48 protein-coding genes and 1 tRNA gene (2 of these 49 only partly in view) are annotated in these 57,671 nt (G+C 65.1%); 28 read left to right on the top strand and 21 right to left on the bottom strand.

All coding sequences use genetic code 11. The annotated features are described in order from the left end of the window. From ACXJJ9_RS06135 to ACXJJ9_RS06125, 3 genes are all read right to left on the bottom strand, one after another. Positions 1-1,507, bottom strand: partial view of a S9 family peptidase gene (locus ACXJJ9_RS06135; RefSeq protein ID WP_457096593.1) — the 5' portion only. Its footprint begins 629 nt before the window's first position; only the first 1,507 of its 2,136 coding nucleotides appear in the window; the start codon lies at positions 1,505-1,507; the stop codon falls past the left edge of the window. Positions 1,508-1,678: 171 nt separating this feature from the next. Then, positions 1,679-3,775 carry a prolyl oligopeptidase family serine peptidase gene (locus tag ACXJJ9_RS06130; protein ID WP_457096592.1) on the bottom strand — a complete coding sequence of 699 codons (2,097 nt, stop codon included), beginning with the start codon at positions 3,773-3,775 and terminating at the stop codon, positions 1,679-1,681. A 216-nt stretch (positions 3,776-3,991) separates the two neighbouring features. Next, positions 3,992-4,303 carry a hypothetical protein gene (locus ACXJJ9_RS06125; RefSeq protein ID WP_457096335.1) on the bottom strand — a complete coding sequence of 104 codons (312 nt, stop codon included), beginning with the start codon at positions 4,301-4,303 and terminating at the stop codon, positions 3,992-3,994. A 319-nt stretch (positions 4,304-4,622) separates the two neighbouring features. On the opposite strand from ACXJJ9_RS06125, the gene ACXJJ9_RS06120 reads away from it, so the two are divergent. Then, on the top strand, positions 4,623-5,618 hold the full coding sequence (locus tag ACXJJ9_RS06120; protein ID WP_457096334.1) for an NADPH:quinone reductase: 996 nt from the start codon (positions 4,623-4,625) through the stop codon (positions 5,616-5,618). A 36-nt stretch (positions 5,619-5,654) separates the two neighbouring features. Here the strand turns inward: ACXJJ9_RS06120 and ACXJJ9_RS06115 are convergent, their stop codons facing one another. Continuing rightward, complete coding sequence (locus ACXJJ9_RS06115) at positions 5,655-6,626, bottom strand: helix-turn-helix transcriptional regulator (RefSeq protein WP_457096333.1); 972 nt, start codon at positions 6,624-6,626, stop codon at positions 5,655-5,657. A gap of 175 nt (positions 6,627-6,801) precedes the next feature. On the opposite strand from ACXJJ9_RS06115, the gene ACXJJ9_RS06110 reads away from it, so the two are divergent. From ACXJJ9_RS06110 to ACXJJ9_RS06090, 5 genes are read left to right on the top strand one after another with little or no spacing between them, the layout of a single operon-like run. Continuing rightward, positions 6,802-7,485, top strand: a complete 684-nt coding sequence (locus ACXJJ9_RS06110; RefSeq protein WP_457096332.1) for a LolA family protein — start codon at positions 6,802-6,804, stop codon at positions 7,483-7,485. Positions 7,486-7,522: 37 nt separating this feature from the next. Beyond that, a complete protein-coding gene (locus ACXJJ9_RS06105; protein ID WP_457096331.1) occupies positions 7,523-10,393 on the top strand; it encodes a molybdopterin oxidoreductase family protein in 2,871 nt (956 codons plus the stop codon). Next, positions 10,390-10,599 carry a hypothetical protein gene (locus tag ACXJJ9_RS06100; RefSeq protein ID WP_457096330.1) on the top strand — a complete coding sequence of 70 codons (210 nt, stop codon included), beginning with the start codon at positions 10,390-10,392 and terminating at the stop codon, positions 10,597-10,599. Before ACXJJ9_RS06105 ends, ACXJJ9_RS06100 begins: the two co-directional genes overlap by 4 nt. After that, on the top strand, positions 10,596-11,459 hold the full coding sequence (locus tag ACXJJ9_RS06095; protein WP_457096329.1) for a 4Fe-4S dicluster domain-containing protein: 864 nt from the start codon (positions 10,596-10,598) through the stop codon (positions 11,457-11,459). Before ACXJJ9_RS06100 ends, ACXJJ9_RS06095 begins: the two co-directional genes overlap by 4 nt. Positions 11,460-11,488: 29 nt before the next feature. Next, positions 11,489-12,430, top strand: a complete 942-nt coding sequence (locus tag ACXJJ9_RS06090; RefSeq protein WP_457096328.1) for a dimethyl sulfoxide reductase anchor subunit family protein — start codon at positions 11,489-11,491, stop codon at positions 12,428-12,430. A gap of 9 nt (positions 12,431-12,439) precedes the next feature. Here ACXJJ9_RS06090 and hemC read toward each other — a convergent pair whose 3' ends face one another. The 4 genes from hemC to ACXJJ9_RS06070 form a co-directional block, all read right to left on the bottom strand. Continuing rightward, positions 12,440-13,360: a hydroxymethylbilane synthase gene (gene hemC / locus ACXJJ9_RS06085; RefSeq protein WP_457096327.1), complete on the bottom strand. Its 921-nt coding sequence runs from the start codon at positions 13,358-13,360 to the stop codon at positions 12,440-12,442. A 71-nt stretch (positions 13,361-13,431) separates the two neighbouring features. After that, positions 13,432-14,169, bottom strand: coding sequence for a LytR/AlgR family response regulator transcription factor (locus ACXJJ9_RS06080; RefSeq protein WP_310054358.1), 738 nt, complete (start codon positions 14,167-14,169; stop codon positions 13,432-13,434). Beyond that, positions 14,166-15,293, bottom strand: a complete 1,128-nt coding sequence (locus ACXJJ9_RS06075) for a sensor histidine kinase (protein WP_457096326.1) — start codon at positions 15,291-15,293, stop codon at positions 14,166-14,168. Before ACXJJ9_RS06075 ends, ACXJJ9_RS06080 begins: the two co-directional genes overlap by 4 nt. An 11-nt stretch (positions 15,294-15,304) precedes the next feature. After that, positions 15,305-16,003 (bottom strand): alpha/beta hydrolase, encoded by a 699-nt coding sequence (locus ACXJJ9_RS06070; protein WP_457096325.1) that lies wholly within the window; start codon positions 16,001-16,003, stop codon positions 15,305-15,307. A gap of 276 nt (positions 16,004-16,279) precedes the next feature. Here ACXJJ9_RS06070 and ACXJJ9_RS06065 point away from each other — a divergent pair, with 276 nt between their 5' ends. The 10 genes from ACXJJ9_RS06065 to ACXJJ9_RS06020 all read left to right on the top strand — a co-directional run bounded on the left by ACXJJ9_RS06065 (position 16,280) and on the right by ACXJJ9_RS06020 (position 31,199). Beyond that, positions 16,280-20,821 (top strand): DEAD/DEAH box helicase, encoded by a 4,542-nt coding sequence (locus ACXJJ9_RS06065; RefSeq protein WP_457096591.1) that lies wholly within the window; start codon positions 16,280-16,282, stop codon positions 20,819-20,821. 58 nt (positions 20,822-20,879) lie between these two features. Continuing rightward, a complete protein-coding gene (gene modA, locus ACXJJ9_RS06060; protein WP_457096324.1) occupies positions 20,880-21,650 on the top strand; it encodes a molybdate ABC transporter substrate-binding protein in 771 nt (256 codons plus the stop codon). A 4-nt stretch (positions 21,651-21,654) separates the two neighbouring features. Next, complete coding sequence (modB, locus tag ACXJJ9_RS06055; RefSeq protein ID WP_457096323.1) at positions 21,655-22,374, top strand: molybdate ABC transporter permease subunit; 720 nt, start codon at positions 21,655-21,657, stop codon at positions 22,372-22,374. Further along, complete coding sequence (locus ACXJJ9_RS06050; protein WP_457096322.1) at positions 22,361-23,029, top strand: ATP-binding cassette domain-containing protein; 669 nt, start codon at positions 22,361-22,363, stop codon at positions 23,027-23,029. The genes modB and ACXJJ9_RS06050 overlap by 14 nt, the downstream gene beginning before the upstream one ends. 189 nt (positions 23,030-23,218) lie before the next feature. Next, positions 23,219-25,831: a Fe/S-dependent 2-methylisocitrate dehydratase AcnD gene (gene acnD, locus ACXJJ9_RS06045; RefSeq protein WP_457096321.1), complete on the top strand. Its 2,613-nt coding sequence runs from the start codon at positions 23,219-23,221 to the stop codon at positions 25,829-25,831. Between the two features lie 73 nt (positions 25,832-25,904). After that, entirely contained in the window at positions 25,905-26,354 is a 450-nt protein-coding gene (locus tag ACXJJ9_RS06040) for an SRPBCC family protein (protein WP_457096320.1), read from the top strand. A 162-nt stretch (positions 26,355-26,516) separates the two neighbouring features. Next, entirely contained in the window at positions 26,517-27,704 is a 1,188-nt protein-coding gene (gene prpF / locus ACXJJ9_RS06035; RefSeq protein ID WP_457096590.1) for a 2-methylaconitate cis-trans isomerase PrpF, read from the top strand. 237 nt (positions 27,705-27,941) lie between these two features. Beyond that, positions 27,942-28,175, top strand: coding sequence for a hypothetical protein (locus ACXJJ9_RS06030; RefSeq protein WP_457096319.1), 234 nt, complete (start codon positions 27,942-27,944; stop codon positions 28,173-28,175). A gap of 34 nt (positions 28,176-28,209) precedes the next feature. Continuing rightward, entirely contained in the window at positions 28,210-28,482 is a 273-nt protein-coding gene (locus tag ACXJJ9_RS06025; protein WP_457096318.1) for a DUF4242 domain-containing protein, read from the top strand. 98 nt (positions 28,483-28,580) lie between these two features. Then, entirely contained in the window at positions 28,581-31,199 is a 2,619-nt protein-coding gene (locus ACXJJ9_RS06020; protein WP_457096317.1) for an ATP-binding protein, read from the top strand. Positions 31,200-31,348: 149 nt separating this feature from the next. Here ACXJJ9_RS06020 and ACXJJ9_RS06015 read toward each other — a convergent pair whose 3' ends face one another. From ACXJJ9_RS06015 to ACXJJ9_RS06005, 3 genes are all read right to left on the bottom strand, one after another. Then, complete coding sequence (locus ACXJJ9_RS06015; RefSeq protein WP_457096316.1) at positions 31,349-32,176, bottom strand: hypothetical protein; 828 nt, start codon at positions 32,174-32,176, stop codon at positions 31,349-31,351. Positions 32,177-32,193: 17 nt separating this feature from the next. Beyond that, positions 32,194-33,219, bottom strand: a complete 1,026-nt coding sequence (locus ACXJJ9_RS06010; protein ID WP_457096315.1) for a hypothetical protein — start codon at positions 33,217-33,219, stop codon at positions 32,194-32,196. 335 nt (positions 33,220-33,554) lie between these two features. After that, positions 33,555-35,096, bottom strand: coding sequence for an alpha/beta hydrolase (locus tag ACXJJ9_RS06005; protein ID WP_457096314.1), 1,542 nt, complete (start codon positions 35,094-35,096; stop codon positions 33,555-33,557). A gap of 169 nt (positions 35,097-35,265) precedes the next feature. Between ACXJJ9_RS06005 and ACXJJ9_RS06000 the strand changes: the two genes are divergently transcribed. From ACXJJ9_RS06000 to ACXJJ9_RS05990, 3 genes are all read left to right on the top strand, one after another. Then, positions 35,266-35,763: a hypothetical protein gene (locus tag ACXJJ9_RS06000; RefSeq protein ID WP_457096313.1), complete on the top strand. Its 498-nt coding sequence runs from the start codon at positions 35,266-35,268 to the stop codon at positions 35,761-35,763. A 236-nt stretch (positions 35,764-35,999) separates the two neighbouring features. Next, the gene (locus ACXJJ9_RS05995; RefSeq protein ID WP_457096312.1) at positions 36,000-37,244 is read left to right on the top strand and encodes a beta-ketoacyl-[acyl-carrier-protein] synthase family protein; all 1,245 of its coding nucleotides are present in this window, start codon (positions 36,000-36,002) and stop codon (positions 37,242-37,244) included. Between the two features lie 28 nt (positions 37,245-37,272). Beyond that, a complete protein-coding gene (locus ACXJJ9_RS05990; RefSeq protein WP_457096311.1) occupies positions 37,273-38,184 on the top strand; it encodes a crotonase/enoyl-CoA hydratase family protein in 912 nt (303 codons plus the stop codon). Between the two features lie 8 nt (positions 38,185-38,192). On the opposite strand, the gene ACXJJ9_RS05985 is transcribed toward ACXJJ9_RS05990, so the two are convergent. Continuing rightward, positions 38,193-40,283, bottom strand: coding sequence for an ATP-binding protein (locus tag ACXJJ9_RS05985; protein WP_457096310.1), 2,091 nt, complete (start codon positions 40,281-40,283; stop codon positions 38,193-38,195). A gap of 53 nt (positions 40,284-40,336) precedes the next feature. Here ACXJJ9_RS05985 and ACXJJ9_RS05980 point away from each other — a divergent pair, with 53 nt between their 5' ends. Further along, the gene (locus ACXJJ9_RS05980) at positions 40,337-40,585 is read left to right on the top strand and encodes an acyl carrier protein (protein ID WP_457096309.1); all 249 of its coding nucleotides are present in this window, start codon (positions 40,337-40,339) and stop codon (positions 40,583-40,585) included. A gap of 136 nt (positions 40,586-40,721) precedes the next feature. On the opposite strand, the gene ACXJJ9_RS05975 is transcribed toward ACXJJ9_RS05980, so the two are convergent. The 3 genes from ACXJJ9_RS05975 to ACXJJ9_RS05965 are packed head-to-tail and all read right to left on the bottom strand — an operon-like array spanning position 40,722 to position 42,750. Next, positions 40,722-41,213 (bottom strand): DUF2269 family protein, encoded by a 492-nt coding sequence (locus ACXJJ9_RS05975; RefSeq protein WP_457096308.1) that lies wholly within the window; start codon positions 41,211-41,213, stop codon positions 40,722-40,724. Then, positions 41,210-41,620, bottom strand: coding sequence for a DoxX-like family protein (locus ACXJJ9_RS05970; RefSeq protein WP_457096307.1), 411 nt, complete (start codon positions 41,618-41,620; stop codon positions 41,210-41,212). Before ACXJJ9_RS05970 ends, ACXJJ9_RS05975 begins: the two co-directional genes overlap by 4 nt. Further along, complete coding sequence (locus ACXJJ9_RS05965; protein WP_457096306.1) at positions 41,572-42,750, bottom strand: saccharopine dehydrogenase family protein; 1,179 nt, start codon at positions 42,748-42,750, stop codon at positions 41,572-41,574. Before ACXJJ9_RS05965 ends, ACXJJ9_RS05970 begins: the two co-directional genes overlap by 49 nt. Before the next feature lie 446 nt (positions 42,751-43,196). Here ACXJJ9_RS05965 and ACXJJ9_RS05960 point away from each other — a divergent pair, with 446 nt between their 5' ends. The 7 genes from ACXJJ9_RS05960 to ACXJJ9_RS05930 all read left to right on the top strand — a co-directional run bounded on the left by ACXJJ9_RS05960 (position 43,197) and on the right by ACXJJ9_RS05930 (position 51,099). Next, positions 43,197-44,309, top strand: coding sequence for a hypothetical protein (locus tag ACXJJ9_RS05960; RefSeq protein ID WP_457096305.1), 1,113 nt, complete (start codon positions 43,197-43,199; stop codon positions 44,307-44,309). 84 nt (positions 44,310-44,393) lie between these two features. Further along, positions 44,394-44,753: a helix-turn-helix transcriptional regulator gene (locus tag ACXJJ9_RS05955; RefSeq protein ID WP_457096304.1), complete on the top strand. Its 360-nt coding sequence runs from the start codon at positions 44,394-44,396 to the stop codon at positions 44,751-44,753. 14 nt (positions 44,754-44,767) lie between these two features. Then, the gene (locus ACXJJ9_RS05950; RefSeq protein WP_457096303.1) at positions 44,768-45,142 is read left to right on the top strand and encodes a hypothetical protein; all 375 of its coding nucleotides are present in this window, start codon (positions 44,768-44,770) and stop codon (positions 45,140-45,142) included. Between the two features lies 1 nt (position 45,143). Beyond that, positions 45,144-46,574, top strand: a complete 1,431-nt coding sequence (locus tag ACXJJ9_RS05945) for a DUF3987 domain-containing protein (RefSeq protein WP_457096302.1) — start codon at positions 45,144-45,146, stop codon at positions 46,572-46,574. A gap of 34 nt (positions 46,575-46,608) precedes the next feature. After that, entirely contained in the window at positions 46,609-46,842 is a 234-nt protein-coding gene (locus tag ACXJJ9_RS05940) for a hypothetical protein (protein WP_457096301.1), read from the top strand. Beyond that, the gene (locus ACXJJ9_RS05935; RefSeq protein ID WP_457096300.1) at positions 46,839-47,834 is read left to right on the top strand and encodes a GTP pyrophosphokinase; all 996 of its coding nucleotides are present in this window, start codon (positions 46,839-46,841) and stop codon (positions 47,832-47,834) included. The genes ACXJJ9_RS05940 and ACXJJ9_RS05935 overlap by 4 nt, the downstream gene beginning before the upstream one ends. A gap of 370 nt (positions 47,835-48,204) precedes the next feature. Continuing rightward, positions 48,205-51,099 (top strand): UvrD-helicase domain-containing protein, encoded by a 2,895-nt coding sequence (locus ACXJJ9_RS05930; RefSeq protein WP_457096299.1) that lies wholly within the window; start codon positions 48,205-48,207, stop codon positions 51,097-51,099. A gap of 180 nt (positions 51,100-51,279) precedes the next feature. Here ACXJJ9_RS05930 and ACXJJ9_RS05925 read toward each other — a convergent pair whose 3' ends face one another. Further along, on the bottom strand, positions 51,280-52,398 hold the full coding sequence (locus tag ACXJJ9_RS05925) for a hypothetical protein (protein ID WP_457096298.1): 1,119 nt from the start codon (positions 52,396-52,398) through the stop codon (positions 51,280-51,282). A gap of 482 nt (positions 52,399-52,880) precedes the next feature. On the opposite strand from ACXJJ9_RS05925, the gene ACXJJ9_RS05920 reads away from it, so the two are divergent. Continuing rightward, positions 52,881-53,147, top strand: a complete 267-nt coding sequence (locus ACXJJ9_RS05920; protein ID WP_457096297.1) for a hypothetical protein — start codon at positions 52,881-52,883, stop codon at positions 53,145-53,147. Between the two features lie 137 nt (positions 53,148-53,284). Here the strand turns inward: ACXJJ9_RS05920 and ACXJJ9_RS05915 are convergent, their stop codons facing one another. The 5 genes from ACXJJ9_RS05915 to rpoD form a co-directional block, all read right to left on the bottom strand. Further along, complete coding sequence (locus ACXJJ9_RS05915; protein ID WP_457096296.1) at positions 53,285-54,496, bottom strand: tyrosine-type recombinase/integrase; 1,212 nt, start codon at positions 54,494-54,496, stop codon at positions 53,285-53,287. Positions 54,497-54,673: 177 nt separating this feature from the next. Then, positions 54,674-54,749 (bottom strand) — tRNA-Ile (locus ACXJJ9_RS05910). A 174-nt stretch (positions 54,750-54,923) separates the two neighbouring features. Then, entirely contained in the window at positions 54,924-55,304 is a 381-nt protein-coding gene (locus ACXJJ9_RS05905) for an EF-hand domain-containing protein (RefSeq protein ID WP_457096295.1), read from the bottom strand. A 15-nt stretch (positions 55,305-55,319) separates the two neighbouring features. After that, entirely contained in the window at positions 55,320-55,790 is a 471-nt protein-coding gene (locus ACXJJ9_RS05900) for an RT0821/Lpp0805 family surface protein (protein WP_457096294.1), read from the bottom strand. Positions 55,791-55,982: 192 nt separating this feature from the next. Continuing rightward, positions 55,983-57,671, bottom strand: partial view of an RNA polymerase sigma factor RpoD gene (gene rpoD / locus ACXJJ9_RS05895; protein WP_457096293.1) — the 3' portion only. The gene runs 171 nt beyond the window's last position; the window shows 1,689 of its 1,860 coding nt (coding positions 172-1,860); its start codon lies beyond the right edge, outside the window; the stop codon is at positions 55,983-55,985.

The following is a 57,671-nucleotide window of genomic DNA, read 5'->3' as shown; positions in this document are numbered from 1 at the left end:
GCAGGCTGGTCACCGCATTGTTGAAGCCCGGGTCCATCGAGGCGCCGTAACTGCCGTAGCCGTATTGCAGGAGCGCGGCGGTACCGTCCTTCCTGAAGCCCTTCTTGTAGACCAGCGACACCGGAATCCTGGTGCCGTCGCGCGCCGTCGCCCACAGGCGTTCGGTCGTGTACTGGCTCGGGTCGTAGCCCGGCACCGGATCGCGCTTGAGCAGGCGGCGCTCGCCGGTACGCGTGTTGAGCTCGTACGTCGTGTTTGGTGTGGTCATCGAGGTGTAGCTGTAGCGCAGCCACTCGGACTCGGGCTCGGGATTCGTCGACAGGCCCATCGAATACGCCGGCTCGTCGGCCTTCACGTTTTCGGACTTGCCGTCGTTGCCTAGCACGCGCACGCGTTCCAGCCCTTCGGAGCGTTCCGCTATGGCGGTGAAGCCGTCGAACAGCTCGAAGCCGTCGATGTACACGTCGTCGCGCGCCGCGATCCAGTCCTTCCATTCCTTGCGCGAGGTCGCCGCGGTGGGCGCGGTGACGATCTTGAAGTTCTTCGCCGGCTTGCCGTCGGCGCCCGGCGCGTTGGTACGAATCACCCAGCGGCCGCCGTGATGGTCGGCGTCGTATTCGACGTCGCGCGTGCGCGGCGCCAGCACCACGAATTCCTCCGGGTCGGCTGCCGGCGCATAGCGCAGCTCGTCGGACACGGTGCTGCTCACGCCAATGCAGATGAACTTGTCGTCGCGGCTACGCGAGACGCCCATGTAGAAACTGTCGTCCTTCTCCTCGTACACCAGCGCGTCCTGCGCCGCGGGCGTACCGAGCACATGCTTCTTCACCCGCACCGTGAGCAGGGTTTCCGGGTCGTTTTCGACATAGAACAGGGTCTTGTTGTCGTCGGCCCAGACCAGGTTTGGCGAGACGCCCTGCACCGCATCTGCGTAGAGCTCGCCGGTGTCCAGATTCCTGAAGCGGATCGTGTACTGACGGCGGCCCACATCGTCCTCGGCCCAGGCGAGGATGCGGTTGTCCTGGGTGACCTCGTAGTCGCCGACGCTGAAGTATTCCTTCCCCGCAGCCATCGCGTTGACATCGAGCAGCACCTGCTCAGTGGCGAAGTCGGCGCCGGTGTTGGCCTGCTGGATCGAAGTGGCATCGACGCCCGCGCCGTCCTTGCGGCGCGCGTGCACCGGATAGTCCTTGCCTTTCTCGAAACGGGAGTAGTACCACCAGCCGCGCTCGCGAGACGGCACCGACGCATCGTCCTGCTTGATGCGCGCGACGATCTCTTCGTACAGCTTCTCCTGCAGCGGCCGCAGCGGCTGCATCACCGTATCGGCATAGGCGTTCTCGGCATTGAGGTACGCCAGCATTTCTGGATTCTTGCGGCTGTCGTCGCGCAGCCAGTAGTAGTCGTCGAAGCGCGTCGCGCCGTGCGGCGCCTTCACCGCATGCGGCTTCCTGGCGGCATCGGGCGGGCTCGGAACATCGGCGGCTTGGGCGGGCATGGTGGTCATCAGGAACGTACTCGTGAGAAGCGTGGCCAGCAGAACGGAATGCTTCATGGAATGGGGTCCGGATAGGCGGTGCGCAATGGGGCAGACGGAGGCCGGAACGACAGACGGGCGCCGTAGCGCCCGCCTGAGGATACCGCTTCGGATCGGCTGATCCGCGACTTCAGGACCGCATTACTTCAGCTTTTCCCACAGAAACGTGTAGGCCAGGGCGCTCATGTGCGCCGCCTGCGCGTTGTTGGCCGAACCGCCGTGGCCGCCTTCGATGTTCTCGTAATAGGTCACGTCCTTGCCGGCTTCGAGCATCTTCGCCGCCATCTTGCGGGCGTGGCCCGGGTGCACGCGGTCGTCCTTGGTCGAGGTCATGAAGATCACCGGCGGGTAGGTGCGCTTGGCGTCGAACAGGTGGTAGGGCGAGAAGGTCTGGATGAATTCCCAGTCGGCGGTATCCGGGTCGCCGTACTCGGCCATCCACGACGCACCCGCGAGCAGGTGGCTGTAGCGCTTCATGTCGAGCAGCGGCACCTGCACCACGACGGCACCGAACAGGTCGGGATACTGCGTGAGCATGTTGCCGGTAAGCAGGCCGCCGTTGCTGCCGCCCTGCACGCCGAGGTGCGGCGTCGAGGTGATCTTGTTGGCGATCAGGTCCTGCGCGACCGCGGCGAAGTCCTCGTAGGCCTTGTGGCGATTGGCCTTGAGCGCCGCCTGGTGCCAGCGCGGGCCGTACTCGCCGCCACCGCGGATGTTGGCGACGACGTACACGCCGCCCTTCTCCAGCCAGCCCTTGCCGACGCTGCCGGAATAGCCCGGGGTCAGCGAGATCTCGAAGCCGCCGTAGCCGTACAGCAACGTCGGCGCCTTGCCGTCGCGCTTGAGGTTCTTCGGCTTGACCAGGAAATAGGGCACCTTGGTGCCGTCCTTGCTGGTGGCGAAATGCTGTTCGACCACGTTGTTGCTGCCGTCGAAGAAGACCGGGTTGGTCTTCAGCACTTCCGGCTGCTTTCCGGACATGCCTGGTTGAAGCTGGGCGATGGCCAGCGTGGTCGGCGTGAGGTAGTCGGTCGCGGTCATCCACACCGCGTCGCTTTCGTCCTCATCGACCGGACCGACGCTGACGGTGCCGAGGGTCGGTGCGCCGACGAAGGGCTCGCGCTTCCATTCGCCCTTGCTGTCCGAAAGCGGGGCCGGCGTGAGCACGCTGATGCGGTTCTTCACGTCCTCCAGCACGTTGAGGACGAGGTGGCTCTTCGTCCATGCATAGCTGGACAGCGAGGTCCGCTCGCTGGGAGCGAACAGCGTGGTGAACTCGCGCTTGCCGGCCATGAAGTCGTCGAACATCGTCGCGATCAGGCTGCCCGACGCATAGGTCTTGCCGCCGGCCTGGTAGGGATCGCGCAGTTCCAGCAGCAGCCACTCCTTGTGCACCGACTTGTTGGCCGAATTCGGCGCATCGATCTTCGCCAGCTTGCCGTCGGCGCCGCGCAGGTAGAGCTCGTCGTTGTAGAAGGCGAGCGTGCGATTGGCGAAGTCGCGTTCGAAGCCGGGCGTGTCGTCATGGAAGGCGGCGATATACATGTCGTCGGCCTGGCCTTCGTACACGGTGGTCGCGGCGCTCATCGGGGTGCCGCGCTTCCATTCCTTGACGATGCGCGGATAGCCCGACGGCGTCATCGAGCCGGCACCGAAGTCGGTGTAGACGTAGACGCGGTCCTGGTCGATCCAGCCCAGGCCGCCCTTGGCCTGCGCACGGTAGAAGCCGTCCTTCACCCAGGTCTTGGTGGTGAGGTCGAATTCGCGGGTGACGTCGGCATCGGAACCACCGGGCGAGAGTGCGATCAGGCAGCGTTCGTAGGCCGGTTTCAGGCACGACGCGCCATGCCATACCCACTTTTCGCCGTCGGCGCGCTTCTCGGCTTCATTGAGTGCGTCGATGTCGAGCACGGTTTCCCACGTCGGCTCCGCCTTGCGGTACTCGTCGAGCGTGGTGCGGCGCCACACGCCACGCTGGTGCTGCGCGTCCTTCCAGAAGTTGTAGTAGTACGCGCCGATCTTCTCGACACCGGGAATCTTGGCATTGGAGTCGAGGATCCCGCGGATGTCGCCTTCCAGTTGCTTGAACTGCGGCGTGGCGGCGAGCGCCGTTTCCGTCTTCGCGTTCTGCGCGCGCACCCAATCGAGCGACTGGCGGGCGTCGACGGCTTCCAGCCAGGCAAACGGGTCGGCGGCGTCTTTCATCTGGGGGGCGTCCTCGGCGTGGGCGGCGCCCATGGTCGCAACGATGCCGACGGACAGTATGGCGGTCTTGAGGAACGGGGCCTTGCGGGCCTTCGGTGCTGCAGGCATGGGCATTCGGGGTGATGGGAAAGACCCGACGCTAGCACGGGGGCACGGCGTGGCCGCCGTGCCCGAGGTCATGGTGGGCTTGCCCAATCTGGCGCCGTGCGCGAGCCCGGCGAGGCCACTATTCCGACTGTTTTCAGTGACTTAGGCCGCGCGCGAAAGGGCGCGACGCACGTCCCCGCGCCCACGCCGGCGGGCCTGCGGACCCGGACGGCGACGGCGGGCGGCGAACACGACGGGGGCGGTGCCCGCCGGCTTCGGCACGGGAAACCCGCGCACGGCCCATAGCGCCACGGCCGGCATGGCCAGCAGCCACAGCGGCAGCCAGCCCACGGTTTCGCTGAAGCCACGCGCCGCCGGCAACAGCAGGACCAGTACCGCCCCGATCGCCAGCGCGTAGCGGAGCACATCGTCGATGCGGACTTCGGATTCGTCGCGGGTGTCGTTGCGGTTCATTGCAGTCTCCGGTCGGTGTGGAGCGAGCGTGGCGCGCGCGCATCTCAGAGGCTGCGACGACGGTGTTTCCCCGCGCAGGGCGGCGTGATCGGGTGCCCGCAGGCGCCCGAAAGCGCCCCCGACCGGGGACTGCGTTTCACCGTGGCCCTGCTGTATCCACGCCGTTGACGCCTGCCATGGGCGCGCGACTTCGGATCACAGTGTTCAGGAAACATCCGCCGCGAGCCCCGGAACCGGCCGCATCCTGTGCACCGACCCAGCAAGGCGGGACGCGAAGACCCGCTTTTCCCTTTCCCGATCCACACGCTAGGAATCCCACATGCAAGCTGCCGCCTATTCGCGCACAGGCCCCGCCCCAGACGTCCTGGAACTGATCCAGATGGATCGTCCCGTACCCGGCCCCGGCGAAGTCCGCGTCCGGATCGCCTGGTCGGGCGTTAATCCTTCCGACGTGAAGAGCCGCGCGGGCACCCGTTCGAAGACGCTGCCGTTCGCCCGCGTCGTTCCGCACAGCGATGGGTCCGGCGTAATCGATGCCGTTGGCGACGGTGTTTCGAAGGAGCGGATCGGTCAGCGCATATGGATCTGGAACGGCGCCTGGAACCGCGCGGAAGGCACCGCCGCCGAATGGATCGCGCTGCCCTCGGCGCAGGCGGTGGCGTTGCCCGCAGGCGTGCCGCTGGAAGTGGGCTCCTGCCTGGGAATTCCCGCACTGACCGCGTGCCATGCGGTCGGTGTCGATGGCGGCGTGGCCGGCAAACGCGTGCTGGTCGCCGGTGGTGCGGGCGCGGTCGGGCATTACGCCGTGCAGATGGCGCGCCTGTCCGGTGCCAGCTGCGTGATCGCCACGGTGAGCTCGGAAGAGAAGGCCGCGCACGCACGCGCCGCCGGCGCCGATGTCGTCATCGACTATCGCCGCGAGGACGTCGTCGCGCGCGTGATGCAGGCCACGCAGAACCACGGGATCGACTGCATCATCGAGGTGGATTTCGCCGCCAACGCCGCCCTGGACCTCTCCCTGCTCGCCCCCGAGGGCCGCATCGTCGTCTACGGCAGCGGTGCCTCCGACATGTCGGTGCCGTTCGTGCCCGCGATCGTCAAGAACGCGCGGATGTCGTTCTTCATCGTCTACAACCTCTCCGACGCCGATCGCGCCCGCGCGACGCGGCAGCTGCACGCATGGCTCGATGCCGGGTCACTGCAGCACACCATCGCGCTGCGCGTGCCGCTGGAGCAGATCGCACACGCGCACGAAGTAGTGGAGTCCGGCCGCCTGATCGGCAATGTGGTGTTGCGCGTGGCCGGCGGCGAGTGACAGGGAGTCACCCGCCATGAAGGAGGGAGTGACCGCTCAGCGCTCGTAGTTGCTCAACGCCAGCCCCAGCAGCGAACGCGCCTGCTCGCGCAACGACGCGGGCTCCGCGATCTCGGCATCGCTGCCGTAATGCATCACGTCCATCAGCAGTTCGCGCCCCGCGCTGTAGGGCACCTTCAGTTCATAGCGGCCGTCGGGCAGGTAGCGGCCCTGCTGCTGCGAATGCCAGTGCTCGTCGGCGACCCAGCGCGCGGCCTTGGCGCTGAAAAGGATCGTCGCCCAACCCTTCGGCGTGCCGGAGAAGATGCCGTAGCTGGAGGCGAGGTGGCGGTCGAGCTCGTCTTCGGCCACGTCGCGCGCGGCGTCATCCAGCACCTTCGCCGCGGTGATGCGGTCGACGGAGAAGCTGCGCAGCGCATCGCGGTCGTGGTCCCAGGCATCCAGGTACCAGTTGTCGCGGTAATGGGTCAGCCGCTGCGGCGACACGCTGCGGCGCGTGCGCTCGTCGGTCGAGCGGGCGCGGTACTCGAAGCTGAGCCGCTTGCGGTCCAGTACCGCGGTGGCGACGGCACGGAAGGCGGTTTCGTCGAGCTTGCGGGTGCGGTGCGGCACGACGCGCACGCGCTCGACCGGCAGGCGGCGGCCGCCGGCGTGCTCGTCGAGCAGCTTCTCGATGCGCTGCTGCAACGGCGCCAATGCGTTCGACAGCACGCCGCCGCCGCTGCGGACCAGCAATTGCTGCGCGGCGAGCAGCGCGTGCAGTTCCTCCGAGCTCAGCCACAGTCCCGGCAGTTCGAAGCGCTGCGCATCGTCGTTGTGGTCGTAGCGGAAGCCGGCCTCGCCATTGCCGACCACCGGTGCCATCAGGTAATCGCGCAGATAGGCAAGGTCGCGGTAGACCGTCGCGCGTGAGCATTCCAGGTCTTCCTGCAGGCGTTGCACGGTCACCGGATAGCGCGCGGCGCTGAGGATGCGATGCAGGGCGTGGATGCGTTCGATGCGTTCCATGGCGGTCTGTTGGGCGTGGGGAGTGCGGCGGTGCGACGCCGAGCCGGCGCGCGTGGCGAGCTGCCGCAGCGCGCCCAAGTATGGCGAAAAAACGCGGTCAGGATCAGGGACTGACCGGATCGGGTCCGCGTTTGGCGTTACCTGTAGCAGTCCGTGACCTATTCCAGGCCCTTTCATGAACTCGCCGTGCTCACCCGTGCCGCTGCTGTTTGCCGCCTGCGCGCTCGCCGCCCTGGGCGCCTGCCAGCGCGAGAACGCGGCCGCGCGCCTCCCCTCCGCTGCCGAGGCCACCGCGCCGCTTGCCGGCGCACCCGCGGCGCTGGCAACGGCTGCCAGCGCGACCCATCCACTCGATGCCAGGGACGAGATCGGCAACGTCATGGAGCACTTCTTCAGCCTGAAGAGCTATCACGTCGACATGGATACCTCGACGCCGAAAGGCGGCCAGTCCATGGACGTCGACTTCGTCGCTCCCGACCGCTACCGCTTGAAGACGCCGATGGGCACGCAGTACGTCATCGGCGACACCATGTACATGACGATGAACGGGGCAATCACTAGAGTGCCGCTGCCCAAGGGCGAGATGACGGGCTACCGCGATCCCGTCCGGCTCGAGGAGAACAAGGCGACGATGACGGTACGGCTGCTCGGCAACGAAGCGGTCGATGGCCAGATGGCGAAGAAGTACCGGATCCTCAATACGCGGCCGCATCCGAGCGAATCGACCTTGTGGGTGGGCGCCGACGGCTATCCGCTGAAGATCGAAGTCACCGGCGACGCCAACGGCCAGGTGGCGCACACGTCGATCCGCTATTCGCGCTTCAACGATCCGGCGATCCGCATCGAGCCGCCGCGGTAGCGCGCGCGGCCGCAAAACCCGCCCTACAATGCGGGCCATGCGCACGCCCGCCGAGCCCGTAATTGATTACTCGCCTTCGCCCGGCGACCAGGTCAAGACCACCACCTGCTACATGTGCGCCTGCCGCTGCGGCATCAAGGTGTGGCTGGCCGACGGCAAGATCCGCTACATCCAGGGCAATCCCGCGCACCCGGTCAACAAGGGCGTGCTGTGCGCCAAGGGTTCGGCCGGGATCATGCAGCACTACTCGCCTGCGCGGCTGGACAAGCCGCTGCTGCGCGTGGGCGAGCGCGGCACGGGCGAGTTCCGCGAGATCGAGTGGGATGAAGCACTGGAGATCGCCACGTCATGGCTGGCGCCGATCCGCGAACGCAATCCGGATGAGCTCGCCTTCTTCACCGGCCGCGACCAGTCGCAGGCACTGACCGGCTGGTGGGCGCAGCAGTTCGGCACCATCAACTACGCCGCGCATGGCGGCTTCTGCTCGGTGAACATGGCCGCCGGCGGGCTCTACACGCTGGGCGGCTCGTTCTGGGAATTCGGCGAGCCCGACTGGGAAAACGCCAAATACCTGATGATGTGGGGCGTGGCCGAAGACCACGACTCCAACCCGATCAAGCTCGGCCTGTGCAAGCTGAAGGCGCACGGCGCCAAGATCGTCGCGGTGAATCCGGTGCGCACCGGCTACGGCGCGATCGCGGACGAGTGGATCGGCATCCGTCCCGGCACCGACGGCCTGTTCGCCTTCGCGTTGATCCACGAACTGCTGAAGGCGGACCGCATCGACCTCGATTACCTGGTGCGCTACACCAATGCGCACTGGCTGGTGGTCCGGAATCCGCACGGCGCCGATGACGGCCTGTTCGCGCGCGATGGCGACGGCAGGCCACAATGCTTCGACAAGCGCACGAATGCGCCGGCGGACGCGAACTCCATCGACGTCGCCCCCGCCGTGGTCGGCGAGGTGACGCTACCCGATGGCCGCCGTGCCGTGCCGGTGTTCCACCTAGTGGTCGAGCGCTATCTCGACCCTTCGTTCTCGCCCGACGCGGTGAGCGAACGTTGCGGCATCCCCGCCGACACCATCCGCCGCATCGCGCGCGAACTGGCGGAAGCCGCGTTCGACAACGAAATCCGCCTGCCGGTGAAGTGGATCGACGCGCACGGCCGCGAACACAGCGAGATGATCGGCCGGCCCGTAGCCATGCACGCCATGCGCGGGATCAGCGCGCACAGCAACGGCTTCCACACCTGCCGCGCGCTGCACCTGTTGCAGTTGCTGCTCGGCGCGGTGGATACGCCGGGATCGTTCCGCTACCAGCCGCCGTTCCCCAAGCCGATCGCGCCGCCGAACCGGCCCGGCAAGACGCGCCAGGCCAACGGCGTGCTCGATGCCGCGCCGCTGGGCTTCGTGCACGCGCCCGAGGACCTCGTCGTCGATGCGCAAGGCAACCCGCGTCGCATCGACCATGCGTTCTCCTGGGCGTATCCGCTGTCCGCGCACGGGATGATGCACAGCGTGATCCGCAACGCCTGGGCCGGCGACCCCTACCGGATCGACACGCTGCTGATGTTCATGGCGAACATGAGCTGGAACTCGTCGATGAACACGGCGCAGACCATGGCCATGCTCACCGACAAGGACGAAGCCGGGGACTACCGGATCCCGCGGATCATCTACGCCGATGCGTATGCGTCGGAGATGGTCGCCTACGCGGACCTGGTGCTGCCGGATACGACCTACCTCGAACGCTTCGATGCGATCTCGCTGCTCGACCGGCCGATTTCCGATGCCGATGCGGCCATCGATGCGATCCGCCATCCGGTGCTGGATTCCGCGGAGCAGCGCGAGGGCCGCGACGTGCGCGGCTTCCAGAGCGTGCTGATCGACCTCGGCGCGCGCCTCGGCCTGCCCGGCCTGTGCAACGAGGACGGCTCGCCGAAGTACCGCGACTACGCCGACTACATCCAGCGCCATGAACGTGCGCCGGGCGTGGGCCTGCTCGCGGGCTGGCGCGGCGAGGACGGCACGCTGGAAGCCAAGGGCGCGCCGAATCCCGAGCAGCTGCAACGCTACATCGAGAACGATGGCTTCTGGCGCAGCGAGATCCCCGAGGACGCGCGCTATTACAAGATGGCCAACCGCGGTTACCTCGAATGGGCGCAGCGCATGGGTTTCCTCGCCGGTACCGCGCCGATCACGCTGCAGCTGTATTCGGAAACACTGCAGAAGTTCCGCCTGGCCGCGCTCGGGTTTGGCGCGCAGCAGCCGCCGGCGCAGCACCGCGAACGCGTGGCGACTTATTTCGATCCTTTGCCGATCTGGTACGAGCCCTTCGAGGGCGACCAGATCGCGGACGTGAACCGCGACTTCCCGCTCAGCGCGATCACCCAGCGGCCGATGTTCATGTACCACGCGTGGGGTTCGCAGAATGCGTGGCTGCGGCAGATCGCCACGCGCAATTACCTCTACCTGCATCCGGCCACCGGCGCGAAGCATGGTCTCGCCGACGAGGACTGGATCACGGTGACCTCGCACCACGGCACCATCACCGTGCAGGCGAAGTTCGCCGCGAATGTGCAGCCCGATACCGTGTGGACGTGGAACGCGATCGGCAAGCGCAAGGGCGCGTGGCGGCTGGGCAAGGACGCGCCGGAAGGCAACCAGGGCTTCCTGCTCAACCACCTGATCAGCGACATCACCCCGCGCGGCGATTACTTCAACGCCGATCCGGTCACCGGCCAGGCCGCATGGTTCGACCTGCGCGTGCGCATCGCCAAGGCGGACGTCGCGACGAACCAGAGCGCGCCGCAGTTCGCACCCTTGAACCTGGGCGAAGCGGACAATCGCCCGCTGCGCTACGGCGCGGATTTCCGGGCCGCGCGCAAACGGGAGAAGCAGGCATGAGGCCGCGCCAGATTGCCGGCTATCTGTGCGTCGCGGGCAGCTTCGCCCTGATCCTGCTGCTGGGTTACGGCGTGATCGATCCGATCGGCGCTTCGCCGGCACAGGCCACCTCGATGCGCGATGTGCTGATCGGCCTGATGCCCAGCGTGCTGCTGGCGCTGGGCACCTTCGCCATCGGCCTGTGGCTGCTCAAGGGAAAGAAATGACTGCGCTGCCACCGCCCTCGAAGAAGAAACTCGGCCTGGTCATCGATCTCGACACCTGCGTGGGTTGCCACGCGTGCGCGGTCGGCTGCAAGGAGTGGAACGCCGGCGGCTTCGCCGCGCCGCTGACCGACGAGAAGCCCTATGGCAAGGATCCCAGCGGCGTGTGGTTCAACCGCGTGCACAGCTACGAAGTCGCCGCAACCGACTTCACCACGCCGGCGCACGACCCCGGCAGCCACGACGCATTGAACCTGCAGGCCGGCCAGGCGCAGACGGCGTGCAGTTCCGGCCCGAGCCTCGCGCAGATCGCCGCGCAGCCTGCGATGACCCTGCACTTCCCGCGCTCCTGCCTGCACTGCGAGACCCCGGCCTGCGTGACCGTGTGCCCCACCGGCGCCAGCTACAAGCGCGCCGAGGACGGCATCGTGCTGGTCGACGAAGACAAGTGCATCGGCTGCAAGCTGTGCTCGTGGGCCTGTCCGTACGGTGCGCGCGAGTATTCGCACGTCGAAGGCGTGATGAAGAAATGCACGCTGTGCATCGACCGCATCTACAACGAGAACCTGCCCGAAGCCGAGCGCGAACCCGCCTGCGTGCAGGTGTGCCCGACGCGCGCGCGCCATTTCGGCGATCTCGGCGATCCCGAATCGAAGGTGTCGAAGCTGGTCGCCGAACGTGGCGGCGTGGCACTGATGCCGGAACTGGGCTATGCACCGGTCAACCGCTACCTGCCGCCGCGGCCACGACGCGCGGGCCAGGACGAACGGAAGACCCCATCCAATGAAACGCCACGCGAATCGCTCGACACCGCCGCACTGCCACCGGTCCTGCGCTGGCTCGACCGCGTGCTGTCGCGCTGACCCGCGCCGCCAATGAACTGACCCACGACATGCATCCCGCGCTTTCCGTCATCTTCTTCACTTCGCTCTCCGGCGCGGGCTATGGCCTGCTGTTCTGGAGCGCGCTCGCTGCATTGTTCAACTGGATGCGCCCGATCCCCCTGCTGGCTGCAGTCGTGCTGGGGTTGCTGCTGGTGACGATCGGCCTGCTCAGTTCGGTTGGACACCTGGGCAAGCCGCAACGCGCGTGGCGCGCGTTCTCACAGTGGCGGACTTCATGGCTATCGCGCGAAGGCGTGATGGCGGTAGCGACCTACGTCCCCGCCATGGCGCTATTGCTGGTAATGGTTGGCAACCTGCCCGCGCACGCCGTATTGCACGTGGGCGTACCGGGAGTCATCGCCTGCTCGCTGTTGCTCGTGCTGACACCGCTGACGGTGTACTGCACCGCGATGATCTACGCATCGCTCAAGCCGATCCCCGCGTGGTGCCATTCATTCGTTGTGCCGGTGTACCTGCTGTTTGCGCTGCTGACCGGCGGACTGCTGTGCGCGACGGTGGCCGGCTTGCAAGGCGCGGTAGGCAACATCGTGGCGATGGGTGGCATGCTGGTGGCGATCGTGCTGGGCGTGGTGAAGTGGCGCTACTGGCACGACATCGACAACACGCCATTGACGCAGACCCGCGCCGACGCCGTCGGCCTGCCGGGCCGCAACGTCAGCGTGTTCGAACGCCCGCACACCGAGTCGAATTACCTTACCCGCGAGATGGGCTTCATCGTCGCGCGCAAACATGCGCGCCGGTTGCGCCGGATCGCGATCGTGTTGTTTGCGCTGGTGCCGGTCCTGTTGCTGCTGCCGGTGTGGCTGTTCGTGCACCTGGACGCGGCGCCGTGGCTGGCCGCCGCCGCGCTCAGTGCGCTGGCGGGCGCCTTCGTCGAACGCTGGTTGTTCTTCGCCGAAGCGAAGCACCTGGTGACGCTGTACTACTGAGGCTGCGCCTCAGCCGGCGTCGCCGATCAGCTCGCGTGCGCCCTGCGCCAGCAGCGCGTCGGCCACCTCGAGCCCCAGGCATTCGGGCGCATCGCCGCGACCCGGCATCTGGGCGCGGACCGCGCGGCCGTCGCTGGCGGAGCCGACCAGGCCGTGCAGTTGCAGGTGCTCGCCATCCAGTTGCGCGAACGCGGCGACCGGCACGTGGCAGCTGCCGTGCAGGGCGCGATTCATCGCCCGCTCGGCTTCGACACACGTGCGCGTGGCGACGTGGTCGAGCGTGGAGCACAGCGCGCGGGTGGCGTCGTCGTCGGCACGGGTCTCGATGGCGATCGCACCCTGCGCCGGCGCCGGCAGCCACTGCGGCGCATCCAGGCGCGAGCGGATGCGCGCATCGAAGCCGAGCCGCTGCAGGCCCGCGCAGGCCAATACGATCGCGTCGTACTCACCGGCATCGAGCTTGGCCAGGCGCGTGTTGACGTTGCCGCGCAGGTCGCGCAGCTGCAGGTCGGGGCGCAGCGCGCGCAGCTGCGCCTGCCGGCGCAGCGAGGAGGTGCCGACCACGGCGCCCTGCGGCAGCGCCGCGATGTCGTCGTAGCGGTTGCTGACGAAGGCATCGGCATGGTCGGCGCGCTCCAGGATCGCCGGCAGGGCGAAGCCCGGCTCCAATTCCATCGGCACATCCTTGAGCGAGTGCACGGCGCAATCGGCTTCGCCCCGCAGCATCGCCAGCTCGAGCTCCTTGAGGAACAGGCCCTTGCCACCGATCGCCGCGAGCGAGCGGTCGAGCACCTCGTCGCCGCGCGTGCTCATCGACACCAGCACCACCTCGAGGCCGGGATGTACGGCGCGCAGGGCGGCGGCGACGTGTTCGCTCTGCCACAGGGCGAGCGGGCTCTTGCGGGTAGCGATGCGGAGGAGGCGATTCATGGGCACATTATCGCCTGTCACAGCGCCCGCCAAAGCGCCCCGGGAGCGCCCTGCCTGCCCCGCACCGTGATTCAGAGATGCTTGAGGGTGTCGCGCAGCCCCGCCACGCAGCGGCGGCTGACTTCCAGCGGCTGCTTGCCGTGGCGCAGGATCGCCTGCACGTGGCCATCGGCGCTGCGTTTGAGCTCGACGATCTCGTGGCGCGCCACCAGGCAGTTGCGGTGGATGCGGACGAAGCGCTCGCCGAACTCCTCTTCCAGCGACTTCAGCGATTCCTCGATCAGGTCCTCGCCACGCGCGTGGTGGACGATGACGTACTTTTCCTCGGCGTGGAGGTAGTGCACGTCCTCGACCGGGATCAGGCGCAGGCTGCCGCGCAGGCGCGCGCACAGGTGGGTGCGCCGTTGCGTGGGCGCGGCAGCCGAGGCGGTCGTGCCCTGGACGCGTCCGGCGGCGAAGGTGCGCACGCGATCGATCGCGGCCGCCAGGCGCTCCGGGCGCACCGGCTTGACCAGGTAATCGATGGCCTCGGCTTCGAACGCCGAAAGCGCGTGCGCGTCGTAGGCCGTGCAGAAGACGACGGCGGGGCGCGGTTCGAACGCGGCAAGGTGGCGCGCCGCTTCCAGGCCGTCGATGCCGGGCATGGCGATGTCGAGCAGCACCAGGTCCGGATGGTGGGTGGCGCAGGCATGCAGCGCCTCGTGGCCGTCCGCGGCATCGGCCACGATTTCCACGCCCTTGATATCGGCCAGCAGGCCGCGCAGTCGCTCGCGTGCCAGGGGCTCGTCGTCGGCGATGACTACTTTCATGCGGTCCTCTTGCTTGCCATTCCCTTGCTGCCTGATTCCGCGGGGGCGAGGCGGCCGGTGGTGACCGGCAACCTCAGGTCTACCTGATAGTAGCCCTCGTTCCACGCCGCGGCCATCCGGACACGCGGGCCGTAGGCATAGCGCAGGCGTTGCGCGATGCTGAACTGTGCGTGGCGGTTGCCGCCCTGGATGGATCCGCCGCCCAGTGTGGGCAGGATGTCGCCCTCGCGCGGCGCCGGCGCCGGGTTGCGCAGGCTGATCGCGAGCTCGTCGCCGACCTGCCCAAGTTCGATTTCGATCTCGCCGCCCCCCGGCAAGCGCGAGATGCCGTGCAGCACGGCGTTCTCGAGCAACGGCTGCAGCACCAGGCGTGGCATAGGCATCCGCCATGGCAACGGCTCACCCTTGCGCCAGACCACCCGCAGCCGATTGCCCAGGCGCAGTTGCTCGATGGCGAAATAACGCTCGCACAGCTCGATTTCCTCGCGCAGGGTGGAATCCGACTCGCCTGCGCCCAATGCGGCGCGGAACAGGTCGGAGAGGTCGAGCACCGCGCGCTCGGCCACCGCCGGATCGCTGCGGACCAGGCCGGCTATGGTGTTCATGCTGTTGAAGAGGAAATGCGGCTTGATCCGCGCCTGCAGGGCGTCGGCTTCGGCGCGCGCGCTCGCCCGTACCTGCGCCGCCCAGCCATCGTTGACGTAGAGGTAGCGCAGCACCACCGCGACGATCAACGTGGTCACCGCGGCCGAGCCCCAGACGAAGCGCAGCATCGACACGTTGCTCGGCACCAGCCCGTAGCCGAGGCTGGCGTCGATCACGTGCGCCAGCGATGCGCCCAGCGCGGCAATGGCGCCGCCGCCCAGCAAGGCCAGCGTCGTGCCAACCGGTGGTGGCAGCCTCGAGAGCCGTTGCCGCGAGACGCACAACAGCACCGAGGCGGCGAGCGCGAGCCACAGCGCGAAGCCACTGGCGGTAACGAAGCGTTGCAGATCCCAATGCGCGCCGCCCGGAGCGAGCGCCAGCACCACCACCACGAGTTCGGCCATGCCCAGCATCACGGCGAGACGCGGCAGCCGGCACAGGTCGGGCAACCAGGGTTCGCGCGGATCGCGGACACTCATGGGCGCGGGGATCAGCCGCTGCCGTCCGCGGCGGCGAAGCGACGTTCCATCCAGTCGCCGAGGTCGCGGATTTCTTCCGCGCAGACCTGATGCGCCATCGGATACGCGTGCCAGTCGACGTTGAACCCTAGTTCGCGCAGCTTGCGGGCGCTGAAGTCGCCACCCGCATAAGGCACGACCGGATCGAACTGGCCGTGGGCCATGAACAGCGGCTGCGTGTGCGCCGTCGCCGTGGTCTCCTGCACCAGCCGATCGACCAAGGGCAGGTAGGTCGACAGCGCAACCACGCCGGCCAGCGGCTGCGCGCGGCGCAGCGCCGTCGCCAGCGCGATCGCGCCGCCCTGCGAGAAGCCCGCCAGCAGCACGCGCGAGGCGGGAATGCCACGCGCCACTTCGCGCGCGATCAGCGCTTCGGTTTGCGCGACCGATTCATCCACGCCGGTTTCGTCGGCGCGGTTGGCCAGGTTCATATCGCGGATGTCGTACCAGGCGCGCATGCGCATGCCGTTGTTGATGGTCACCGCGCGCACGGGCGCGTGTGGAAAGACGAAGCGCAGTGCCGGCCAGTCCTTGCGCACCAGTTCGGGCACGATCGGGGCGAAGTCGTGGCCGTCGGCGCCAAGGCCGTGGAGCCACAGCACGCTCCATTGCGGCGCCGGGCCGGTTTCGTGTTCGACGGTTTCGAGGAGGGTGGCGACTGACTCGTTCATGCAGGCATTGTGCGGGGGCGCCGCAATTGAATCCAATCGACGGCGCATTCGAAGCCGCCGCAGCGGCCGATAAGGGCGAACCATCGTCCGTCAGACCCCGGCCAATCACCCCCCTTGCCGGTCGCCGGCGCAGTCTCACCGGCTGAGACTGCCTGTTCGCATCCTCCCACGATGCAAGGCCAGATCCGCCTGAACTTCAGCTACGACAGCCGCAGCCACGACAGCCGCGCCGGCACCGTTCAGGCCCGGCCGCCATTGCAGCGGGATAATGGTCCGGTGTCGCTATCCGGCTTCCATCCCGCGGTCTCCGCCTGGTTCGAACGCGCCTTCCCGGGCCCGACCGAAGCACAGGCGCTGGCGTGGCCGGCGATCCGCTCCGGCCGCAACACCCTGGTGGCCGCGCCGACCGGCTCGGGCAAGACCCTGACCGCCTTCCTGTCCGCGATCGATGCACTGGTGCGCGAAGGCCTGGCCCAGGGCCTGGCCGACGAGACCCACGTCATCTACGTCTCGCCGCTGAAGGCGCTGTCCAACGACATCCACCTCAACCTGGAAGCGCCGCTGGAAGGCATCCGCGAGGAACTCGCGCGCCAGGGCCTGCCGGACGTAGAGATCCGCACCGCCGTGCGCACCGGCGACACGCCGCAGGGCGAGCGCGCGCAACTACGCAAGAAGCCGCCGCACATCCTGGTCACCACGCCCGAATCGCTGTACGTGCTGCTGGGCTCCGATTCCGGCCGCGCGATGCTGGCGACCGCGCGCACGATGATCGTCGACGAAATCCATGCGGTCGCCGCGAGCAAGCGCGGCAGCCACCTCGCGCTCTCGCTGGAACGGCTGGAAGCGCTGTGCGGACGGCGCCTCACGCGCATCGGCCTGTCGGCCACGCAGAAGCCGATCGACGAAGTGGCGCGCTTCCTGGTCGGAGCCAGCAACGTCACTCCCTCCCCCGCATGCGGGGGAGGGTTCCCTACCTCCCCCCGCTGCGCGGAGGGAGGAGCAATCGCCGACTGCGAAATCATCGACATCGGCTATGCCAAGCAGCGCGACCTCGCGCTCGAAGTGCCGCCCACGCCGCTGCAGGCGGTGATGTCGAACGACCAGTGGGAACAGGTCTATACGCGCCTCGCGGAGCTGGTCGAACAGCATTCGACGACGCTGGTCTTCGTCAACACCCGGCGCATGGCAGAACGCGCCGCGCGCCACCTGGGCGAACGCCTCGGCAAGGAACACGTCGCCGCCCACCATGGCAGCCTCGCCAAGGAACTGCGCCTGGATGCCGAGCAGCGCCTGAAGAGCGGCCAGCTCAAGGTGCTGGTCGCGACCGCGTCGCTGGAACTGGGCATCGACATCGGCGATGTCGACCTGGTCTGCCAGCTCGGCTCCCCGCGCGCGATCGCCGCCTTCCTGCAGCGCGTCGGCCGTTCCGGCCACCATGTCGGCGGCGTGCCCAAGGGCCGGCTGTTTCCGTCATCGCGCGACGACCTCGCCGAATGCGCCGCGCTGCTCGACTGCGTGCGCCGCGGCGAACTCGACGCCTTGGTGATGCCGCGCGCACCCCTCGATGTGCTCGCGCAGCAGATCGTCGCCGAAGTCGCCGCGCGCGAGTGGGAAGAGGACGCGCTGTACGACTGGTTCCGTCGCGCCTGGCCCTATGCGCAGCTGGAACGCAAGGACTTCGACGCGGTGGTGAAGATGTTGTCGGAGGGTTTCACCACCCGCCGCGGCACGCGCGCCGGCTACCTGCACCGCGACGCCGTGCACAAGCGCCTGCGCGGCCGCGCCGGCGGACGCATGACAGCGGTGATGTCGGGCGGCACGATTCCCGACACCGCCGATTACAACGTCATCCTCGAGCCGCAGTCGCAGAACATCGGCACCATCAATGAAGACTTCGCCATCGAGAGCATCGCCGGCGACATCTTCCAGCTCGGCAATGCCAGCTACCGCATCCTGCGCGTCGAACCCGGGCGCGTGCGCGTCGAGGACGCACAGGGCATGCCTCCGAGCATTCCGTTCTGGCTCGGCGAAGCGCCGGGACGCAGCGACGAGCTGTCGCACGGCGTATCGCGCCTGCGCGCCGAGGTCGCCTCGCGCCTGAGCTTCGCCAGTTCCGGTAGCGAGGCGGCGCAGGTCGCCGATGTTCTCAGCAATGAGGGCGCGACGGCTGCCGCCGCGCGCTGGCTGGTCGATGAAGTGGGCCTCACGCCTGAAGCCGCGTTGCAGCTGGCCGATTACCTGGGCCGCCAGCAGGCCGCGTTCGGGATGATGCCGACGCAGCAGACGATCGCGCTGGAACGCTTCTTCGACGAATCCGGCGGCACCCAGCTTGTCATCCATTCGCCCTACGGCAGCCGCCTCAACCGCGCCTGGGGCCTGGCGCTGCGCAAACGCTTCTGCCGCAAGTTCAATTTCGAACTGCAGGCGGCAGCGACCGAGGACGCGATCGTGCTGTCGCTCTCGACCAGCCACAGCTTCCCGCTGATCGAAGTCGCCAAGTACCTGCATTCGTCTTCGGCAGAGCACGTGCTGGTGCAGGCCCTGCTCGACGCGCCGCTGTTCGGCGTGCGCTGGCGCTGGAACGCGACCACCGCGCTGGCGCTTCCGCGCTTCGTCGGCGGCAAGAAGGTCGCGCCGCAACTGCAGCGGATGAAGTCGGAAGACCTGCTGGCAACGGTGTTCCCGGACCAGGTCGCCTGCCAGGAGAACATCGTCGGCGAACGCGAGGTCCCCGACCACCCGCTCGTCGCGCAGACGATGGACGACTGCCTGCACGAGGCGATGGATACCGAAGGCTGGCTCGCGCTGTTGCAACGCATGGAAAGCGGTGAAGTCGAGATCGTCGCGCGCGACCTCACCGCGCCTTCGCCGTTCGCTGCCGAGGCCTTGAATGCGCGGCCGTACGCCTTCCTCGACGACGCCCCGCTGGAGGAGCGCCGCACGCAGGCAGTGATGGCGCGCCGCTACGCCGACGCGGACAGCGCCGACGATCTCGGCCGGCTCGATCCGGCCGCGATAGCGGACGTACGCGAACAGGCGTGGCCACAGGTGCGCAATGCCGACGAGATGCACGATGCGCTGATGGGGCTGGGCTGCATCACCCAGGACGAAGCCGAAGCGAATGCCTGGACGGATTGGCTGCGCCGGCTGGCGAAGGACCACCGCGCCACGCGCCTGCAGATCGGTTCGGGCCTGTGGTTCGCCGCGGAGCGCTTGCCGCAGGCCGCCGTGCTGCATCCGCAGGCCGTGCGCGAACCGGTGATCGAAGCCCCCGCGGAATTCGCGCAGGAAACCTGGAGCCGCGAGGACGCGCTGGTCGAGCTGCTGCGCTCGCGCCTCACCGGCCTCGGCCCGACGCCGGTGGCCGCGCTGACAACAGCGCTGGCGCTGCCGCAATCCGACGTCGACTTCGCCCTGCTCAAGCTGGAGGCCGAGGGCTACGTGATGCGCGGCCGCTTCTCGCCCCACGCAATCGAGGAGGAGTGGTGCGAACGCCACCTGCTCGCGCGCATCCACCGTTACACCATCGGCAAGCTGCGCCGCGAGATCGAACCGGTCGAGCCGCGCGACTTCATGCGCTTCCTGTTCGAATGGCAACGGGTGTCGAAGGCGTCGCGGGTGAGCGGGCCGGAGGCGCTGGCCGGCGTGCTCGCGCAGCTGGAAGGCTTCGAGGCGCCCGCCGCCGCGTGGGAAGGTGAACTGCTGCCGGCGCGCGTCAGCGACTATTCGATTTCGTGGCTGGACGATCTGTGCACGGCGGGTCGCGTCGCCTGGACGCGCCTGCGTGGTGCCAGCCCCGAATCCAGCGGCAACGGACGCTCGGCACCGGTACGCGCCACGCCGATCGTGTTGTTGCCGCGCCGGCACCTGCCGCAGTGGTCGCCGCTCACCGCCCAATCGCTCGACGACGGTCCGGAACTGTCGTCGCGTGCGCAACGCGTGGCCGATCACCTCAAGGATCACGGCGCGTCGTTCTTCGACGAACTGGTCGTCGGCGCGCACCTGCTTCACACCGAGCTGGAAGACGCGCTGGCCGAACTCGTCGCGCGCGGCCGCGTGACCTGCGACAGCTACGCCGGTCTGCGCGCGCTGCTGGTGCCGCAGTCGAAGCGGCCCAGTGCCTTTGACGGCCGTGGTCGTCGCGGGCGCCGCACCGCTTTGCTTGGCATCGAGGACGCGGGGCGCTGGACGCTGACGCGGCGCGCGGCTCCCCTTCCCCAATCCCAACCTTCCCCCGCAGGCGGGGGAAGGAGTATTGACGCCGGCGGGGCAAGGAGTATTCACGCGGGCGGGGGAAGGAGTACTGACCCGGACAGCATCGAGCACATCGCCCGCACTCTGCTGCGCCGCTACGGCGTGGTGAGCTGGCGCCTGCTCGACCGCGAGGCGCCGTGGCTGCCGCCGTGGCGCGAGCTGCTGCGTGTCTACCATCGCCTCGAGGCGCGCGGTGAAATCCGCGGCGGTCGTTTCATCGCCGGGCTCGCAGGCGAACAGTTCGCGCTGCCCGAGGCCATCACGTCATTGCGGCAGATACGCAAACGCGCGCCCGATGGCGAGTGGCTCGCGCTGTCCGCGCTGGATCCGCTCAACCTGGTCGGCACCGTGGTCGCCGGTACCAAGGTGCCGCGCCAGCTGGGTGCGCGCGTGTTGTGGCGCGACGGTCTGCCGGTGGCCACGCTGGTTGCCGGCGACATCCAGTGGCTGGCGGAACTGCCGGCGGCCGAGCAACGCACCGGGCACAAGGTGCTGATGCGCGAGCCGGACCTGTCCGTCTACGGCATCGATCTGGCGACGGAATACGCGCCGCGCCCTGCGTGATGGTTCGCGGCCGCCGAGGTGCGGCATCATTGGCGCCCCCACCCCACGGGTTCGACGCATGCGCGCCTTCCGCAGTGTTCTCCTGGCTTTGCTGTTGCTGCCTCTGCACGCGCACGCCGCCCAACACGTGCCCGAGGCCCCGGTTCGTGTCTTCGCAGCCGCCAGCCTCACCGACGCGCTGAACGAGGTCGCCACCCACTGGCAGCGCCTGGGCCATCCGGCGCCGAGCCTCGCCTTCAGTGCGTCGTCCGCACTGGCCAAGCAGATCGAAGCGGGCGCGCCGGCGGACGTCTTTGCCTCCGCCGACCTCAAGTGGATGGACTACCTCGACCAGCGCGGCCGCATCGACCACGCCACGCGCGCCAACCTGCTCGGCAACACGCTCGTGCTCATCGCCCCGCAGGGCAAGGGCTTCAAGGTGAAGATGGAACCCGGTTTCCGCATCGCCGATGCCTTCGCCGGCAAGCTGTGCACCGGTGAGCCGGGCGTGGTCCCGGTCGGGATCTATGCGAAGGAAAGCCTTGAGAAACTCGGCTGGTGGTCGTCGCTGCAGGGCCGCATCGTCGGCACCGACGACGTGCGCACCGCGCTGGCCTTCGTCGAGCGCGGCGAATGCGGTGCCGGCATCGTGTATGCCACCGATGCACGCATCAGTGGCAGGGTCGAGACGGTCGCGCCGTTCCCGGCCGCAACGCACGCGCCGATCGTCTATCCGTTCGCGCAGGTCGCCAATGCGCGGCCGGAAACACGCGCGTTCCTGCGCTACCTGCGCACGCCCGAGGCGGCCGCGATCTTCAGCCACCACGGCTTCACGATCCTGAAGGACTGACGCCATGTGGCTGTCGGCGGAGGAATCGCAGGCACTGTGGCTTTCCGCCCGGGTCGCGCTGTGCGCCACCGTCGTGTGCCTGCCACCCGCGATCGCGCTGGCGTGGTGGCTGGAGCGCCGCCACTTTTCCGGTCGTTTCCTGGTCGATGCGCTGGTGCAGCTGCCGATGGTGTTGCCGCCGGTGGTGCCGGGCTATCTGCTGTTGTTGCTGCTCGGCACGCAGGGACCGCTTGGGCACTGGCTGGAAGCGACCTTCGGGATCGTGATTGCATTCACCTGGAAGGGCGCGGTGCTCGCCTCGGCGGTGATGGCGTTTCCGTTGATGGTGCAGCCGATCCGGCTCGCCTTCCGCCTCATCGATGCGCGCCTGGAACACGCCGCCGCCACGCTGGGCGCGCGGCCATGGCGCGTTTTCGCCACGATCACGCTGCCACTCGCCGCGCCGGGGCTGATCGCCGGCTGCGTGCTGTGCTTCTCGCGCAGCCTCGGCGAATTCGGCGCGACCATGGCCTTCGTCGGCAACATTCCCGGGGAAACCCGCACGTTGCCACTGGCGATCTATTCGCTCACCCACGTGCCCAATGGCGAGGCCGGCGCCCTGCGTCTCACCCTGCTCTCGATCGCGCTCGCGGTGGCCGCACTGCTGGTGAGCCATTGGATCAGCGCGCGCGCCGAGCGCCGCCTGGGCTTCTCCGACCATCGGGGCGCGCATGCTGAACTTTGATCTCGCCTACGCGCGCGGCGAGTTCCGGCTCGACGCGTCCGCGCAGATCGCCGGTGGCGTCACCGGCATCTGCGGGCCATCAGGATCGGGCAAGAGCACCCTGCTGCTGCTGATCGCGGGATTGCTGAAGCCGCAGGGCGGTTCGCTGCACTTCGGCGACGAGATTCTGGTCGATCGTGCCCGCCGCATGTTCGTGCCCGCCTGGCGTCGCCACTTCGGCCTGGTGTTTCAGGACGGCCAGTTGTTCCCGCACATGAACGTGCGCGACAACCTGCTCTACGGCCACGCCCGCCTCGCCGCGGAGGGGCGCCTGTTCCCGCTGGACACTGTGCTGCAGCTGCTCGAGATCGGACACCTGCTCGACCGCCGTCCGGCCATGCTCTCCGGCGGCGAGCGCCAGCGCGTCGCCCTCGGCCGCGCCCTGCTCTATTCGCCGCGCCTGCTGTTGCTGGACGAGCCCCTGTCGTCGCTCGACGACCGCCTGAAGCAGCAGATCCTGCCCTTCCTGCGGCGCGTGAAGGACGAAACCCGGATCCCGATGCTGTACGTCACCCACGCCCGCGCCGAAGTCGACTTCCTTGCGGATCGGGTGCTGCTGATGGATCGAGGCCGCCTGGCGCCCGAATCGCGCGCCTCCAATACCGCGCACGCCTGACGGCGGCTCCGTTGCACGAACGGGGGGGGTGCTGCCAAGGCGATTGCGGGATAATTGCAGCGGGCGCCGGGAATCCGGCTCCGCCCGATCACCAGCCCCAGGCTCCCGCGCGGAGTCCACCGGGGCGCCTCCCACCTCCGTGAACGCCGCCCGCGCGGCGCCACGTCCCCTGCAAAGCCAGACGCCAGCATGAATACTCAATTCCGCAAGCCGCTCCCGGGCACCGAGCTCGACTACTTCGACGCACGTGCGGCGATCGAGGCGATCGCGCCCGGCGCCTGGGACACGCTGCCGTACACCTCGCGCGTGCACGCGGAGAACCTGGTGCGGCGTGCGGAACCTTCGATGCTCAACGCCTACCTGGCGCAGCTGATCGAGCGCCGCCGCGATCTGGATTTCCCGTGGTTCCCGGCGCGCGTTGTGTGCCACGACATCCTCGGCCAGACCGCGCTGGTGGACCTGGCCGGCCTGCGCGACGCCATCGCCGAGCGCGGCGGCGATCCGGCGCAGATCAATCCGGTGGTGCCGACGCAGCTGATCGTCGACCACTCGCTGGCGGTGGAAGCGCCCGGCTTCGACAAGGAGTCCTTCGCGAAGAACCGCGCGATCGAGGACCGCCGCAACGAGGACCGCTTCCACTTCATCAACTGGACGAAGAAGGCGTTCAAGAATGTCGACGTGATTCCGCCGGGCAACGGGATCATGCATCAGATCAACCTGGAGCGGATGTCGCCGGTCGTGCACGCGCGCGACGGCGTGGCGTTCCCCGACACGCTGGTCGGCACCGACAGCCACACGCCGCATGTCGATGCACTGGGCGTGATCGCGATCGGCGTAGGTGGCCTGGAGGCGGAGAGCGTGATGCTCGGTCGCGCCTCGTGGATGCGCCTGCCCGACATCACCGGCGTCGAACTGACCGGCAAGCCTGCGCCGGGCATCACCGCCACCGATATCGTACTGGCGCTGACTGAATTCCTGCGCCAGTCGAAGGTGGTCGGCGCCTACCTGGAATTCCGCGGCGAAGGCGCGGCGGCGCTGACGCTGGGCGATCGCGCCACCATCTCCAACATGGCGCCCGAGTACGGCGCGACCGCGGCGATGTTCTTCATCGACGACAAGACCATCGACTACCTGCGCCTCACCGGCCGCGACGACGCGCAGGTCAGGCTGGTGGAGACCTACGCGAAGCAGGCCGGCCTGTGGGCCGACACTTTGAAGAGCGCGCAGTACGAACGCACGCTGGCGTTCGACCTGTCGACCGTAGTCCGCAACATGGCCGGCCCGTCCAACCCGCACAAGCGCCTGCCGACGTCGGCGCTCGCCGAGCGCGGCATCGCCACCGGCATGGCCGGGCCACGCGCGCAGGAAGCCGACGGCCTGATGCCCGACGGCGCGGTGATCATCGCCGCGATCACCAGCTGCACCAACACCAGCAACCCGCGCAACGTCATCGCGGCCGGCCTGCTCGCACGCAACGCCAACGCACGCGGGCTGACGCGCAAGCCGTGGGTGAAGACCTCGCTCGCACCGGGCTCGAAGGCGGTGCAGCTGTACCTGGAGGAAGCCAGGCTGCTGCCGGAACTCGAGCAGCTCGGTTTCGGCATCGTCGGCTTCGCCTGCACCACCTGCAATGGCATGAGCGGCGCACTGGATCCGGTGATCCAGAAGGAAGTGATCGAACGCGACCTCTATGCCACCGCCGTGCTGTCGGGTAACCGCAACTTCGATGGCCGCATCCACCCGTACGCGAAGCAGGCGTTCCTTGCATCGCCGCCGCTGGTGGTGGCGTATGCCATCGCCGGCACCGTGCGCTTCGACATCGAGAAGGATGTTCTCGGCACCGATGCGCAGGGCAATGCGGTCACGCTCAAGGACATCTGGCCGAGCGACGAGGAGATCGACGCGATCGTCGCCAGCAGCGTGAAGCCGGAGCAGTTCCGCGCCGTGTACGAGCCGATGTTCAAGTTCAGCGTCGAACATGGCGAGAAGATCAGCCCGCTCTACGACTGGCGCCCGCAGAGCACCTACATCCGTCGTCCGCCGTACTGGGAAGGCGCGCTGGCCGGCGAACGCGCGCTCGCCGGCATGCGCCCGCTGGCGGTGCTCGGCGACAACATCACCACCGACCACCTGTCGCCGTCGAACGCGATCCTGCTCGACAGCGCCGCCGGCGAATACCTGGCGAAGATGGGCCTGCCGGAAGAGGACTTCAATTCGTACGCGACGCACCGTGGCGACCACCTCACCGCGCAGCGCGCGACCTTCGCCAATCCGAAGCTGCTCAACGAGATGGTGCGCGACGACGCCGGTAACGTGAAGCAGGGCTCGCTCGCTCGCGTCGAACCCGAGGGCCGGGTGACGCGCATGTGGGAAGCGATCGAGACCTACATGGAACGTCGCCAGCCGCTGATCATCATTGCCGGCGCCGACTACGGCCAGGGTTCCTCGCGCGACTGGGCCGCCAAGGGCGTGCGCCTGGCCGGCGTGGAGGCGATCTCCGCCGAAGGTTTTGAACGCATCCACCGCACCAACCTGATCGGCATGGGCGTGCTGCCGCTGGAATTCCTGCCCGGCACCAACCGCACCACGCTCGGCATCGACGGCACCGAAACCTTCGACGTGGCCGGCGCACGCACGCCACGCGCGACGCTCACGCTGGTGATCCATCGCCGCGACGGCGAGCGCGTGGAGGTACCGGTGACCTGCCGCCTCGACACGGCCGAAGAAGTATCGATCTACGAGGCCGGCGGCGTGCTGCAGCGGTTCGCCAACGATTTCCTCGAATCCGCCCAGGCGGCGTGACACCCTCCCCCACCCCGGCCCTCCCCCGCATGCGGGGGAGGGAGATGTACCAACCAGCAAAGGAGCTTGCGCCATGCCCGGAACCGTCACCCTGCACCGTGTAGTGAAGGCCCCCGCCGAACGCGTCTACCGCGCGTTCCTCGATGCCGATGCGATGGCGAAGTGGCTGCCGCCGCACGGCTTCACCGGCAAGGTCCATGAGATGGACGCGCGCGTGGGCGGCGGTTATCGCATGTCGTTCACCAACTTCGGCACCGGCACCAGCCATTCGTTCGGCGGCACCTATCTCGAGCTCGTGCCCAACGAAAAGCTCCGCTACGACGACCGCTTCGACAATCCGGGCCTGCCCGGCGAGATGGAAGTGACGGTGACGCTCAAGCCGGTGCTCTGCGGCACCGAACTGCACATCGTCCAGCAGGGCATCCCCGACGCGATCCCGGTCGAGTTCTGCTACCTGGGCTGGCAGGAATCGCTGGCCCTGCTGGCGCAGCTGGTTGAACCGACAATTCCCGACAACGCCTGATTCGCCGCCCTTCTCCCGTCTGCGGGAGAAGGTGCCCCGAAGGGGCGGATGGGGGCGCTTCCGCAATACGACGCCCCTGCCCTCACCCCAGCCCTCTCACCCTTGGACACCCTTCGGGCGCCGCAAGCGGGAGAGGGAGCACAACGAAACCGGAACATGACCATGACCCACGCATCGCAACTCCGCATCCCCGCCACCTACATGCGTGGCGGCACCAGCAAGGGTGTTTTCTTCCGCCTGCAGGACCTGCCCGAAGCCGCACGGGTGCCGGGCCCGGCGCGCGACGCGTTGCTGATGCGCGTGATCGGCTCGCCCGATCCTTACGGCAAGCACACCGACGGCATGGGCGGGGCGACGTCGAGCACCAGCAAGTGCGTGATCATCGCGAAATCCGACGTGGCCGATCACGACGTCGATTACCTGTATGGGCAGGTCTCCATCGACACCGCCTTCGTCGACTGGAGCGGCAACTGCGGCAACCTGTCGTCGGCGGTCGGCCCGTTCGCGATCGCCAACGGCCTGATCGATCCCGCGCGCGTGCCGCGCGACGGCATCGCCACGGTGCGCATCTGGCAGGCCAACATCGGCAAGACCATCGTCGCGCACGTGCCAATGACGAATGGGCAGGTCCAGGAAACCGGCGACTTCGAACTCGATGGCGTGACGTTCCCGGCCGCGGAGATCCAGCTGGAGTTCCTCGATCCCGCCGACGAGGGCGAAGGCGGCGGTGCGATGTTCCCGACCGGCAACCTGGTCGACGATCTCGAGGTCCCCGGCGTGGGCACGTTCAAGGCGACGCTGATCAACGCCGGCATCCCGACCATTTTCCTCAACGCCGCCGACCTCGGCTACGCCGGCACCGAACTGCAGGGCGCCATCAACGACGACAAGGCCGCATTGGCGAAGTTCGAGGCGATCCGCGCGCACGGCGCGGTGCGCATGGGATTGATCGCGGATGTGGCGCAGGCCGCCACGCGCCAGCACACCCCGAAGGTCGCCTTCGTCGCACCGGCCCGGGATTACGTTTCCTCCAGCGGCAAGCACATCGCCGCGGGCGAGATCGACCTGCACGCGCGCGCGCTGTCGATGGGCAAACTGCACCACGCGATGATGGGCACGGCCGCCGTCGCCATCGGCACGGCGGCCTCGATTCCCGGCACGCTGGTCAACCTGGCCGCCGGCGGCGGCGATCGTTCCGCGGTGCGCTTCGGCCATCCCTCCGGCGCCCTGCGCGTCGGCGCCGAAGCACGGCAAGTGAACGGCGAGTGGACCGTGACCAAGGCCGTGATGAGCCGCAGTGCTCGCGTGCTGATGGAAGGCTGGGTGCGCGTCCCGGGCGATTCGTTCTGAGGGCGTCTCCGTCGATCGCGTTCAGCCGCTGAATTCCGGTCGTGCGCCACCCGTGTCGACCCGCCGACGACGGCACGACAACTTCCGTGCCATCGGATTTCCAGAGCGCACTCCACGAAAGATGGGGAAGCGCCAAGCGCAATCTGGGGATCCTTCCCGATGTGGGAAAAAGCGCCGACACCTAGTCTGGCATCGCAGTCCAGCACCGGGCTGCGAGATCCAGACGAGGAACCTGTCATGTCCCGCTACATGGTCGAACTCTTCTCCACCGCCGGCCTGCTCACCACGCTGAATAGCCCCAACGAACTCGCTGTCCTTGCCGCCGCAGCGATCCCGTTCTCCGCTCCAATCCGCCACGTCCATCGCGACCGCAACAGCGAATTCGGCGTTGGCTACGGCAACAGCTCCGGTTACGCCGCCGACCGCCACTACGTCTCCGAATGGTCACCGCAGCGCTTCCGCTGCTGCTGAAGCGCAGCCTGGACTCCCTGCCCGAGGTGACGCCATGCCCCGATACCTGGTCGAGCGCAGCTTCCCCGACGGGCTTGCCATACCGGCGAACGCCGACGGCGCACAGGCATGCGCGCAGATCGTCGGCGTCAACGGCAACAGTGGTGTCACCTGGCTGCATTCCTACGTCAGCGCCGACCGACGCAAGACGTTCTGCATCTACGACGCAGTCGCACCCGAGGCGATACGGCTGGTAGCCCGGCGCAACGGCCTGCCGGTGACCAGCATCACCGAGGTATCGGTGCTGACGCCGTACTTCTATTACTGAATGCGGTGCCGGCGGCCAGCGCGGGGACGCCCCCGCCATCGCCGCGCTCCGTTCCCGTCATGAGCGGATAATCGCCGTGATCCTTCGGAGCCGGTGCATTGGAACTGATCGAACGAGGTCCCGCTTTGCAGCTGCTGCAGGGCGCATTCGACGTCGCCGGCCAGGGCGCCGGTCGTACCGCGCTGGTCTCCGGCGAGGCGGGCATCGGCAAGACGTCGCTGGTGACGCAACTGGTGGCGGACCTGCGCGACAGCCGCGTGCTGTGGGGTGGCTGCGAGGCCCTGTTCTCGCCACGCCCACTTGGCCCGCTCTACGACATGGCCGACGCACTCGGCGCGAAACTGAAAGCGATGCTCGGCCTGGAAGGACGCCGCGCCGAACTGTTCACCTCGTTCCTCGCCAACCTGCAGGAATCCAACGAGACCACCGTCATCGTGCTCGAGGACCTGCACTGGGCCGACGCGGCCACGCTCGACCTGGTCAAGTTCCTGGGCCGGCGCATCCAGCGCGTGCGTGCCCTGCTGGTGCTGAGCTACCGCGATGACGAACTGGGCGAGCGCCATCCGCTGCAGATGGTCCTGGGCGACTTGCCGGCGGATGCGGTGGTGCGCGTGCCACTGCTGCCGCTGTCGGAAGCCGGCGTGGCCGAACTGGCGCGACGGGCCCGCCATTCCGCCGAAGGCGTCTACGCCGCGACCGGCGGCAATCCGTTCTTCGTCACCGAGGCATTGCGCGCGGACGGCATGCCGGCCACGGTACGCGACGCCGTACTCGCGCGGGCCGCGCGACAAACGCCGGCGGTGCGCGCGCTGCTGGACCTCGCGGCAATCGTGCCGGCGCGCATCGAAGCCGACCTCGTCGACGCGATCCTCGCACCGGACCGGGCGGACATTGCCGCCGCCCTGGCCTCGGGCCTGCTGACGGCCGACGGCCGTTCCTATGCGTTCCGGCATGAGCTGGCCCGCTTCGCGATCGAACAGGCCTTGCCCGCACCGCTGGCAGCGACACTGCACGGAAAAATGCTGGCGTGCCTGGAGCGGCGCGAGCCGCCGGTCGCAACGTCGCGCCTGGTCCATCACGCATCCGGTGCCGGCGACTCGAGCGCCGTGCTCAAGTACGCACTCCACGCCGGCGACGAGGCGGCGTCGCATGGTGCCCACCGCGAGGCGGCCTCGCTCTACGCAACCGCGCTCGTCCATGCCGATGCATTGGCACCAGCGGAGCGCGCCGGGCTGCTCGAACGTCTCTCGTACCAGTGCTACCTCATCGACCAGAACGACAAGGCAATCGCCGCACGCGCGGCGGCGCTGCCGATCTGGCGCGAGCTCGGCGACCTGCAACACGAAGGGCTCACGCTGCGCTGGCTTTCGCGCCTGCACTGGTTCGGCGGTCACAAGCAGGAAGCCGAGGAATACGCCAGCCAGGCCGTGGAGCTGCTGCAGCGCCTGCCCGATGACGAGGCGTATGCCTGGGCCCTGAGCAATCGCTCGCAGCTGTACATGCTGTCCGGGCACACGGACGAGTCCGTGGAATGGGGCACGCGTGCGATCGACCTGGCCACGCGCATCGGCAGCCACGAAGTGCTGGCGCATGCCCTGAACAACGTCGGCACGGCGCGCTATGCCGCCGGCCTGTCCGACGGCAGGCCCATGATCGAACGCAGCCTGGAGATCTCGCTCGCCCACGACTATGAGGAACACGTCGCGCGTTGCCACGCCAACTTTGTGGCCACCGCGGTCAAGAACCGCGACTATGCGGAAGCCCGGCTGCAGATCGCTGCGGCGACACGCTACTTCACCGCGCGCGACCTGGATTCGTGGTCGAACTACATCGAAGCCTGGCAGGCACGACTGGACTTCGAGCAGGGCCAGTGGGACGCCGCCGCAACGACGGCGATACGGCTGGCCAACAGCCATGGCGTCGCACCGGTCACGCGCATGTGCGCCTTGACGGTACTGGTGCGACTGCGCCTGCGTCGCGGCGACCCGGGGGTGAAGGAGTTGATGGAGGAGCTGAAGACACTGGCCAGCGCGTCCGGTGAACTGCAGCGACTGGCGCCCGTGGCCGCGGCCCTGGCCGAGGATGCCTGCCTGCGCGACGCCGCCGATGCGGTGGATCCGCTGGTGCTCCAGGCCTACACGATGGCGGAACAGCGACGGGATCCACGCTCACGCGGCGAGCTGCGCTACTGGTGCCTGAAGCTCGGGTTGGCCGATGCCGGCCCGGAGGGCACGGAGGCGCCGTATGCGTTGCAACTCGCGGGGCAATGGCGGGAAGCGGCGCAGGCCTGGGACCGGCTCGGCTGTCCCTACGAGCGCGCCCTGGCCCTGCTCGAGGGCGACACGGCGGCCATGCGCGAGGCATTGGCCATATTCGAATCGCTTGGGGCGACGGCAACCGTGCGGCGGTGCCGGGAACACCTGCGCTGCGCCGGCGTGCGCGGAGTCGCGCGCGGACCACGGGCGACGACCTCGGCCAATCCGGCGGGACTGACCGCACGCGAGCTCGAGATCCTCGCGTTGCTGACGGACGGCCTGAGCAACGCGCAGATCGCCGGCAAGCTCGTGCGCTCGGAAAAAACGGTCGATCACCACATCTCGGCGATCCTGCGGAAACTGGATGCGCGATCGCGTGGCGAAGCGGTGGCCATCGCCGTCCGTACGGGGCTCGGGACGATCAGTGATGATGCCGCCGGAACCGGGAGCGCCTCGGCGTAGAAGAACTTCGCGGGGAACATTGGCGAGGCGCCCGCCCAGTTTGATGCTGAAGAGCGACGAAGTGCGCCTCTCGACCGCGGGTCGTTGGCTACGTCAGAAAAAGGGGGCGCATACGCGCCCCCGAAATACCATCCGGGTCGCGCCGGGGCCTACTTCCTCTGGTCGTGTGGCACCGTGACACGCACGGATGCGGTCGCCTCATTCCCACTGGAGTCTGTCGCCGAATAAGTGGCGGTATAGACGCGACCCTCCTTGCCCTCGCCTAAACGCTTGGCTCGGACGAAGAAGTGTCGATCATCCGTGCCGACAACGGCTCCCGCGATGTCATCGGCGGCGCACTCGTTACAGGCCACCGATATCAGGCGCACGACTGGTATCGGATCGGTTTCATCGCTCGCGTTGACGGTGATCGACACCTGCGTCATCTGTCCATTGGGAGGCCAGAGACTGGCCGGAGTTGCCACGGCGCTGATCAGCGGAGGCACAGTGTCGACTGGCGCGGGACCGGCGATCTGAACCAGCTTGTCCGAGGCTGAGACGATAGGGCCGTCGGAGGTAATGGTCCAATGGGTGTTGAGCAACTGCGGTTTCGGCGCGGCTGTTTCGATGACGAATCCGGCCCGCATCTGACCGGGCTGAATCGCGCTTGTCGCGCTGTCCCATCCGATGCTGTAGAGGTCGCTCTCCTCCATGGCCGTGACCCGATGGCTCCAGCCTGGAGGCGACTTCACCAGCAAGGGAGGTTGGCCGGACAGCTCAGGCTCGCCAAGGTAGTAGTCGAAACCGACCTCGAGTCCTGTGATCGGTCCGGTCCCGTTGTTGGTCACGACGTACGTGTACCTGACCTTGTCTGAAAGTTGCTCCTGATAAACATGAACTTCCGCGACGGTCAGATCACGCGGCGATGCCCAGCACGCGGTGGAGAACAGCATGAAGGACCAAGCCGCAAAATTACCGATATATTTGATGTATCGCATCGTAGTTCCCTCTCTCATCACTGCGGCTGGTAATGCGGCGGATCGTTAGCATACGGGCGATGCATTGCGCAGTCGTTGGCGACAGTATCGACGGTCTCGGCTTGAGGTAACCCTGTAATCGTCGCGTCAAATGCAATGCCACGCGCATGCGGTGCGTTCGGGTTGCCTGCCGCCGGCCGGATGGTCGGTACCAGCTCGTGGTTCACGACAAACTCGTTCCGCACCTGCTCCTTTAGGGTCGCGCACTGGGGATTGCGGTTATTCCTAAGTAGCTGCCACCGATCCCACACTTCACGCAAATGTGTCTGATAGGCCACCGGGCGGTAGGCGGAACTGAGGGCGAAGTCGCCGCGGAGGTCGCTGACCCGTTGCTGCATGCAAACAAGGCCAGCCTGGGTCGAAGGTGTCAGGCGGTTGGTAATGATCCGGTTACCTTGCTCGAAGGAAATGGCATCAGGATCCGTAATCGGCGTCAGAGATGGAACCGGACAGTCTGTAAGGGCGAATCGAATGACCTGTCCTTGGGTCTGGTCACCCCAGCCGTCCTGTTGAACCCGAAAGATGAAGCGAACCCGCTGGTTGGCCCATTGGTCGAGCGGGTATGACAGCGCCACGCGGGGGCTGGTCCAGTACGTGCCGTACTGTCGCCCTGGTTTGCCCAACCTATCTACCAGCTTCACTTCGCCAGTGGGTGTCTGGATGAGGATGTCGTACCAGTCCCAGACACCCGCATCGTACGTCTGCATGACATAGGAAAACGCGGCCGTCCCCCCATCGTTTACATCGACATCCACGTAAAAGATGCTGAAGCCGGTCGGCTGCAAGCCAGGCGCCTTCTCTCCCGTTTCCGGGTATGGATAAGGCGTATCCCATCGCCCAATCTGGGCGTCAATGATGTCTTCAGCAGTTCGTTGAACGCTTACGTACCCGGCACCGGGCAGCTCTCCTGCTGCGACGATGGCTGCACGACCATTCTGTGCAAATCCAGGTGAAACCCAAAAGCAGAACAAGACAGCAAAGCATCTCCACCATCCGTGTTTCATTGCGCTCCCCCATAGGGTCTATCCGTGTAAACGCATGAATCGACAAGCAAGCGCATTCCCCGCGGAAGGCGGATTGTGCGTAGCTGTGATTGGCACCTAGACCTGTGCTGCCGTCTCCTCGGCGAGCTTCCTTGTCCCCATGCTCCTGTCGCCCGCGTTGCGCGGACGAGCCTTCTTACTCCGCGGACAAGGCCAAGTCAATCGGGCGCGCCTCAAAAACGGCCGGGCTTGCCGTAGCTACGCTTATTGGCGTGGGTATGAGCTATACGAGCTACGAGCTGATGAAGTCAGGCGCGCGTAGCGCGCCCCGTCGGAGGGGCCTTCCCGCGCGGCAGTTAACGGTCACGGTCACGGACGTTCGCCGCGATGCGCGCCGCCATGTACCCGTAGAACGGGTTGTAGCTGAGCCGGGTGAGGCTGTCCTCCGACACCACCAGCGCATTGCGCTCGCCGCGCACGGCGACCGCGCCCAACTGCACGATCCTGCGCCCCGAAGGACGATTGCCGTAGAGCGGATCATCGGCCGGGAACGGCAGCGCGATATGCGACAACGAATACACATCGGACGGATAGTCCAGCCCCGTGGCCTGTGCCTGCACGTCGTTCGCGCCTGCCTGTCGCGAGCGCGCCACCACCGACGCATCGGTGTCCGAAGCCGCACCGATCAGGGTAAGCGTGTAGGAGCGGGGCGGGCCCTGCAGCGCTTTGTGCGGCCAAGCGGTCTCGGCCATGCGCAACATCGGGCCGATGACCCGGTTGCGGTTGACATCGAACAGCACCAGTTCGCTTCCGTTGGCGTTCAACTTGTCGAACAGCTGCGTCATTACGCCATGGGCGTCGACGGTGTCGTCGACCACCGACTGGAACGCCAGGATCGGCGGCACTTCGCCCATGCGCTGCTGCTTTGCCACCGCCTCGATGGCCGCGTGCAGCTCATTGGTCACCAGGTACGATTCGCGCGCCGCGCGCGCCGGGAACGAGTTGTACTTGAAGGGGTTGTACTCCGGCAGCAAGTCCAACCAGGCGGCCTTGGCGTAGCGGGGGAACAATGCGGGCCATCCCGCCACGCCGGCGTAGCGCGCGAACCCGTTGACCTCGATCATCGGCGACAGCAACACGATGCGGTCGACGTCGCCCGGCTCGCCGCGTTCGATGCGTCGCATCACGTGCAACAGCGCCAATGCACCGCCGTTCGAGTAGCCGACCAGGTGCACCGGAACATGGCCACCTGCGCGGCGGCGGGCTTCGGCCATGGCCATCTCGACCGTCGCCTCCCATTGCTTGCGGCCTTCGTGCGTGAGCCCCGCGGGCACGGTGCCGTGGCCGGGCATGCGTGGCGCGAGCGCGACGAATCCCTGCTGCCGATACAACTCGGCCAGGCTGCGCATGCTGTACGGGGAATCGGTGAGTCCATGCAACAGCACGGCCACGCCACGGACGGCGCCCGTGGGTTCGAGCACGAAGGAGCGGTTCCAGTCCCTGCCGAACGCCATGGGTGAAGTCCGGCTGGGATCGTAATAGCGGTTCAAGGGCGTGCGGTCGCCCGGTTTCATCTCGCGCTGCAGGCGACGATGAAGCTGATCGAACAGGGTGTTCTCTGCCGCGACATAGGCCCGCCAGGCGCCATGGGCAATCGCTTGCGCGCTCGGTTCGGCCGGCACGAGGGTGTGCCATGGACGCAGCGGGGGACCCTGAGTCGATTGGTAGGCGCGAATGCCCACCACCAGCAGCACGGCCAGAATTGCGACTGCGGCGCCCTTGCGCGCCAACCTGCCGATGCCAATGGCGATTCGTCGCACCCAACGCCGCGGCAGGGACGTGCCAGCGGTGTGCGCAGGACGTGGCGCCCTGCCCTGGCCTTCGGGAGTCGTCGCCATGCCTTTCTCCTGCTGCGATTCGCGCCATGGTTGCATATGAGGGCCGGGGAACTGGACGCTATCCAGGCGCGGCGGCCGATGAAGGGGGTCGCTCCCCGGGTGGCCGTAGGCTCCCGGGCGCGACGTTGGCCTAAGCGACGGGCCTCCGTCGACGTCGTTGGAGAACCCCATGCAGCAGAGAGCACTGGCCGTCGGAGTGTTGTGTGCCGTGATCGCAACTGCGTTCGCGCAGCCTGCGGTAGTCAATGGCGGCAAGCAGCAGGAGACCGCAGTCGATGCCGCGAGCGAGGGCGCCGAGCCGAGCGCCACGCTGGAAGTCGAATCGGAGAAGACCCGCATGCTCATGGGCGGCACCTCCGGCAAGGGCGTCCTGCATTTCCAGGGCACCGATTACCCGTTCACCTACAAGAGCGCCAGCGCGGGCGTGGGCGCCAAACTGGTGAACAAAGTGACGGCGACCGGCAAGGTGTATTCCCTGAGCCGAGTGGAGGACTTCGCGGGCAAATACACCAGCATCACCAAAACCGCGATGGCCGGGTCGAGCGAAGTGACGGCGAGCTACAAGAACGACAAGGGCGTGACCATGGTCCTTCAGGGCAAGGCCGAAGGCGTTGGACTGAGCTTGGGCGGCGGCATCGTGACGGTGACGCTCGAACCCGGAAAATGATTTCGCCCGTGGCGGCATCGATTTCGTCACCGATGTCATTCGCCAGTGGCCGCATGCTGCGAACCCATTGCCCGCCCACCCCGTCGCATCCGGGGCGGGGCCCACGGAAAAAGGGACAGGCAGTTGCCAAATGCTGAAGATGACGCCTACTGTGAAGTCTGACCATTGAGGGCCGGGCTCGGGTCGGGGCAGAGCTGGGACCGCACTACTGCGTAGGCTCCACAGGGGGTCTGACCGTGCCGAAGCGACGCGTTGCGATAACAGGGATGGGCATCTTGTCCCCTCTGGGCCTTTCCGTGCCCGAGCTGACCGCTGCTCTGCGGACAGGCAGGTCCGGCATCAGGTTGCTGGACGTGCCGAAACTTCCTGGAGCGTATCCCGCCGGCGTTGTCGACGGCACCTTCTCCGAACGCTTTACCAGACTTGAGCAGCCGTTTCTCGATCGATGCCACGAGATGGCGATAGTCGCAGCGCGCCAGGCGATCGAGGATGCCGGACTGGAGTCGTTCGCAGCCCATGGACCGCGCGCAGGGTTGTACTACGGCAATGTCAACGGCGGTGCCGTCTCGGTGCAGAACTGGTGCGAAGACGTGCTGGTGCATGGCAAGCACAAGTCTCGCCCGTTCACGGCCATGTCGATCATGTCGAACAGCGGCGCGGCGCAGGTTGCTATCCGGCACAAGATCCTCGGCCCCGTAGTGACCCACGCGAGTGCTTGTGCATCCTCGGGCGTCGCCATCGGCGAGGCCATGCGCGCGATCGCAGATGGCTATCTCGATGTCGCCGTCGTCGGCGGAGCCGAGGCTCCCCTTACCGCTGCTTTGATAGGCGCGTTCGATGGCACCAGAGCCCTGTCCAAACCGGACCAGGGCGATCCTTCGCGAACCTGCAAGCCGTTTTCGCGCGATCGTTCCGGCCTGGTCCTCGGAGAGGGCGCGGCTTTCCTGGTGCTCGAGGCCGAAGAAAGCGCGGAGCGGCGCGGTGCCGCGAAACACTATGGTTATGTCCGGGGGTATGGCGTCTCATGCGATGCGCACCACATCGGCATGCCGGAGAGCCAGGGTCAGGTCCAATGCCTCGTCCAGGCTCTGGAGAATGCAGGAGTCAAGGCTGGCGACGTTCAATACGTAAATGCTCATGCAACCGCCACGGACGGCGGCGACATGATCGAGGCAGCGGCGATCCGGACCGTATTCGGCGACTCCGAAGGTTCGGCCGCTGTCAGCTCGACCAAGTCGGTACACGGCCACCTTCTCGGCGCTACCAGCGCGCTGGAGTGTCTGATCACCGTTGTAGCCATCAACGAATCCCTGCTGCCGGCGAGCGGCAACATCGGCATCGCGGATGAGCGCTGTAGCCTGAACCATGTAGGAGAACGTCCGCGCCCGAATAGCCAGATCGATGTGGCAGTGAGCTTCTCTTGCGGGTTTGGTGGAACCAACGCTGCACTGGTGCTGGGCAGCCGGCGCAGCCCCCTGTAACCCCACGCCTATCTCACGAGGAATTCCCATGAGCGCTTCGCCGTCGTATCCCGAGGTTTCATCCGTTCTCGCTCTCCCGCATCCCCGTTTCAGCCGGCGCGTCGTAACCGAGCTGCGCAGGATGGCATCAGAAACGTTGTGGGTCCGATTCGACCCGGACTCCGCAACGGGATTGCAGAACTTCACGTCGTCGCTGGTCGATGAGTTCCAGCACGTTTTGGATTCGCTCTATCCGGTCGGCGCCAAGGCGCCGGTAGCGAATGCACCGCGCTATACGGTCCTGCAGTCATCGCACCCGGAGTACTTCAGCGTCGGCGGTGATCTGCGCTTCTTCCGGACGTGCATCGAGGCCCGCGATGCGAAGCGGTTGCACGACTACTCCATGAAGTGCCTCAACCTGATGTATGCCTGGGCAACCAAGCTGAAGGGGCACAACACTTCGATCGCCCTCGTACAGGGGCGCGCACTGGGCGGCGGCTTCGAGATGGTGTTGAGCACCGACTATGTGATTGCAGAGCAGCGCAGCTCGTTCGGCTTCCCCGAAATCATGTTCGGGCTATTCCCCTGCACCGGAGCCATGGGGCTGCTGGCAAGCAGGGTGGGTGCAAGGCAGGCCGAAAGAATGATGACCAACAAGAAGATCTATTCGGCCGCTGAATTGCATGCGATGGGGCTGATCGACGAGCTCTGCGATGACGGCGACGGTGAGAGGACCGTCGAGCGGTATATAGACGAGCACACGCGTCGGCAGAAGGCCCTGTTCAAGGTGCAGCAGAGCCGCTACCGGCACACGGCCCTGGATTACAAAGAAGGCCGCACCGTGGTGGACGACTGGGTCGAGACGGCCATGAACCTGAGCGCCGAAGAAATCCGGACGCTGGAAATGCTCATGCTCATGCAGAAGAACGAGCCCGCCCCGAGCCGGCAGCTGGCAGCCTGACGCGGGCTTCAGGCAGTGAGGCTCGCGTCGGCAAAGGGGGCGCGCAGCTCTTCAAGTGCGGCTAGCGTTGCCTCGCCCGTAGTGGCGAGGTCAGCGCGCAGTTTTTCATTGGACGAGTTGAGCTGACTGCCGGTCAGGGACATCAGGCGCTCGCATTGGGCGCCCAGCCTAACCGCACCGATGTTGAGTCCCACGCCTCTCAGCGCATGGGCCAGGTGATGCACCGAGCGGAGATCTTTGCCGGCAGTCGCCAGCGACAGCTGCTGCAACAGAGCATTGATGTCCGAAATGCCGTCGCCGATGATGGCATGGATGAACTTGGGATCGTCCTTGATCTCGCGCAGGGTCTCCAGGATGGCGACATCCACGTGCTCGACGGGGACCGCCGCGAGTTTGACGGATGCGCGTTCGAACTCGGGATCCAGCCGCGCCGCCGCCACGCCTGCTTCGGCGGGAAATACGGACGCCAGGGCGCCGCGCAGCTTTTCGAACGTCAGCGGCTTGTAGATCACGCCCGAGGCGCCGGCCTTGTTCAACTTGGAGGCGGTGGCACTCGACGTATCGGCGGTGACGAAAAAGGTGGGCGCCGGATCGATGCGGCCAAAGCAGTACGTTTGGAAGACGGTCAAACCATCCAGGTCGTCCATGTTGAAGTCCAGCATGACGACGTCGAACGGAGAGGAGGCAAGCTGCTGCAGTGCCTCGTTGCCACCGTGAGCCACGGAGACGACGTGTCCGTCCTTCGCCAGCATCTTCTGCAGCAATTCCAGATTCAGTGCATTGTCGTCGGCAACGAGAATGCGCTTGGGTGAGAGTACCGGTGCAAAAGACTGCTCCGATGCGGGCGCCACCGCTTGGGCGATGGGCAACTCCACCTCGAACCAGAACACGGTCCCCTTGCCGACGGAGCTGGACAACTGCAGTTCTCCGCCCATCCGGCGCACGTACTCCCGTGCGATTGTCGTGCCCAGCCCCGTGCCGCGGTACTGCCGCCGATCGCCGGTTTCGACGCGATAGAACGGCTCGAACAGTTTGCCCTGGTGTTCCGGCGCAATGCCAATTCCCGTATCGGTCACGCCGAACCACAGTGCATAGCTTCGGTCGTCGGAGGCCGTCAGTTTGATCTCAAGCGTCACGCTGCCCTCATGCGTGAACTTGACGGCGTTGCCGGCAAGGTTCATCAGCACACTCGTCAGGTCGCGGGGTTGCCCCAGAACGGGCCGGACGATGCGTTCGTCCACGACAACGTTGAACTTGATTTCCTTTGCCGCGGCGCTTTCCCCCAATGCCGTGAGCACATGGCCGGTAATGGCAGTCAGCTCGAACGACACAGGCGGGCCCGCAGCGGGCTGCACTCCCTGCTTGGAAAGATCGAGGAGCTGGCTGATCTCGGTGTCGAGGGATCCTGAGAGCTGCAGGATGGACTGCACGAGCTTGGCCTCGGAAGCCGCGACGTGCCCTTCCAGGAGCTGGGCGGCCGACACGATGCCGGTCAGGGGAGTCCGAAGCTCGTGACTGACGTTGGCCAGGAGTTGCGTCTTCGCCTTGCTTTCGTGCTCAGCAAGGGCTTTGGCGTCGCGCAGGTCGCGCATCAGCGAGCCGGCATACATCGGAACGGCAACCAGCAGGATCAGATGCGAAAGCCCGAAGAACGGGTGGTTGCTCCAGAACGGCGACACGATCAGGACCCAGGCGAATCCGAGGATCGATACGCCCTGGCATACGCGCATGATGTTCGGACCGATCCGGAAGCCGAATCCAAGGATCGTGAAGAGATAGAACCCCATGACCAGGATGGCCGACTCGCCCTCGGCGAACAACCAGGCAGAGAGGATCACCGGATCGAGGATGGCGGTACCGATGGCGATGTCCCGCCATGAAAGCGGACCGGGGTGCCGCGATACGAAAAAAGTGACGAAGGCGTAGAGGATGTAGGCCGTCACCACGCCCGCCCCCGTCGTCAACGCATGCGCGCCACCGGGTTGCGACCAGACATTGATCAGAATCGCAACTAGGGCGACCGGAACGCCGAGCTTGACCCTGATTCCCGACTGGATCAGTACGCTCTTATGAATCTGTTCCGGGCTGACGTCGTCCATCCCTTTCAGGTCCCTATTGCTTGTACGATGTGGGTGCAACGGAGGCGCCTTACATGGAACGCGAAGATATCTTCGAAAGTCTGAAAGAACTGGTGTCCGAGCGGTTCGACCTCGACGGCAAGGACCTGACCCTCACGACCACGCAGTCCGACCTGGGTATCGATTCGATACTGATGGTAGACCTGATGATGGATGTAGAAGAGCGCTTGGGGGTCACGTTCAAGGACCTGAACCTCGTGAAAAATCCGACCCTCGGCGATATCGTAAACCTCGTCGAGGCGAACTTGGGCGCCAAGTCCTAGCTAACCGTTCGGGCTGCCATTGGCGGCAGTCGGAGAAGAGTGCAACCTGCTGATCAATGCAGGGCAAAAGCCGGCGCCGTAACGAGCACTCGCTAGCCGACTTGACCGTAACTGGTTGCTATCCCCACGCGCAATCTCAGAACGGCAGCACTTGGGCCCAGGATCCCGGCTTGGCCACCATGAGGTAGAACACGGCCAGCATCGCAACGAAGGCCGGGTAGCCCAACGCTTCCCACCAGCGGGCATAGCGCCAGTACTCGGCGGGAAGCACACCGGAGCCGTCGACTGCCGCAGAGGCCATCGCCGCCATGCGCAACTGCAACCACAGCACCGGCAGCCACAACGCACCCGTCACCAAGAAAAGCGCAATCGACAGCGCGAGCCATGGTGTCGCGAGCGGCCAGCCTGCCAGGTGCGCCATGAGCAAGCCGCTGGCGGGCTGGATGAGGACCGCCGGCGTGGTGAACCACCAATCGGCGCGAACCACCAGCCGCGCCACGACGGCTTGCGCCTGCAGGTTCCCGCTGCGGTTGGAGAAGAACAGATAGAACGCCGTGCCGAAGCCGGTACCGACCAGCACGACGCTGGACAGCACGTGTATCCACTTCACCAGCAAGTAGGTCGTCATTTCGCTCCCCTGATCAGGTTCCACAATGCCGCGGCGATGGGAACGTTCTTGGTCAGCGGCCCCAGCGGATGCAGCCATAACGAGGGATCGAGCACGCTGGCCACAGCCGTCATCAACAGCATGAGCGCCAGTGCCGACAGGTAGACGCGTCGCGATGGCCACAGTGCCATCGCGACACCGAGCAGGAGGTCGGCGCTCGCGCCCGCCGCAATCATCAGCATGGCGACGTCGCGGTCACCGATGCCTGCGTTCACCAGCAGATCCATGCTCTGGCCGTTGAGTTCCCACAGGCTGATGAACGCCGTTGCCAACCAGACAATCACCACGCTGATGCGCAATACCTTCTCATCCTTTGCATTCATGGCGATGCCTGAAGTGCAGTGGCGGGAAGCGTCGCCGGCGGCCATGCGGGAGCTTCGTCGACGAGGTCGGTGACCATCCCCCACTTGGTGAACTCCGGCTCGAACTCTTCCAGCGACAGCAGCCCCGCCGCCGTGAAAGCGCCTGGCGCCATCGCGTCACCGCCCGCCAGCTTTCTCGCCAGCACAATCGCGGCCATGCAGGGAATCTCGGGGCCATGGTCGTTGTCTGCCGCGATGTGCCAGGCACGCCGCGCGGGGTGTCCTGCGTCATCAACCCCTTCGACGCGCACGACCATGCCGCCCAGCGACGTGCCCAGCGAATCGAACACGCCAGCGATCCGGTTCAGAGCACCCGCCCAGCGTTCCGGCCGCATCAGCAGTCCCATGCCGCGCAGCGCCGCCAGCAGCGCGAAGGCACGTTGCGTCGCGGCCACCTCAAGCGCGGCACGAAACATCACGCGGTCGCGCACGCCGTATCGCGCCGGGAACAGTTCCAGGTCGGGGATATCGCACAGCGCGCCGATGCGTGGCCGCAAACGCTTGAACTCGACACGCTCGGGCGCGGCCCACCCTGCTGCCCGTATCCAGCGCCCACCGCGCCAGACCCGGATCGGCTCGCCGCAGTAGCTGAGCACTGCCGCCAGCGTGGCCTTGCCCCGTGGCGCCGTCTGCGCGGGCGCGATGCAGATGTCCACCGCATCGATGACCCGCCAGTCAGGGCACAAGTGCTCGATGACCGCCGAAGACAGGGCGGGCACCGTGCTCGCGCCGCTGATGCCCGTTCGCCCGGCTTGCCGGAACACATCGTGCAGTGCCTGCGGAAAATCGCAGACGAAGCGGCGGCCATCGGCCAGATCGATGTAGTGCGCGCCAGCGCGTGCCGCCGCGAGGGCCACTGCATACGACTGCTGCTGGAACGGGCCGGCGACGTGGATCACCAGGCCGACACCCAGCGCGCTCAGCGTTTGGCCAAAGTCCGGGGCATTGCAGTCGATGGACACGGCCATCGCCCGACCGGGCAGCGAATCGGCGAGTCGCCGCGCCTGCCCGAGGTCGCGCCCCGCCACCAGCAATTCAATGTTGCAATGGGCCGCCAATGCGCGGCAGACACGGGCGCCGAAGTTTCCGTAACCGCCCAATACCAATGTCTTCATCCAGCCCCACTGGCGATCCATTCGCGGCAGGCAGTATGAGGCGACCGCGCCCGGGTGCAGGGCCGCCGATCGCTACCGCTCGTCGCCACCTATCACACCGCCTTCGGCTTCCATGAACTGCCGGGGGTGTCGGTGCAGAAACGTGGTGGCCCACCAGCAATCTAAATGACCTTGCAACCTATTGAATAGAAAGGCATAACCGCCGACCGAAGACCTGACGTGACTCACACTTTGACTCACTTTTGGTATGGCAGCACCTGGACCAAGCGGGACTACATCGGAAACTTCAAGCTCAACAGACCGCTATACCAGCCCGAGACATAGGCACATCCGCAATAGTCGCATGTCCGCCAAGCGGCCTGCCCTGGGTGGCTCCGCCTTCAATCGTTACACGTGCCCACGCCACCATTCGGTGTCGTTCGCAATCGTGGCTAGACTGGCGCATTGCCGGCCGCCCACAACGTTCAATGTCACTCGATGACCTCCGCTTTAGCCACAGCGAACAAGATTTCCAGCCACTAGGTGAGTGGGCGAAAAGACTGTCGGTTCCCGCTAAGACACTCCTGCACCATGGCTCGCAGGGCGATCTTCGGCTGTTCACCTTGCCGCCGCGCGAATTCCCGCCGCGCGAAGTGGACTACTACTCCGTCCACGAGGATTTCGTCGGTAACGCGGATGTCTCGCTTCCCTACGAAGCTCAACCCATTTCCATGCCGGAACCGGGCGTGATGGGTTTGGTAGTGCCAAACGACGACCTTGGTGAACTGGCCGCGGGACGAAGGGTTGAGCTGAAGTTATTCAGCGCGATCATTCGTAAGCAGACCATTTGGGGAAACATCATCCAGCCAATCGCGGGGCGTCTAGGCAGCAGCCTTCGGCCGGAGGGTTGGCGCATCGCGGGGTATAAGAGGATCACATCCGCAGAGCAAGGAGCCTGGGATGTCCATTCCCCAGTCGTGGTCAAAATCGCCGCAGTAAATATCTACGCGAGAGACGTAGATGTCGAAGAATTCGTCTCCAGATTGAGGTCGTATCAGTTTATTGCTGACGTCTTTCTGGGCGATCGCATGGTTGACGAGCTACCTCCCTATGTATCCGGAAAGCTCAGGGAACTGATCGATGCGAATAGCCTCTTCTGGCGTAACGCCGAGGGAATCGACGCGCCCGAAAGGGAGAGGCGTAGAGGCGAGGTTTTGAAGTACTTCAAAGAAGACTTCTTAGGGCTCTGCGACAAAAAAACGAACCCAACATCGCTTCTCAAATTTGCCGCAAGCGCATGTGATCCCGCGCTAGTCCCTGCATCGCAACAACTTCTCTCAACGTCAGTCACTCCAGCCATGCTCGCGTTGCTGACTGCAGCAAAGCTGTATTGGTCAGCTCATTGCAAATATGGGCAAACGCGCGAAACCTACCCAGACCAAGAAGCGCTACTGAGCTTTCTGCGATTCATGGGCCTGCAAGAAGGCAACACTGCCGCCTCTGGTCGCACCCTGATTCGGCCAGAGGGAGTTCCCACGCCCGCGCCGCAGAAAGATTGGCTAACCACAGTCAAGCTAAAGCGTCAATGGTTAGGGCGCTAACGATTTCAGATCAATCTCGGAACAACCAGGATTCGCGTCGTTGCAAGGGCCCTGCAACGCCCAACCAATCCTGGAGAACCGAAAATGAAACTGAAGACGAATCGTCTCGCCAAGGCTCCTGAAGCCGGGCGGACGCAGGACGTCCCGGGCTTTCGCTGGCCCGTTGACCACCACCCCCTCTGCGCCGCTGATCCGCTGCTGGAAATGATTGATTTCAGCCACCCAGATATGGAGCGCCGCCTGCGCGCGAAACGTGTCTGGGAATTCCTGGACGAGGGCAAGAGCACGTTCTACGCACGTATGAACGCGGACGACGCCAGCTACGACCCGCTGTTCCCGCAGCCCATCCCCACGTCCTCGACCGGCAAAGGTCCCAAGCGCTGGAAGCTCGGCGCGGTCATTGCCTGGCTGCGCGCGTGCGAAGCCGCAGCTCACAACTCCTAATCAAGGAACGAACTATGAAGACTGACAACACCCTCGCCGCCAAGAGCGGCGAGGCTAAGCAAACACGCGCTGAGAAAGCTATCCGCCTGCTGATGACGACGGCCGGCAACCCCTTCAACCAGAAATTGGAGGAGTTCAAGACCTTCTACCCCGCTGTGATCACTGCCAAGCGCAACGGAATGAAGAGCAAGCAGATCATCAAGATCCTGGCCGAAGCCGGATTGAAGCTCTACCCGGCGCTCTTTGAAAAGTTGGTGAACGCCATGGCACGGGAGGCGGACGCGAAGATGTGCGCTCTCTGCGGCCAGGCCGTCATCGGGCAGATCGGCCAGCCTGACGGCGAGACCAGTCTCGATGAGAGCCGCGCTTGTTCCGTGGAGAACACCTGACATGTCCAAGTGGATGACTTCTTTCATGCATTGGGACTGCTACGCCCAGCTGCCTCAGTGGGGGAACATGCCGTTCCCCCTCTTTCAAGATGCTGTGAACGAGACAGCACAAGCTACCCAAGCACCTATCAAGATGGTGACCCATTGCGCGGCGAATGCAGCCTTTTCCGCCGTCCAGGGCTTGGGTGACCTGCAGCGACCGGACGGGGGCATTGCGCCCCTTAGCAATATCTCCCTGATCGTTGGGGAGACGGGTGAACGCAAGTCAACCGTCGACGCCTGCTTCTTCGTGGAAATCTACAAGTTCGGAGATGACCCAAGTAGTTCATCTGATCAAGCTGTCGAGCACAACGTGCGAATGAAGGTCTGGCGCCTGAAAGAAAAAACGCTTGAGAAGCAACTGGCGGCGTCCCCCGACGATGATGTCGCCGGCCTAAAACGCCTGATGGATGCCTTCAAGGGACATGCCCGGCAACGGCCCCGTCAAAAGGCCACGTTTTTGTACCAGGACACTTCGCTTACGTCGCTCAAGCTTGGCTTGGCAGCCTTTCCATCGGCGTGCGTGCACTCAACGGAGGGCATGAGCATCCTGGAGGGACCACTATTCGAGGAGCAGGGCCTGCTGTGCAGTCTCTACAGTGGCGAGCCGCACAGGTACAACCGCTGGGGTAAGAACATCGTTCTCAAGGACAAGCGCCTTTGCGTGTCTGCTCACTCCCAGCCCAAGCGTACCTTTCGATTCCTTGCGACCGTGGGCGAAGATTTCAGGGACTCCGGCCTGGCGGCCCGCATGACGGTTTGCCTGTTGAAGTCCACGCAATCCACGCAAGGGTACCGGGTGCACGATTCGATTGAGATCCCGACTACCTCCCGCGATCGTTTCAACGACCGTGTTCGCTATCTCTTGAAGATCTCTGAGCGTGCGGCAAGGCGCGATGGCTTCCGACGACGGAAGATCAGGTTCTCGCCCAATGTTGCGCGAGAGTATCTGGAATACGCTAACTGGATCGAACGTGAAATGCGGCCCAACGGGAAGTTCCAATTCGCACGCGACTACGCCAATCGCCTTGCGGACAAGGTCGGGCGGCTCTCGGCAACGCTTCACATGTTCGAGGATTTCGAAGGAGACATCGGACTCGATACCTTCATGGCAGCGCGCGCGTTCTACACCGAAGAGACCAACGACTTTCTGTTTTTGTTCAACTACCTGCCATCGGAGCAGTTTCTCGCCGACCAATTGGTGAAATGGCTTCGACAACAGCAGATCAAGCCCGGTGAAATTGGGCTCAAAAAATCCCACATCCAGCAGTGTGGTCCCGCAGGTCTTCGGAAGAAGGCGACGTTGGACCCCGCACTCGGCCTGCTCGAACAACAAGGAGTGTTGCACCTGCAGACCTTCAATAATTGGCGAGTTCGCGGATTTGTACTTTGATGAACCTTCGGCGAAGGACGCCTTCGAAGACTACATGGCTGCGAACGACTTTCCGCTGCAGCAGGTTCAGAAGGATCTCGCGGACATTCAAGCCAATCTTCGATTCCGGCGCGTCGTCTTTCCTCGTGACATCAAGTTGACGGCGCCGGCTGAAAGCTTCGGAGACATGGTGACGCTCGAAACGATTGAGGGTGATCCCGATCCTAACGGGCAGGTTCCGGAATGGACCCGCATCACTGTAAAGGGCAGGATTCAGACACAAACATGAGCGAGTCCGAATTCATTCGCCGCTGGAACGAAGAAAAGCCCCGGTATGAAGCCTGGGGCTATTTTGTCGTCGCGGAAATGAAGGCGTCGCTCACCCAGCGTCTTGGTAGCGAGTCAGCAGTTGAGTACTTTCTCAAAATTCCTCCTAAGCCTCGCGTCAAGGATACTGCTTCGTTGGTTGACAAAGCGTACAACCGAAGCAAGCCGTATGCAGACCCCTACAACGACATTACCGATAAGGTCGGCGTTCGCTTTGTAGTTCTCTTGAACGACGAGGTAAGGCTCGTTGAAGAATTGCTTTGTGCGAATGCCGCATGGGTTGCGCGCAAAGACAAGGACTACGAAGCAGAACGGGAAAGAGATCCTTGGGCGTTCACGTACCAATCGCTCCATTACGTCGTATTCGCCAAGCAAGACATCGAAGTGGGTGGGACTCTGGTGGCTGCGAATACGCCTTGCGAAGTCCAGATAAGGACATTACTGCAGCACGCTCATAGCGAGCTCTCGCATCCAAATATTTATAAGCCGAGGGTGACTGCCTCGTCTGACATGGTGCGAGCGGCTGCCAGAAGCATGGCCTTGATTGAAACGGCTGACGAATACTTCGATCAAGTTGCCCAGAAGACACGAGAGAACGACCGCCCCCTGGAGGAGGCCAAGCAGTCACTCGATGCAGCCTACCGTAAACATACCGGCCAGGAACCCGAGTCTGCCAAGTCGAATACTTTCATTGTCGATGCTTTGCTAGAGCTAATAGGCGACAACCTTGATGGGCGGCTCGACGATCTAGTTGCATCAGATGCCTATATCGTTGACAGGATTAGACAAAGGGTTGCTCAGAAGAGCTTGTACCGGCAGTCGGCGATTTTGCTCCTGTATTTGCTCATCAAGCGAAGGCCCGCTGAACTCATTGAGAAGTGGCCAATGCCAGCAACCGATCTACGGCCGCTCTTTGTCGATCTGGGCGTGGCATTTCCTGCAGCTGGCCGCTAACCCTTCCAGCCACTCGTTTCGCCGGGGATCCATATGGGAACTCCCAATCTCGATAGAGACTCATGATCGAGCGTTCATCAGCCCCTCGAATTAGGGCGCCGCAAATGGGTAGCACCCTCGCGATCTCGCTGCAATGATGGAGCGTCCATCAACATCGTCGCACCTGGGAATAGCCGTCGTACACCAAGACGGTGATCCGGGAGTGATAACGGCATTCGAAGATGGAAAATGGCGAGTCACGTTTTGTAGCGGATACCAAGGCAATTTCCCAACCGAGAGCGCTAGGGATCGGGAGGTCTTTGTCTGGTTTCCGTCCGAACCCATCGCCGGAGTCATAGGGCAGGAATTGCCACTGGAAGGAAAGCTGGGATTGCTTTCCAAGCTGGTTGGGATGATCGAGGAATACAAGTATCAGGACAGTCGCGATGCATGGACCGCGGCCGACTGCGCCGATTGGTTTCCGTCGCAGGCGTTGGAGGCAGTGATTCTCCAGCGAGAGGCGCCACGAATTGCCCGGCAAAGGGCCGAACTGAAGGCAAACATACTCGGCTTGCTAGAAGAGCTTGAGGTTAAGCAGGCGCGTCGGCTTTACGATGATGCGGGGGCTGCGGCCTGGTGGCCGGAGCTGCAGTTCGCTCAGCTGATTGCGCGTACCGACGCTGTACGCAAGGTTGCTGACGTGTATGTCGCCGGTTCGCTGCAAGAGCTCGATGTGCTTGTGCGCCAACTGGTTGATGCCGACTTGGTGGACCCCGAAGAACTCGCTCACATCAAGTTACCTAAAGTCCAACTGCGCATGGCGCGCTTGGGCATGCCGCTTGACGAAGAGCAGCTCCTCGCTTGTGCTCGCCCCGAACAACATCGCTTGATCCGCGCACGCGCCGGGTCTGGCAAGACCCGCACCTTGGCCGCGCATGCGGCATTGACTATTCACGACGAAGCGCTCGAGCCCGACCAGGTGCTCATTCTGGCCTTCAACAAGAAGGCTGCGAACGAGATCGGCGATCGTGTCCGCGGCGCGGCTGGGATCGATCAGTTCCGAAACGCCCGTACCTTCCATAGTCTCGCTTGGCAGCTTGCAGACCATGCCGGGCGAGAGCTGATCTTCGATGATGGCAACTTGGCGCCATCACGTCGCAAACAGACTGGGTTCGTGGAGCGGCTCATCGGGTCGATCATGAACCCCGCCTTCCGCGAACGACTCTATGAGTTCTTCCGTCGGGAGCTGGAGCAGTTGGATCGACTCGGCTCCAATCTGTCGAAGGAAGAGTACGTTGCCTACCGTAGGTCCATGGCGGACTACACGCTGGGCGGTGAGACGGTCAAATCCAATGGCGAGAAGTTCATCGCCGACTTCTTGTTCGAGCACGGCATCGCGCACAAGTACGAAAAGGTCTGGTCTTGGGACAAGCAGGATCGGCTGCATGGTACGGCCTATCGTCCTGATTTTTCGATCATCGGTGACGGCTGCGATGTCATCCTGGAGCACTGGGCGATCGACCCAAATGATCCTTGCGCGCATGTCCCGGACTGGTGGGACACCAGCACGCAGAACTACTTGGACCAGATCAAAGCTAAGCGGAAGTTCTGGGCGCAACGCGGCGTGGCGCTCGTTGAAACACATGCCGGCATGCTGGCCGGCGGGCGCGTGGCGTTCGAGGCTTCGCTGCAGGCTTTGCTGGAGCGCGCCGGTATCCGCTGCCAGAAGCTGGGACATGATGAGCTGGTCCGGCGGGTCGCCGAGGCACCAAGAACCGTCTCGAGGATGGCCGAACTGTTCCTGCAGTTCATCTCGCGGGCGAAGAAGCGCGGCTGGGCGGTAGACGACATGGCCAGAGTCGTGCGGGACGAGCCTGACCCCGAGCCTCGCAATCGCGCTTTCCACGAGCTGGCCGTGCATGCCTATGCCGCTTACGAGCGGCGACTGGTCGAACAGTCGGCGATGGATTTCGACGATCTGTTGATCTCCGCCGCTGAGTGCGTGAGGGAAGGCGGTGGTGCGGCGCGCCTACAACTGGACAAATCAGACTCCATCGCTATTCGCGACCTGCGCTGGATCCTTATCGACGAGTTTCAGGACTTCTCCGAGTTGTACTACCGGTTGATCAACGCGATCCTTGAGGCGAACCCATCGATTCGTTTGGTTGCGGTAGGCGACGACTGGCAGGCCATCAACGGTTTCGCGGGTGCACAGCTGACCTTTTTCAACCGCTTTGAGGGTTACTTCCCTAGCGCCGGTGCAGCGATCATCTCCACAAATCGCCGTTCGGGAAGGGCCATCGTAGGTGCCGGCAATCAGCTCATGGAAGGACGAGGTGAGCCAGCACTCGCACACCACGGTTTTGATGGTGACGTCGATGTGGTGGCAATCGACAAAACTTGGCCTGAGGATGGGTCGATTTACCTTGCGGCGGCCACGACGGTTCGCGACGATGGTGGGAAAAGCGTCAATTGGGAACTTGCAAGGGCACTGAAGGCGTGCGCTGACTACGTCGCGAAGTCTATCTACCCGAATGCAACGCAAAGTTCGCGTTGGATGCCATCGGTGTTGTTGCTGGCGCGTACAGGTCGTGCCTATGGCGCGACGTTGGCCGAGTTCGGTAGTCGGCTCGAACAGGTCCTGCGCCAACATCCGGACCTGCAGGTCCTTGCGAATGACTTCGCCCTAGGAAAAATGGCGTCCGATTTAGATGCCGGGACCGCTCTGATCGAGGTCATGACCGCCCACAAGGCCAAGGGGAAGGAAGCCGACACGGTTATCGTGCTGGAGGCCGTGCTGCGGCAGTTCCCCAAGGTGCACGCCGACAATCAACTCTTCGGCCCGTTTGGCGTCACTGCAGAGGACGTGCTGGCAGAGGAGCGTCGGTTGTTCTATGTCGCAGCCACCCGGGCTGAGCATCGCCTGATGTTTCTCACTGAAACAGCCAAGGAGTCGCCGTATCTTGAAGCCATGCGGGGAAGCCACTTGGCTGGCAGGCAGGCCCGCGGCAAAGGTGTGCAACTCAGCGCCGAAGCACAGGCTCTGAAGGCACATCTTGACCGGATCGACCGGGAATCGCTGATCAGGCAGAACGTCTCGCAACACGCCGGATCGGTTTGGGAACGACTAGCCGGACTGGGCCCGCCCGAAGTTGGATATTCCCTCTCCCGGGATCTGTGCGCAGAGCTGGCTTGGCCGGAGCACAAGCCACCGGTTGCCATTCTCACTGGTCGGCATAGAACTCAAGCTGCTCGTTGGCGGCTGGAGGGCTGGGAAGTCCACTGAACAAATCTCGATTGGCAGACAGAACGATCTGCGCACGCTGGAACAGGAATGCAAGTTGACCACCATGCACGAGCTTCGAAGGTCCGACCGGGCGAGCTGCCTGTCCAATCGCAACTATGAGGTTGGCCAGCGGAACGCCGGCGTTCGCCGGCATCCCTAGTGCACGGAGTTGAACCTCCGTCAGCTGCGATTACGCTGGACGTTGATCCGAGCGAATAGCTGCCCGGCCGCCTGGCGCGCGGCGGCATCGGCGTCGCTCGCGAGCGGGTTCAAGTCGATGCCCTCGTCGCCGCCAACGTAGGCAGGTCCTCCTATGTCATCGTCGTAGGGCGTGCCGTCCTCGTTGATAGCTTCGTACCGGTCCTGACTCAGGTCGTCCTCCAGCAGGCGGGACAGATGCATCCACACCCACGCCTGCTCGTCTTGCTCGCCATGGTCGAGGATCAACTCGCGCATTGCGCCGGTGTCGCCTTCCTGAGCGGCGACCGTGAGCCAATAGCGCACCTTCTCTCCATCCCCGTGCTCGCCCGCGATCTCGACCATGCTCATCGGATCCATTTCATCCGAAGGCGATCGCTCGAGAACCGCTGGGTCGCCGTAGCGTTCGGCCGTTTCCATTAGCGCGCGAATGTCTCCGCCCCGGGCCGAGGCAAGCAGGTGGTGGCGGTGCTTTTCTATCACGCGCAGTCCGTTGGCCTCGACATCTACGAAGCTCACGAACGGACTCGTCCATGTCCCCTCGCGCTTTACTTGCCTCCTCATTCGCTCTTCTTCATCGCCAAACAGCACCGCCTCGGACTCGAGCAGCTTCGCGATGGCCAAGTGCGCGGCCGGCGCCCCGCGCTGAGCCGCACCCTCTAGGCCTTCCAGCAGCAACCGCTGGTGTTGGAAGTAGAGGCCCATGTCCCCGTGCGCGGGTTCGACTACCTGTGTCCATACCCACTCGTACCAGTCGGGGCCATCTTCGTGCTCTTCGACCGCCGCGATCAGCGCTTCGAACCGCACCGGCGCGTAGCCGGCGTCGCGCAGAAAAAGAGGCAGCCCCTCGACGACCCGCTCGCACGCTTCCGCAGGAAGGCCGAGCTCTCGGCAGCGGGCCCGCATAGCCCCCGAGTCGGGATCGATACCGGTGAGGCTAAACGGCACGTCGCACCAGGCCGCGTCGTGCTGGAACGCGGCATGGGTGGGGTAGCCCACGGCGGCGGCGAGCAGCTCGTGGACATGGCTGCGCTTGAGTGAAGTAACGCCGCGTGCCTGGAGGAACGCGTGCGCACGGTAGGCCTGTTCTTTGATGGTCATGACTCGCCCTCGATGGCCAAGCCGATCCGGGTCAGGCGCACACGTTTAAATCCCCGGCAGCCGGGCCAGAAGTCGAATCGATCTAGGGATAAGGCCTGTTTTTGCTCGTGTGCAAGCAAGGCGGGCGCCTGAGGCAGTCTAGTCCCAGTAGCGACCGATTCCAACCGCTGCGGCCACATTCGGCCAATAGCGGACACCTGCATGCCTTTGGTGATCTAGCTACTTAGGGGCGGAGACTGGGGCGAGCCCTGCGCCACCAGTCTCACGTCTGGGCCGTTGGCGTTGACGGCCTGCAGAGGGCGCGACAAGTGCCGATCCGAGAACGCACGAATCGCGCAACGCGAAATCAACGAAATGTCTGAAATCGGCCTCAACAAGCCCCGTTGAGGCGTCTATAGGCCTTCCAGACGCATCTAGCGTTTCTTGTAAAGAACGAGCGGGCAGGCACTTCGCATGTCCTAAATCCACTCTAGGAGCTCGTTTTGAACACGATCAGCCAGTTCAATCACTCGATCGACGACAGCCGTGATGCACCTGTCTCGTGGGGGCGGTTCAAGTACTTCACTCGCAAGCCCGGAATGCGGAACCCGATCGTGCCGTTGGCACTGGCATATGCCGTCTACACAGACTGCGAGTACCAGTCGGTAAACATCCGCGAGGCCATCCGAAAGGCGCGAGCACTCGGCTTCGAGGTGTCCACGTTATCGGCCTACGAGGCGCGCCAGGCAGAACGTCGCTGGGGCCGCTGAGGTGACACGCTCCCGGCGGCAGGCGCCGGGAGCCTTCTGGCTACACTCGGCCCCGAGAATCTGCCTTGGGTCGATAACTGTTGTAGAGGAAAGCCTTGACCCACTTGAAGCCACTCGCGCTAAGAGGCCCCAATCGGTCATACGGCCTTCCGAATAATTGGCACAACGTTGTCGTTAAGCCTCAGGCCGTCCAAGTAGTCTGCCCACGCCTGCATCATCTTCTTGCGCTCTGTTAAATGTGCGGTTCGGTTGTATGCGCGCCCCAGCGGGTCCCGCACCGCGTGCGCCAATTGGTGCTCAATGTAGTCGGGTCGAAAAGCCAGAACCTCATCGAGGACCGTCCGAGCCATGGCCCGGAATCCATGCCCGGTGATCGTTTCCCCGTTGAAGCCCATGTAACGCAAAGCGGCGTTGATGGTGTTCTCGCTCATTGGTCGCTTTGCGCTCCTGACCCCAGGGAAGACGAATTCGCTTCGACTGGTGAGAGGTCGCAGATCTTCCAGGATCTCTTTCGCTTGAAATGGGAGCGGAACGATGTGCGGTGTCCCCGTCTTGCTGGCGGTGAAACGCCACTCCGCTGTGCCCAGATCAATATCCACCCACCGCGCTTTCCGCAGCTCCCCTGGGCGGACGAACAGCATGGGGGCCAATTTCAAAGCCGCCAAAGTAACGGGGGATCCACGGTAGGAATGCATCGCCCGAAGCAAGTCGCCGATCTTCGCGGGATCGGTCACGCTGGCGAAATGCTTCGTCTGCGGCTGCTCGAGCGCCCCAGACAGATCGTCTGCTGGATTGCTCTGGGCACGACCCGTCGCGATCGCGTATCGGAATACGCGACCGGCTAGCGATCGGGCCCGATGGGCTGTCTCCACCACGCCCCGCTTCTCTAGTTTTCGTAGCGAGGCCAGCAACAGCGGCGCCGTCAGGTCGGTAATGGGTATGCCGCCGACGGCCGCCATGTCCTTCTCAATCAGTCGGCGCTCGCGCTTCACGGACCCGGGGCTCAAACCTTCCTTCGCCCGCTTGAGCAGTAGCTCGGCCGCGATCGCGCCGAACGTCGTCTCTACCCGCTCGATGTTCGCAGCTCGCTCGATCTTGGCGGCGAGTGATGGATTACCCCCACCCTTTACCAAGGCGCGTAGGCGATCTCGTTCGGCGCGCGCCTCCGCCAGTCCCATCGCCGGGTATTCCGCCATCGTGATGATGCTTGGTTTGCCGGCGTAGCGATATCGATATCGCCAGACCTTCGAACCGCTAGGCCGGACTTCGATGCACAAGCCATTGGTATCCGCGAGGCGGTATGCGCGCTCGCGCGGCTTGAGTGTGCGCAGCTTGGTGTCGGTGAGCATGTGAGTCAGCCATTTGTGAGTCAGCCGACCCGCGGCCAGCCCTCTGACTCACAGCGTGACTCACTTTTCTTCCGGATTCAATCGGATAGGCCAGGACGATAGCGGACAAAAAACCCCGCACTTTGCGGGGTTTATGGCCGAATCCTGGACTTGCTTGGACAATGCTGGACGCTTATGTGGTGGGCCCACCAGGACTCGAACCTGGAACCAAAGGATTATGAGTCCTCTGCTCTAACCATTGAGCTATAGGCCCGCTGCAGGACGCAGATGATACGGGCTGGCGTCGCGGTGGAGAAACCCATCGCGCTCGAGGCGGATTGCCGGCGTTCGCCCTGGCCGCACGAGGGCCGCCGGCTCGGCGGCACGAGCGTTGGCGAAAACGACGACGGCCGCCGAGGCGGCCGTCGCGGGCAGGAATTCCGGGGACTCATTTTCCGCGCTTGGATTCCTCGCGATCGATCACGCCATCGCCGTTGGCATCCATCACCTTGAAATCGTTGTCGCTGAAGGCGGCGATCTCCCCGAGTACGAGGGACGCGTCGTGGTTGGCGTCGATGACGTCGAACTTGCTCGGGTCGCGGGCAGTGGCGACCTCGGCGCGGCTGAGCTTGCCGTCGCGATCAACGTCGTAGAGCAGCACCAGCTCCGTGACGAAACCGTCGTACTCGGCCCGGGCGATCTTGCCATCGTGGTTGGTGTCGGCGGCGTCGAAACGGTCAGGCGCCGGGTCGGGGGTCACCTGCGCCATGGCGGATGCCGCCAGCGCTAGCGCGGCCACGCCGAAGGTGATTCGCATGAACTTGTTCATCGTTGCTCGCTCCGGTCAGGACGCATCCCATTGGCCATTGGATTTCTTGCAGGCGGTGCCGCTGGTCTCGTCGACCTGCTGGCCGCCCACGGTCAGGCCACGGCGGAAATCGCGGCATATGCGGCCATCGGACATCTGCTTGGTGTTGAGCGCGACGAAATAGCCGGACTCGTTGGTGCGCGCATCCGTCCACGTCACTTTCTGTCCGGAGGCCGCATTGTTGAGCGCGCGCTGCGCGGCGTCCTTTTCGTACTCGGACTTGGCGTGCTTCTTGAACATGTGGTTGCCGATGAAACCGCCGGCGACCGCGCCGGCCGCGGTCATCAGCACCTTGCCGGTGCCGCTCCCGAACATGTTGCCGACCAGGCCACCGACCACCGCGCCCGCTACGACGGAGCCGGTTTGCTTCTGCGTCGTGCGTGTGCCCGGATCGCTGGCGCACGCCGCCAAGGCGAGCGCAATGCACAAGGCGAGGATTCGTTTCATGATCGTTTCCCGGGTATGCGCCCCGGCCCATCCGGGGTCACTGAGGAGTGAAACGCACACTGCCACGCGTCTCCGGCCATGCTCTCGCCAGTGCGCGTTAACAGCGCGTGAGGAGCACGGTCGGTGCGTCGCCAGAAAAGCGAAGGCCCGCACATGGCGGGCCTTCGGGTGTCGCACGTGGACGAGCGCAGATCAGTCGATATCGAGGAAGCTGCGCAGCTGTTCCGAACGGCTCGGGTGGCGCAGCTTGCGCAGCGCCTTGGCTTCGATCTGGCGGATGCGCTCGCGGGTGACGTCGAACTGTTTGCCGACTTCTTCCAGCGTGTGGTCGGTGTTCATGTCGATGCCGAAGCGCATGCGCAGCACCTTGGCTTCCCGCGGAGTCAGGCCGGCGAGCACGTCGCGCACGGTTTCCGACAGGTTGATGTTGGTGGTCGCATCCACCGGGGACTCCACATTGGTGTCCTCGATGAAGTCGCCCAGGTGCGAATCCTCGTCGTCGCCGATCGGGGTTTCCATGGAGATCGGTTCCTTCGCGATCTTCATGACCTTGCGGATCTTGTCTTCCGGCATGTCCATTTCCTTGGCCAGCTCCTCCGGCGTGGCCTCGCGGCCGTACTGCTGGAGCATCTGGCGGGAAATGCGGTTGAGCTTGTTGATCGTCTCGATCATGTGCACCGGGATGCGGATGGTGCGCGCCTGGTCGGCGATCGAGCGGGTGATGGCCTGGCGGATCCACCAGGTCGCATAGGTCGAGAACTTGTAGCCGCGACGGTATTCGAACTTGTCGACCGCCTTCATCAGGCCGATGTTGCCTTCCTGGATCAGGTCGAGGAACTGCAGGCCGCGGTTGGTGTACTTCTTGGCGATCGAGATCACCAGGCGCAGGTTGGCCTCGACCATTTCCTTCTTCGCCTTGCGCGCCTTGGCTTCGCCATAGGCCATCGCGCGGCTGATTTCCTTCATGTCCGCCAGGGTCAGAAAGTTCACCTGCTCGATGGCGATGGTCGCTTCCTGCTCGGAAATGATCTGGTCCTTGACGTCGCGCAGGCCCGACGACCACTTCTGCTTGCGCTTGAGCACGTCGTCGACCCAACCGAGGTTGGTCTGGTTGCCTTCCCACGCGCGGATGAAATCCTTGCGCGGCATGCGGGCGACGCGCGTGGACAGGTCGAGGATGCGGCGCTCGTGCTCCTTGATCTTGTTCTGCACGTCGCGCAGGTTCCGGACCAGCGTGTCGGTCAGGCCAAGCGGCAGCTTGAGGGTGACGAAGACTTCCGCCATTTCCTCGCGCGCCTTGAGCACGCTCTTGTGGCTCGGGCCGTGCTTGGCATAGGCCTTCTCGAAGCGGCCATAGGCCTCGGCGATCTTGCCCATGCGCTCGGCGACTTCGGCCGGATCCGGACCGGTTGGGCCCTCTTCCGCGGCTTCTTCGTCGGCACCGGCGACTTCGACTTCTTCATCTTCCTCGTCGGCGTCGACTTCAGCGGCCACGACCGGCACGGGCTCGGGTTCGGGCTCTGCGTCGAGGAAACCGACCACGATTTCGGCCAGGCGCTTCTTGCCGGTCTTGTGGGTCTCGTAGTCGGCGAGGATGTGGGCGATCGTGGCCGGGAACGAAGCCAGCGCGGCCTGCATCTGGTTCAGGCCTTCCTCGATGCGCTTGGCGATGGCGATTTCGCCTTCGCGCGTCAGCAGCTCGACGGTGCCCATCTCGCGCATGTACATGCGCACCGGGTCGGTGGTGCGGCCACCTTCGCCATCGAGCGCGGTCAGCGCCGCGGCGGCTTCTTCGGCAGCGGTTTCATCGACCTCGCGGCCACCGCCGGCGGCTTCGCCAGCGAGCAGCAGGGTTTCGGCGTCGGGCGCAACTTCATGCAC

The sequence above is a fragment of the Lysobacter sp. P5_B9 genome (assembly GCF_054049835.1).
The sequence above is the reverse complement of the archived record's forward strand: the minus strand, read 5'-3'. Positions and strand labels throughout refer to the sequence as shown.

Coding starts and splice junctions, on each gene's coding strand:
- ACXJJ9_RS06130 (WP_457096592.1), bottom strand. CDS start 3,775: ATGGGCGCCGCCCACGCCGAGGACGCCCCCCAGATGAAAGACGCCGCC.
- ACXJJ9_RS06125 (WP_457096335.1), bottom strand. CDS start 4,303: ATGAACCGCAACGACACCCGCGACGAATCCGAAGTCCGCATCGACGAT.
- ACXJJ9_RS06120 (WP_457096334.1), top strand. CDS start 4,623: ATGCAAGCTGCCGCCTATTCGCGCACAGGCCCCGCCCCAGACGTCCTG.
- ACXJJ9_RS06115 (WP_457096333.1), bottom strand. CDS start 6,626: ATGGAACGCATCGAACGCATCCACGCCCTGCATCGCATCCTCAGCGCC.
- ACXJJ9_RS06110 (WP_457096332.1), top strand. CDS start 6,802: ATGAACTCGCCGTGCTCACCCGTGCCGCTGCTGTTTGCCGCCTGCGCG.
- ACXJJ9_RS06105 (WP_457096331.1), top strand. CDS start 7,523: ATGCGCACGCCCGCCGAGCCCGTAATTGATTACTCGCCTTCGCCCGGC.
- ACXJJ9_RS06100 (WP_457096330.1), top strand. CDS start 10,390: ATGAGGCCGCGCCAGATTGCCGGCTATCTGTGCGTCGCGGGCAGCTTC.
- ACXJJ9_RS06095 (WP_457096329.1), top strand. CDS start 10,596: ATGACTGCGCTGCCACCGCCCTCGAAGAAGAAACTCGGCCTGGTCATC.
- ACXJJ9_RS06090 (WP_457096328.1), top strand. CDS start 11,489: ATGCATCCCGCGCTTTCCGTCATCTTCTTCACTTCGCTCTCCGGCGCG.
- hemC (WP_457096327.1), bottom strand. CDS start 13,360: ATGAATCGCCTCCTCCGCATCGCTACCCGCAAGAGCCCGCTCGCCCTG.
- ACXJJ9_RS06080 (WP_310054358.1), bottom strand. CDS start 14,169: ATGAAAGTAGTCATCGCCGACGACGAGCCCCTGGCACGCGAGCGACTG.
- ACXJJ9_RS06075 (WP_457096326.1), bottom strand. CDS start 15,293: ATGAGTGTCCGCGATCCGCGCGAACCCTGGTTGCCCGACCTGTGCCGG.
- ACXJJ9_RS06070 (WP_457096325.1), bottom strand. CDS start 16,003: ATGAACGAGTCAGTCGCCACCCTCCTCGAAACCGTCGAACACGAAACC.
- modA (WP_457096324.1), top strand. CDS start 20,880: ATGCGCGCCTTCCGCAGTGTTCTCCTGGCTTTGCTGTTGCTGCCTCTG.
- modB (WP_457096323.1), top strand. CDS start 21,655: ATGTGGCTGTCGGCGGAGGAATCGCAGGCACTGTGGCTTTCCGCCCGG.
- ACXJJ9_RS06050 (WP_457096322.1), top strand. CDS start 22,361: ATGCTGAACTTTGATCTCGCCTACGCGCGCGGCGAGTTCCGGCTCGAC.
- acnD (WP_457096321.1), top strand. CDS start 23,219: ATGAATACTCAATTCCGCAAGCCGCTCCCGGGCACCGAGCTCGACTAC.
- ACXJJ9_RS06040 (WP_457096320.1), top strand. CDS start 25,905: ATGCCCGGAACCGTCACCCTGCACCGTGTAGTGAAGGCCCCCGCCGAA.
- prpF (WP_457096590.1), top strand. CDS start 26,517: ATGACCCACGCATCGCAACTCCGCATCCCCGCCACCTACATGCGTGGC.
- ACXJJ9_RS06030 (WP_457096319.1), top strand. CDS start 27,942: ATGTCCCGCTACATGGTCGAACTCTTCTCCACCGCCGGCCTGCTCACC.
- ACXJJ9_RS06025 (WP_457096318.1), top strand. CDS start 28,210: ATGCCCCGATACCTGGTCGAGCGCAGCTTCCCCGACGGGCTTGCCATA.
- ACXJJ9_RS06015 (WP_457096316.1), bottom strand. CDS start 32,176: ATGCGATACATCAAATATATCGGTAATTTTGCGGCTTGGTCCTTCATG.
- ACXJJ9_RS06010 (WP_457096315.1), bottom strand. CDS start 33,219: ATGAAACACGGATGGTGGAGATGCTTTGCTGTCTTGTTCTGCTTTTGG.
- ACXJJ9_RS06005 (WP_457096314.1), bottom strand. CDS start 35,096: ATGGCGACGACTCCCGAAGGCCAGGGCAGGGCGCCACGTCCTGCGCAC.
- ACXJJ9_RS06000 (WP_457096313.1), top strand. CDS start 35,266: ATGCAGCAGAGAGCACTGGCCGTCGGAGTGTTGTGTGCCGTGATCGCA.
- ACXJJ9_RS05990 (WP_457096311.1), top strand. CDS start 37,273: ATGAGCGCTTCGCCGTCGTATCCCGAGGTTTCATCCGTTCTCGCTCTC.
- ACXJJ9_RS05985 (WP_457096310.1), bottom strand. CDS start 40,283: ATGGACGACGTCAGCCCGGAACAGATTCATAAGAGCGTACTGATCCAG.
- ACXJJ9_RS05980 (WP_457096309.1), top strand. CDS start 40,337: ATGGAACGCGAAGATATCTTCGAAAGTCTGAAAGAACTGGTGTCCGAG.
- ACXJJ9_RS05975 (WP_457096308.1), bottom strand. CDS start 41,213: ATGACGACCTACTTGCTGGTGAAGTGGATACACGTGCTGTCCAGCGTC.
- ACXJJ9_RS05970 (WP_457096307.1), bottom strand. CDS start 41,620: ATGGCCGCCGGCGACGCTTCCCGCCACTGCACTTCAGGCATCGCCATG.
- ACXJJ9_RS05965 (WP_457096306.1), bottom strand. CDS start 42,750: ATGGATCGCCAGTGGGGCTGGATGAAGACATTGGTATTGGGCGGTTAC.
- ACXJJ9_RS05960 (WP_457096305.1), top strand. CDS start 43,197: ATGTCACTCGATGACCTCCGCTTTAGCCACAGCGAACAAGATTTCCAG.
- ACXJJ9_RS05955 (WP_457096304.1), top strand. CDS start 44,394: ATGAAACTGAAGACGAATCGTCTCGCCAAGGCTCCTGAAGCCGGGCGG.
- ACXJJ9_RS05950 (WP_457096303.1), top strand. CDS start 44,768: ATGAAGACTGACAACACCCTCGCCGCCAAGAGCGGCGAGGCTAAGCAA.
- ACXJJ9_RS05945 (WP_457096302.1), top strand. CDS start 45,144: ATGTCCAAGTGGATGACTTCTTTCATGCATTGGGACTGCTACGCCCAG.
- ACXJJ9_RS05940 (WP_457096301.1), top strand. CDS start 46,609: ATGGCTGCGAACGACTTTCCGCTGCAGCAGGTTCAGAAGGATCTCGCG.
- ACXJJ9_RS05935 (WP_457096300.1), top strand. CDS start 46,839: ATGAGCGAGTCCGAATTCATTCGCCGCTGGAACGAAGAAAAGCCCCGG.
- ACXJJ9_RS05925 (WP_457096298.1), bottom strand. CDS start 52,398: ATGACCATCAAAGAACAGGCCTACCGTGCGCACGCGTTCCTCCAGGCA.
- ACXJJ9_RS05915 (WP_457096296.1), bottom strand. CDS start 54,496: ATGCTCACCGACACCAAGCTGCGCACACTCAAGCCGCGCGAGCGCGCA.
- ACXJJ9_RS05905 (WP_457096295.1), bottom strand. CDS start 55,304: ATGAACAAGTTCATGCGAATCACCTTCGGCGTGGCCGCGCTAGCGCTG.
- ACXJJ9_RS05900 (WP_457096294.1), bottom strand. CDS start 55,790: ATGAAACGAATCCTCGCCTTGTGCATTGCGCTCGCCTTGGCGGCGTGC.